The organism is Candidatus Methylomirabilis sp., from assembly GCF_028716865.1.
Taxonomy (GTDB): domain Bacteria; phylum Methylomirabilota; class Methylomirabilia; order Methylomirabilales; family Methylomirabilaceae; genus Methylomirabilis.
Genome location: NZ_JAQUOY010000018.1, coordinates 1 through 55,983 on the forward strand (window position 1 = coordinate 1; position 55,983 = coordinate 55,983).

Here is a 55,983-nt window from a genome sequence, read left to right on the forward strand (position 1 = left end):
TGGAAATGCTGCGCGATGTTCCACTCCCGCCGATCCTCACCCCCCACCCTGGAGAACTCGCCCGTCTGCTCGGCATCGATCGGGATGAGGTGGTCCGGCACCGGATTCCGATCGCGCAAAAGGTCGCAACGAGCTTCGGTGTCCACCTGGTACTGAAGGGCGCCCGCACCCTGATAGCGAATCCGGAAGGGCGGGTGGCGATCAACATGACGGGGAATCCTGGTATGGCGACCGGTGGGACCGGTGACGTGCTGACGGGTCTGATCGCCGGGCTCCTTGCCCAAGGCGTGAGTGCCGGTCTGACAGCCCAGGCCGCGGTCTACCTGCACGGCCTGGCCGGGGATCTCGCGGCCGAGGCGGTTGGCCAGGAGGCGATGGTGGCCTCCGATCTGATGGCGCAGATCCCGGAGGCCATTCGACAACTGAAGTCCCGTGCAACAGCTCATGAGCTAAAGGCAGGTAGATAGACTAAAGGCTGAAGACTGAAGTCTGGAGGGAGTAGGGAGCCATACCTAAAGATCTTCAGTCCTCAGTCTATACCCCTGACCGCTATTTACAAAGGAATGACTGGCTTGTTTGAGCAGGAGAGGGTGACCGTCTATCACTCCGCCTCGCCCGAGCAGACGCGCGCGCTGGGGGAGGCAGTGGGCAGACTTGCGGATGCGGGCGACGTGATCGCTCTCACCGGCGAGCTCGGAACAGGTAAAACCCTCTTTGTCGGGGGACTGGCCCGCGGGCTTGGTGTAGATCCGGCTGCGTACGTGAGTAGTCCGACCTTCACCATCATGCACCGACACCGTGGCCGCCTCCCTCTCTACCATCTCGATCTGTACCGTATCGAGACCCCGGAGGCCTTTGCAAGCCTGGGGCTCGATGAGTATCTGGAGGGGGATGGTGTGGCTGCGATCGAGTGGCCCGAACATGGCTGGGGATGCTTACCAAAGGAGATGCTGCTGTTCAGACTTCAGTATACCGGGTCGGATACGCGGTCGATCGAGATTGTTCCGATCGGCGATCGATATATGAAGTTGGTTCAGGCGCTGACAGGCGATTTCCTGGCAGCTTCGGGTTGTCTCAAGGCGTCAACGTGACACTGTGAGTGAACAACAGTAGTGGCGTGTGAGCTAAAAACTGATAGCTGATTGTATGAATCGTCGTCAGGTGGTGGCCTGGACCCTGTACGATTTTGCAAACTCATCCTTTTCTGCGGTCATCGCGGCGACCATTTATGCGACCTACTATGCTCAGGTTGTCGTCGGAAACGTCCATGGGGAGGGTGATCTGTGGTGGGGACGACTGATCTCCACTTCCATGGCCATTGTGGCGCTGACCTCCCCTATCTTGGGAAGCGTTGCTGATCGGGCCGGGATCCGCAAGCGTCTCTTCTTTGCTGCTACCTACCTGAGCGTCGGCGCTACTGCATTGATGGCGACCGTGGAGCAGGGGATGGTTCTCCGGGGATTCGTGCTGGGCGTCCTCGGCATGGTGGGATTTGAAGGGGCGATGGTCTTCTATAACGCCTATCTCCCGGACATTGCGTCTCGGGAGTGGCAGGGGCGCGTCTCGGCCTACGGCTTTGCGGTCGGCTATGCCGGATCGATCGCGGCCCTCCTCGTCGCCCTCCCATTTGTAAAGGCCGGTGCTTTTGGCTGGTGCTTCCTCTCCGCGGCGGCGCTCTTCGGGCTCTTCGCCCTCCCATCCTTTCTGGTCCTTCCAGGGGATCGGCCCGGCTATGCCGAGGTTAGTGACGCGGTACGCGAGAGCATTCGAGGCATAGTGCGGACCTTCCAGGACGTTCTCACGTTCCGTGAGCTGCGGCGTTTCCTCGGGGCGTATCTGTTGTACGAAGATGGTGTGAATACGGTCATCTTCTTCTCCTCTATCTTCGCGGCCAGGACGCTTGGCTTTGGGATGGCGCAGTTGATCGGCCTATACGTCCTCGTTCAGGTCACGGCGTTGGTTGGGGCCTTCCTGTGGGGAAAGCCCACGGATCGCCTTGGCCCGAAGTTCGTCGTGGTTTGCATGTTGGTTCTCTGGATCGGCGTAGTGGTTGCCGCCTACTTCGTCGAAGCGCAACGCCAGTTCTACTTCCTTGCCGCCGTCGCCGGGTCCGGTCTCGGCGCTATCCAAGCCGCAAGCCGAACCTTTATGACCACACTGATTCCGAAGGGGCGAGAGGGAGAGTTCTTCGGCTGCTACGCCATCTGCGGGAAGACAGCCTCCATTCTTGGACCTCTCGTCTTCGGTGCAGTTTCTTATATTCTGGCAGGTAACCAGCGCGCGGCGATTCTCACCGTCGGTGTATTTTTCGTCATGGGTCTCATCCTGCTGTTGCGTGTGCAGGCCGGGGGACCGACCGGTCAGACTGGAGAGATAATCGTTGGCATCACGTGCACCAGGGCGTAATTGCGTTGAGACCCTTGCCGGATCGAACCGTCTGTAGTATCGTCAAGTTGCCATGCTGGTGATGGGGATAGACACGTCGACAATGCAGGGAGGAGTGGCCCTTTTATCAGGGCAGGGAGTGGTCTGCGAATATACGCTGAATGTCAAGGCGACCTACAGCGAGCGACTGCTGCCGTTGATTGATCGAGCCGTGCAGGATGCCGGGATCACGCTGGGCCAAGTCGAAGGTCTCGCCGTGGCTGTTGGGCCAGGCTCCTTCACAGGCTTACGAATCGGCCTGAGCACCGCCAAAGGCCTGGCGGTTGCAGGGGGGCAACCGCTTGTCGGCATATCGACCCTTGAAGCCATGGCGTGGACGCTCCCGTTCTGTGCTCACCCGATCTGTCCCATCCTTGATGCCAGGAAGGGTGAAATCTACTGCGCCCTGTTTCGCCACGAGGGGGATCGGCTGATCCGACTGATGGACGATGCGGCCGTCGCACCGGATAGGCTGTTGAGCTACATCCAACAGCCAACCGTGTTCCTGGGCGATGGGTTGGCCGTCTATGAAGGCCTGCTGCGATCCGAACTGAAGGAGTTGGCGCTCTTTTCCCCCCTTGCGGGGCGCAGAGGATGTGCCGCGGCTGTGGCAGAACTTGGACGCCGCCTTCTGCTGGATGGCCACCGGGATGATCTCGCACAACTGGCCCCCCATTACTTGCGGCCGTCAGAGGCGGAGTTAAAGTATCTTGGCAGATTCGCCCCAGTGGGTTCGTAGTACCAAGAGATGCGCTAAAATAATGACGATGAGTAAGACAAGACTTGCAGTTACGTGCCATTCGATGGGCAGGGAAGACCTGCCGGAGGTATTGGTAATCGAGAGCCTCTCGTTCGCCGAACCGTGGACTGAGGAGATGTTTCTGGGCGAGTTTAGCTCCGAGGGGATCGCCGAATCGCTCGTGGCGAGGGTAGACGAAGGTCCTGGAGAGCGAATCGTCGGCTTCCTGTGTGCGTGGGTGGTGGGCGGTGAGTTACATATCAATAATATCGGGGTGCACCCGAGCTATCGGCTCCGTGGAATCGCCTCTCAGCTTTTGGAAGAGGTGCTCCGTCGAGCCAGAGTAAAAGAGGCCACGGCAGGCTACTTGGAGGTGAGAGCGTCGAACGAGGCGGCTGCTGGGCTGTATAGGTGTTACGGTTTTCAGCCGATCGGCCGCCGCCGCAACTACTACGATCACCCGCAGGAAGATGCCATCGTAATGCGCAAGACGCCACTCTGACTTGACGGGGGCCTGGGAATTCCAGGCCTGTCTGGTCCATTTGGTCTCGACCAAACGACGAAACAGACCGAACAGACGAGATAGACCAGGTAGACGCAATAGATATTTTCTAAGGAAGGAGTAAAAATGATCGATAAGGAACTGCTTGAAATCCTGGCGTGTCCCGCCTGCAAGGCTGAGGTGGTGTTCGACGAGTCGGCAGCCAGGATCGTCTGCACTGCCTGCGGGCGGCGCTATCCTGTCCGAGACGGTATCCCGGTCATGCTGATCGACGAGGCGGAAGCTGGTCCGCCGGCGAAGAAGTAAGGTGGATCGTGGTGTCTAAGGTCAGGGTCAGATTCGCGCCAAGCCCAACAGGGTATCTGCACGTCGGTGGGGCCAGGACCGCCCTGTATAACTGGCTGTTCGCCCGCCATGAGCATGGAGTCTTCATCCTTCGGATTGAAGACACTGATGCCGAACGGTCTACGGATGAGTCGGTGACGACGATCCTCGACGCGCTCCGCTGGTTTGGCCTGGACTGGGATGAGGGGCCGGAGGTCGGCGGACCGGCTGGGCCGTACCGGCAGGCTGAGCGCTTGAAGCTATATCAGGAGCATGCCCAGAAACTCCTGGATGAAGGGAAGGCCTATTACTGTACCTGTACGCCGGAGGAGCTGGAAGCCAGGCGTAAGGCTGCGCTTGCTGCCGGGACCTCCCCGAAGTACGACGGTCGCTGCCGTGAGCGGGGGAACGACCTGACTGGAGTGGGCGGAAGAGGTGCTGTCGTCCGCCTGCAGGTCCGGGAGGAGGGGAGCGTTGAGATTGCCGATCTCGTTCACGGCCCCATTCGCTTTGAGACTGCCGATTTGGACGACTTCATCCTCCTTCGCTCCGATGGGATGCCGACGTATAATTTCGCTGTAGTGATAGACGATGTGCTCATGGAGATCAGTCACGTGATCAGGGGTGACGACCACATTTCCAATACGCCACGTCAGATCATACTCTACGAGGCGCTGGGTCTCCCAATCCCTCGCTTTGCCCATATCCCGATGATCCTGGGGCCCGATCGCTCCCGCCTCTCAAAACGGCATGGTGCTACGTCGGTCTTGGCCTACCAGCAGATGGGCTACCTGCCTGAGGCGATGGTGAACTACCTGGCGCGGCTTGGTTGGTCTCACGGTGATCAAGAGATCTTCACCCAGGAAGAGCTGGTTAGGCGATTCAGCCTCGAGAAGGTGGGCAAGACCCCCGCGGTCTTCGATCCGGTGAAGCTCGAGTGGCTGAATGGCCAGTACATCAAGCGTACCGCCCCTGATCGGCTGACGACATTGCTCAGGCCCTTCTGGGAGGCGGCTGGCGTGAGTCAACAAGAACTGTCTCAGAGGGACGAAGCCTGGTCGCATCGGGTTGCCGGCCTTTTTCAGGAACGGGCCAGGACCCTGACGGAGCTCGCAACCTCGTCCAGATTCGTATTCGACGGGAAGATCGAGCGCGATAAGGCAGTGGCCCAAAAGGTTCTAACCACGGAAACAAAAGAGAGGGTCCGCGCGCTCTTACTGGAGATTGAGACGCTGCCGACCTTCACTGCCGCAACCCTGGAGTCGCTCTTCCGGATGAGGGCGTCGGCCCTTGGCCTGAAGCTGGTCGACCTGGCTCAGCCGTTCAGGGTTGGGCTGTCTGGAAAAAGCGTCAGTCCCCCTATCTTCCCGATTATGGAGCTGATGGGATGGGATGCCGTGCGACGTCGGGTAGAAGAAGCACTGGAGGAGGAAGGATGAAGATTGAGGCATTGCTTGATAACCTTCGGCAGGAGTTCAACAAGCTCGATCGGGAGTTCAGGCAGGAAATTCCGAAGAAGATCCAGGCTGCCAGGGAGTTGGGTGATCTGCGGGAGAGCGGCGAGTACGAAACGATTAAGGATCGGCAGGGCTTTGTCAAAGCCAGGATGGCCTTTCTGCAACAGCGGATAGCGGAGATCAGTAAGATCGACCTGAGAGCGATCCCGAGAGACCGCGTCGCTCTGGGCAGCACCGTTCATCTTATCGACGAAGAGAGCGGGGAGGAAAGCGTCTACACCCTGGTCTTTCCCGAACTGATGGATAGCACACGTGGCTGGATTTCGGTTGCCTCGCCGATCGGGCGAAGCCTTATCGGCAAGCAGGCCGGCGATCGGGTCGTGATGAATATGCCAAGCGGGACCAAGGCGTTCGAAATGATGAAGCTTCAGACGTTGCACGAAAGCTCGCAAAACAACGCTGATGGGACAGGCTCATGACACTACATCGCACCTTGTAAGACCGCACGGTCATTTCGAGCGAAGTGAAGCAATCTCACTGTTTTTCACCTTGACTTTTCTCGGCTGTTCCTCCATATTCTGAACGTCCAAAGGGAGCCCCTTTGGACGTTCATTTTTGGTGGGGGGTCGTCCAATGGTAGGACGGCAGACTCTGGATCTGCTTATCGAGGTTCGAATCCTTGCCCCCCAGCCACCTCTAACTCATTACATTCAATGGCTCGCTTGGCATTTTGCTGAGCGGGCCATTCGTGTCTTCAGGATGCGTGGGTGCGCCTGGGGTGCGGGTGGGCGCATCGTCGAGTCGATTGATCGCCGTTTGGTTCGTGGCAGGAAGGAGATAGCTGTAGAGGTCGACGGTGACCTGGATTGAGGAGTGCCCCAGTTGTTTCTCGACAAAGGCGAGACTTTCCCCCTGTTCGAGGAGGAGGGTGGCAACGGTGTGCCGCAGGTCGTGAAAGCGAAGATGCTTAAGCCCGGCGCGTTGCAGTAGCGGACCCCAGACCCGCTTCGTAAAGTTGCCGGCGATGAGGCGGCCCCCTTCTGTATTTGTGAAGACCCATGCGTTGGGATCCAGCGCCTCCCCTGACCTGACCCCCTAAAATAGATCCAGGTATTATGAGAGTCTGAACCGCCCACGCGGGCAGGAGGGCTCTCGATGACACCTCCGTCATTGTATTTTACACGACTTTGGTGTCCAGTTTTTCCATCCTACCTCATATAGGTGTCTGGGGTGATATGAGTGATGGGCTGAGGGGATCCGCATTGTGAGACATGCGTATTGTGAATCGTGAGAATGGGTGGTGTAGGTGCGAGTGCTGGTCCGGGGGAAGTGTCGTGCTGGCGACTCATCACGTGTCTCCATGAAAGATGTTGGGGTTGTGAGGTGTGTGATCTGTTCGACGAACGTGATGAGTGTAGAAAATGGATTGTGAGCGCACAAGCGCACAAACGTGCAGGTTATTGGCAAAGTAGCTGTGTGGAATTGATGGTTGGTGATGTAGTTTCTCGGTAAAAGATGAGTGCAAGTAATGCCAGACTATTGGCGTAGTAATCGTCCGTAGGTGTAAAGAGGCTCACGTCTTGGTTGAATGCGTGAGAGAGTTTCTCCATCACACCGGCTGAGATGGGACCATTCGATCTCGCCAGCGCTGACAGGCTCATGGCATAGGCGGCGACGTGTTCGTATTGCCCGGCTGGTCTGCCCTCGTACGTATATTCGGCAAAGAATCGACCGCCGCGCCTCTCCCACTCCTGCGTATAGAAATCCCTCATACCATCAAGGTAGCGTCTGGCCCGATTCTCCTCGAACCATAGTGCATCCATTCCGAGTCGCCATGGGGTTCGAATCGCATCCCAGCTAAATCGATCCGACAATCCTTGGGCACGCATCAGGGATCCGTCTGCAGTAAGGAGCAGCCAATCCGGTACCAAGCCCACGCCTGCGGTTCCGGCGAAGTGTTTCGAAACCGTCTCGATGAGGTAATAGCTTGCTTCGATTAGGTCGTTCCAACGTGGGTCTCTGGTACACGCAAAGAATATCCGGAAGTGGGCTGGCGACAGATAGGAGGGGTTGATGATGGAGGCGTTGTGTCCTGTTCTCCAGTTTCCCGGTAGGAGATACCTCCGTCCGTTGATTAGCGCTGTTTCCAGATCGAGCAGATCGCGCATGACCAATCGCGCTTTTTTAGTATAGCGTTCGTCGTGCCAGCGTGCGGAAGCGGTTATGAGCGCGAGGACATAATCGAGGTCGGCGTCGGACGCACTGTTCCAGTCCGTGACCCCACGACCTGGTTCCCAATGCCAGGCCAGCAGATGGTCGCCGGTGCGGCCCTTGCGCGAGAGGTGTGCGTCGGTCCAGTCCAGGACCTTGTCGAATGTCTGTCGGTCGTCAAGCAGCGAGGCGATGAGGAGCGCATACGCTTGTCCTTCGGAGACTGTATCGTCATTATTGCGCGGGCGAGAGACGCGTCCATGGGCATGAATAAATCGTGCGGTATATCCACCCCACGCCTTGGTGATGAGATCAGACAACGGATCGGTTGCTGTTGCCGGGCGAGTGGGCGTAACTCTGGCACACGCCGTGGCAAGGAGGATTGTCAGGAAGAGAGATAGGGGGATGGGTGTGCGCATAGGAGTCGTGGCGTTAGAATGTCAATCGCATAAAGATTCCGGTATTCCATTCGTGATAGACACTTGATCGAATGATTTTGAGTGATGGAACCATGTCAAGCCGTTGTGTGAGCGGGTAGGAGAGCGTGCCGTGCCATTCGTGAAAGAGCTTGGCGTTACTATCGACGGAGACGCCGTAATAGACGGTATAGTGGTTACGTGGGGCTTCTGCAAGATGGTCTTTGTGGGTGGGGTAGCCGAGCCAGTGTTGAAATTCTATGGCGGCCGTATTGGTGGCGTAGGCGCCAGGGGAAAAGTACGAGGATGCGCGTTGGAATCCATACGCATTGACACGGTAGATGAGGCGAAGCGTCCGTGGGAACCAGAGCACCTGATATGACGTGAGGAACTCGCCCCCAAGTCGGGTGTTGTGATCAGAGTAGTTGGTGACGTCACCTCGGAGTGTCCAGTCGAGATGTCGACCGAGTGTTCCGCCGACATGTGTGGAGACGCGGTTCATGGCGATGCCATTGAGGACCGTTGTTCGATTTTCCCAGACATCTTTTCGTTCGAAGTCTATCCCGAGCTGTATTCCAGAGAGGGTCTCGTAGGAGAGGCCGATTCCTCCGTTGATATGGTCTCGTTCGCGTCCATTATAATGGAGTCCGCTGATGAATCCGTCGAGGTGAAGCCAGCGAGTGGGGTTGTAGCGCCATCGTCCGGTAATTGTGTGGGCTGTTGAGCCGAACGTGAAGTGTGTGTTGTCGTACGCGTAGCTGGTTGAGAGGGCATCAGAGAGTCGCAGTCGTTCTTCGATGCTGGCCAGTCCGTAGGTGATCGAGCGTGTGTTGTCGAAACCATGTTGGTTGATATAGGTATAGCCAAGTGTGAGCAGTGGTCGTTGGGAGAGCGTGCTGAGGTCTAGCGCCAGCCTGGCTTGTCGGTGTTCTGGGAGAAGGGATAAGAGCTGACGGTAGTGTGTGTGAGCGTCAAAAGGCCGGTCGTTTCGGGTGGCAAGTTGGCCAAGATCGAATAGGATGTCACTGTTGTGCGGTTCCAGTGTGGCAAGCTGTTCAAGCGCTGTCGTTGCCTGTCTGATGTGTCCACGCCATAAGGCCTCTTTTCCGTTGTATTCCAGTTGCACGGTCGTGTTGGTCGGAAATCGCTCGAGGATGGTCTGATAGGTGTCCAGGGCGGCGTCATAATCGGAGGTCCAGCTGTATGCCATGGCGGTGGTACGCCAAAGTGAGAGGTTGTTGGGGGCGAGTGTGGTGGCGGCTTCAAATTGGTGAATCGCCTCAAGGGGATGTCCGATGTCCAGGAAGAGCCATCCCAGTTCGGCCACAGCGTCCCACTGTTCAGGATCGTGTGTAATGGCGAGCCCATAGCGGGCGATAGCACGGTCATAGGCGTGAAGCTTCCAGGCGTTTCGTGCGCCGAGCAGGAGGATGTCGCGGTTGCTGGGCTCCTGGGCTCTTGCGAGCGTCGTAGCCCAGACGCCAAGGAGACCCCAGATTAAGATCTGGATGGTGACTCGATGGTGTATGTGGGACATCCGGCTACTCTCCCAACAGGACAGCGATGTGTCGTTCGGCGTCTACAAATTTTCCGCGGTTATGGAGTTCGAGTGCGAGTTGCATTCTCATGTCTTTGCGGAGTGGTTCAAGGCCAACTAATCGGGTGAGTGTCGTGAGGATCTCGTCGTGCTTGTTGGTCTTTCGTAGGGTCTCAAGAAGACCCGTCCACGCTTGTGTGTTGTCGGGATGCGCGTCAAGGACGAGTCGAAACTGTTGTTCCGCATCGGCAAGCTGTCCGGTGGCCATCAAGACCCATCCCAGCTCTTGCTGTATCTCGTGGAGGTGGGGGTTGCGTGTGAGTAAGGCGCGATAACGCTTGACGGCGACGTGAGGCATCCCAGCTTTTGTGGCGTTCCTGGCGCCCATGAGGAGGAGGAAGTGTTCGTCGATCTTTCCATCTGGTTCTTGAGCCGTAGCGAGTGAGGTGAAACCGACGAGGAGGAGGACAAAGAGCAGAGTTCGTGGTGTGGCATGGCAATGGTGTCTCATCGTGGGGAGTCTCCTAAGAGCGTGGAAAAGTGATGTTCGGCTTCGATGTATCGACCAGTGTGGTGGAGGGTCAGTGCCAGGCGCAGTCGTAATCCATGATTGTCAGGGACTGTGGCAACGACGCGGCGCCAGATGTCCAACGCAGCGTCTGTGGTGTTTGCTCGATCGAGGACCTCGCCAAGTTTGACAAAGGATTCAATGTCGTATCGGTGAAGCTGTGAGGGGGCCATCTGGCGGTAGAGGTGTTGTGCGATCACTGGATCTGGTGTTGTGGATGCCCTGGCGATTCGTTCAAGGGCAATGTCGGTTGAGTAGAACCAAGTGAAGGCTTCCCAAACAATAATGACCCAGAGGGTTCCACACAGGAGAAGGAGTCGTGGAGATGTGACAAGGTCGTGAGGGGTTATGCGGGGGAACATGAGGAGTGCGCCTCAAGAAAGGTGGTCAGAGCATCGGATGCGTGTTCCGGTTGGGTCATGAATGATGCGGTGATTCGGTACCATCGTCCAACGACGATATCTTTACAGTGGTGGATGGTGATGGTCGTGGTGAATTGTCCCTGTGGGGTGAACAGGGTGACCATGGTTTGTGTCTGTGGTGACAGAGGGGCGTAGGTGAGAAACGTCAGCGTGTCAGCCGTGATGTGTTCCGTAATAACGTAGTGTGGGGGAGTGGTATGAATGCGGAGTGGGAGTTGAGAAGTAGGCTGGTGGTCGGATGGGGGGGTGAACCAGCCGTGCGTGTATGAGAGAAGCCATCGCGTCAGCGAGGATGGTGTCGGATCAAATTGACGGAGGAAGATGGGCAGCATGTGATTGAAACAGAACTCAGTAATGGTGTCCTTGTCGATTCGACTGAGGTTGGTAAATTGGACACCGTATCGGAAGATTCCCGTGGGAGATGTGGTTTTGTGGACGTAGAGGACGAGCCCGACACAGGTGAACAAGCGTGATCCTAAATGCAGTCGTAGGCGAATAGGTTCGCGAAGCGGGAGGGCGGTGAAGGTTGTTAACCCCATGCCGTCGGCAGTCAGATCTGTGACGGTACCCAACCCACTGACCGCACATCCATAGTCGTCATGTTCGTACTGGACGGGGAGATTTCCTAGAAATCGCGATTCTTTTCGGCGGTGGAGCGGAGCGGTGACTTTTGTAATGACGGTCCAGGCAAGATAGGCATTGACTGCGCTCCAGAAGATGCCGATCCCGAGTCCCAGCCAGTTGTGCGAGGTACCGTAGGCCCATTTAAGCCCCCCCCATTCGATGGCTGTTATACCTAAGATGATAATCGTGAATTGGGGGATGAGGGTAGAGAAGCGTGCGGTTTCACCGGCTCCCTTTACCGTCACGATGAATCGACCTTTTAAGCGGAGGAGGGCTTTGACCATGGCTTTCATTAAGACAAAGAAGTTCATCATGTTGTGGACCTCTTCATCGCGAATTCGGCTGTAGCCACGGCTGACAATCTTCACGGTGGCAATGACCGCAGTCAGAAAGATGGTATAGCGCCAGATGAACGGCCAATTGAAGGGCACCACCGGATACCAGTTCGTGAGGAGCATGATGGCTGGGGTAATGAAGTAGATGAGTTTTGGGAGCCCGATGAACCAACTGAACACCGTGGCGAAGAAGCAGAGTCGTTGGGGCAGCGTGAGTGCTTTTGCAAAGAGTGGGTTATCGACAAAGAGGAGACTAATATTGCCTTCAGCCCATCGGAGTTTTTGGATGTGGTAGTCCTTGAGATCGGTTGCCGCTAAACCACTTGAGAGTGGTTCGTTATGGTAGATTCCTTTCCATCCACGTTTGTAGAGGCGGACGCTGGTATGGAGGTCCTCGGTAATAGTTTCGATGGCAAATCCGTTGACGTCGTCAATAGCGGTGCGCCGAAAGACGGCCGATGTGCCGGCGAAAAAGGCGGAATTCCAGTAGTCCATCCCGGGCATAATAAGGCGATAAAACATATCGCCTTCGTTCCATTTGATATGTGTGGCTTGGTGAAATCGGAACGAAAAGGAATCAACGTTATAGTAATTCTGTGGGGTCTGGACGAACGCAACATGGGGATCCGTCAGATAGCCCAGTGTCTTGTCGAGAAAGTCTGGTTGGGGCACGTAGTCCGCATCGAAGATGGCAATAAAATCCCCCCTGGTAACCGAGAGGGCGTGATTGAGGTTGCCGGCCTTGGCGTGGACGCGTTCGGTTCGTGTCAGGTATTTGCACCCTAGTTCAGTGGCGAGCGCGGCACATTCGGGCCGATGGCCATCGTCAAGGATGTAAGTGGTATGGGGATAGGTGATATTGAGACAGCCCCGGACGGTTTTTCGGACAAGTTCGATATCTTCTTTGTAGGTGGGGATGTAGACATCGACGCGTAAGTTGGGTGGAGCTGGAGGCGGTGTGCGGGTCAGTGGATGCCAGATAAGAAAGAAGTAGAGGGTGAGCGACAGAAATCCGTGGAGTTCGGCATAGTAGAAGAGGAGCGAGAACCACCAGGCGTCCCAGTTGATGGTATAGACCAGACGATAGACGAGGTAATAGAGATAGATTGCGAGGGTGAGGACCATCACGGTTTGGTGAAATCGTCGTGTCGATGGCGTCATAAATATAGTGGTGTGTGTAATGGGTTGTTGGAACGGTTATCGGCAAATGTGGACGGGAAGTTGAGGACTGTGTGGCGAAAGAGTAGTCTAGACGGGTTCGATGATGGCTGCGGATAATGCCTGAGGGTCAACGTGGGTATAGAAGTGACTGGGATGCCGTGCGTCCGTACACAGATTGTCGCTGGCGGCAGGCGTATAATCAGGTTCGCCCACATAGCGCGCTGGGCTATCGGCTCCCCGCTCCAGAAGCCATCGAACCCCAACCGATGTACGCATGACTAACATTGGGAGTGGTACAACAACTGGGGGCGGGTCAATCGACCTTCGCAGACACAGGGCGCTGTGGGAGGATTTCTACGACGGCCTTGTCTCTGATATGCTGCCCCCCTTGAGGAGTAGACAGCGCTTATGACAAACTGGGGCGACTCAACAAGGAGGTGCCGGGAGATAGCCAACCCTGCCAGCGGTACCCTGCCGCTCTGCAGCGCATCGACACGTGCCCTCAGCTCGTCGAGCAGTTCAGGGAGCCGTGCGTTGCATTCGTCGTAGGTCCTGGCCTGTGAGAGCATCCTGAGCATCGCAGCCTGGGCGCTCCCCCAAGCAGCTAGAGCAGAGGGGGAGGCTTGCTCGCGTCGCCCATGAGGCAGAAGAGGCAGATCGTGTACGTCGTCACAAAGACTCGTAGGGGGTGTCGTGAAAGGATTACGCGCTGCGCTTTAGCTCCCACAGCCTGCAGCGTGAGCACTCAGGACCCTCTGCTGTGGCTCTCCTTGACACTGTCGGGCAGATCTTCAAATCGCAAGAGAAACCGCGCCCAAGGTGAAGTTTCCAATAGCCGCTATTGTCGCTGTCCGTCTGCGCCTTTTCCATATAGCACCTCAATGAATGCTTTACGTCTCTTATCGGCAACAGGCACGAATTCCATTAGTCGTTGGCTCAACAGATTGAGGTTGTACTGCGAGCCGAGCGACTCGACGGGCGCGCCCGCCCTCACACGGACAAACAGCGCAGACCTCCAGTTAGACGATACTGCTTGAGCGGTGGCGCCACAAGCGACGGTATCCCAGCGCATTAAGGACCAGAACCAGCACCCCAAGACCTATCTGCACCGATCGCGTCAGGGCTTGCGGATACAGGACCGGCAGCAGATAGTGCTCCACAAAACCACCGATGTAGCCGGCATCGCCGCCCAGTTTCCTGAATCGGTTTTCGATGGAGGTAAGTGGGCAGCCCCACCCGGCGAACTCGATGAGTACGCCCCACAGCACGCTTGGGAGATGGAACCAAGCCAGCCGTGGCCATCAGCCGGGGCAAGCTATTTGCCCACAGTACCGCTCACTTGGCTCCCGGCGATGAATGAACGATATTTGGACCCTTTGTCACGCATCGGAACGATCTTCTTATATTCTGGCGAATTACGATAGGCCTGCACTTTCTCCATACTATCGAATTCAATGATAGCGAAACGCTTAGGTGCGGGTCCATCGAGGGCCACTAAAGTTTCGCCGCGAGTCAGAAATCGGCCACCCGCGGCCTTAACAAGAGGCGTATTCGCATCGAGATATTTTTGGTAGGTCGCAGCATCGGTCACCTCAACCTCAGCAATCATATAGACTAACTGCTTGGTCTGAGCGTTGGCCACGGAAGTGCCTGCCAACGTCAATGCTAAGAGCGACATCATTACTGAAAAGAATTTGACCGAATGACTCGTTATCGATCTCAATTGAACCTCCTTGTGTTGGTGTTCCGCGTAGGAAAGGCATTACCGGCAGCCAAACGACGCAGTAGCGTTCAGCACCGTGCGTATACCCTTGTCATCGATCGCGTGCCTGGCATATTAGCACAACAGGCCATTTAAACGGGTATTGCCCGCAAATTGAGAACATGCGGCGACCATCGCGCGACGAGTGCTGCCCGGTATTGGGTACCGTCCACCTATTGAGTAGACTGATCAGTCTATCCGGAGGACCCAAATCGATCGGGCGAGAAGGCTTGGAGGGAGAATTGCGGCTCCTTGCCAAGAATCAGGTCGGTAATTAACTCACCCGTCAGGGGACCGAGAAGGATGCCGCTGCGGTAGTGTCCCGCGGCGACGATCAGATTCGGAATATTCGCAAAGCGGCCGATAGCAGGCAGGCCATCCGGCAGACGCGGACGCAGTCCCGCCCATGTCCTGTCGAAGGGTGCGCTCATCAGGTCCGGCACCATTGTCCTGGCAGCCTCGCACAGCCCTGCCACACCTGCAAGGGTGGGGGTCGAAGCGAATCCCGCTTGTTCGACGGTGGTTCCTATCAGGAGCTCCCCGTTCAGACGCGGAACAAGATATCCCACTGGGCCCCAGACGAGGTGGGTGAGTGGAGGGCGTTCGAACCGGGTTCGAACGATCTGACCTCGCACCGGCTCCATGAGAAGTCTGTGGCCGATACGGTCCAAGAGACGGCCGGTCCAGGCACCGGCGCAGGCCACGATCGTATCAGCTAGGATCGTTTTGCCACCGACGTTGACCCCGCGCAGTCTGTCCTCATCCAGAACAAAGTCGAGCGCTTGGACGTTCTCCAGGATTTCGGCGCCGCCGGCTCGTGCCCCCGCCGCCAGCCCGGATACGACTGTGCAGGGTCGGACATGGGCCTCATCCGGAAAGAAGAGCGCGCCTCCGATCTCAGGATTCAGGATGGGCTCTAAGGCGCGTACCTCACGTCCGGAAAGCTCCTCGACGCGCAGTCCGGCTGCCCGCTGCCAGGCCGCACGTCCTTTGGCCGCTTCATGCTCAGTCGGATCGCTGAGGTACAGCAGTCCCCACTGACAATACTCAATATCTTCTCCCGTCCCGTCCCGAATTTCGTCGGCCAGCGTCCGATAACGATTCCTTGCGGCAAGACAGAGGTCAAAGAAGGGTCCAGGCCCTTCCGCCTCCCCCTGAGGCACCAACATGCCCGCGGAAGCCCGCGAAGCCTCTCGCCCGAGCCCTCCGCGTTCGACCAGCACCACACGCTTGACGTGCGCTCGCGTCAGCGCGTAGGCGGTCGCGACGCCGATAATCCCGCCACCGATGATAATGACATCCGCACCTTTAGCCATAGTTATAGAAAATCCTCACGTTGCGCCATACGTGCGCTTAATGGTGAAAGACGATGTCTGGAAAAAGCACCAAGGTCATAGCAATAACGAGCAGTACCGGAACGATCGCCAGGGCATAGATCAGCCAATTCTCAGATTTCAGGTGCATGTAGTTCAGCGTGACCAGTACCGCCTTTACAGTTGCGACAGCAAAGATCAGACCGATGACAGCCGACTTTCCCAAGGGTAAACGGGTGGCGAGAACCCCGGCAACCAGCAACACAACCAGCCACACCCAGATCGCCACATAGTTCGAGTGAACCCGCTCGGTAGTCATCTGAGGTCTCCTTCAGTACGAAAGATAGAGAAGTGGAAAGAGAAAGATCCAGACGACGTCGACAAAGTGCCAGTACAGCCCAGCAATCTCGATCCGATACCCGGTGCTCAGCCCCCTCCCGGCTGCCAGTAACAAGACGACGTTTACAATAATCCCAGCCAGAACGTGTAGCGCGTGCAGTCCCGTCAGCATGTAGTAGAAAGACCAGAAGGAACCGCTCCACGGTGCGACACCCTCCGTGATGTGGGAGGTATATTCATATGCCTTAATTCCGAGGAACGTGAGTCCGAGTAGGACGGTGAATAGCAGGAATCTTTGCACCCCACGCTGGTCCATCTTTTGGTAGGCGGCAAAGGCCATTGCCATGGTCATACTGCTGGTCAGCAGGACAAAGGTGTTGATCGTTGCCAGGGAGGTGCTCAGATGGGCGGCCTCTGCCGACCATCCCGGGCCGCCCGCCCGAGCCATGATATAACTGCCGACGGCGCCTCCAAAGATCATGACCTCAGAGGCAATCAACCACCAGATGGCGATCTTGCCGCGAAGCGCGGGATCGGGCTGTTCGGATACAACGGTCATGCGCGTCACGACTTCTCCTCGGCAGTTCTTACAGCAAGGGCGCAATCCTGCGACAGATAATCTTCGCGAACCCCCGGAGGGCTGTACTCATACGGGCCGCGGTAGACGGTCGGGATCGTTTCCCCCCAGTTGCCATGGGGCGGAGGCGAGGGGGCTGTCCACTCAAGCGTCGCCGCCTCCCACGGGTTAGGGTCCGCCTTCTTCCCGGCCACGATGCTCCAGGCAAAGTTGATCAGGAACGGAAGCTGGGCGGCGATGAGCCCGATCGCGCTGATCGTAATGTAGACGTTCCACGGTTGAATCGCTGTCAGAAACTCGTATTGGAGCGGGTTGGCGATGCGGCGCGGCATCCCGGCAAGGCCGACGGCATGCATCGGAAAAAAAGTCAGATTGAAGAAGATGAGGGTGAGTACAAAGTGCAGTTTTCCCAGAAGATTGTTCATCATCCGACCGAACATCTTTGGAAACCAGAAGTAGAGTCCGGTAAAACCGCCGAATATGACGACGCTTAACAGGACCGTATGAAAGTGGGCGACGACGAAGTAGGTACCGTGGACCTGGATGTTGACCGGCGCTGAACCAAGAACAATGCCGGTGAGACCTCCGCTGATAAACATCGCGATAAACCCCAAGGCCCAGAGCATCGGCGGCGCAAAGCGGATCGAGCCTTTCCACAGGGTCAGTATCATCGAGAAGATGATGAGCGCAATCGGGACGGAGATCAGGATGGTGCTGATGCTGAACGGCATGACGAGGCGGGGATCCATGCCGCTGACGAACATGTGATGCGCCCAGACGACAATACTGAGGAACCCTGTAGTGAGGGTCGAGTAGATGATCCATCGGTAGCCGAAGATCGGTTTCCTCGAGAAGACAGCCAGGACCTCCAGCACTGCCCCAAGCCCCGGCAACAGGAGGACGTACACCTCGGGATGGCCAAAGAACCAGAAGAGATGCTCCCAGAGCATGGGGTCGCCACCTCCTCCAGGTACAAAGAAGCTGGTGTCCAGGAGCCGATCCATCAACAGCATCACGGCTGCCGCGATCAGCGGTCCGACAGAGAGCAGGAAAATAACCGAAGCAGTGAGTAGTTGCCAGATCACGAGTGGAAGACGGAAAAAGGTCATTCCCGGTGCCCGCATGGTGATGGCGGTGGTGAGAAAATTGACGCCACCCATCAGGAAGGAGGCAAACTCAAGCGCGTGCGCCAGCAGCCAGAGATTGATCCCCCAGTTCACGTCGGTATACTCCGCCCTCGCGCTGAGCGGCGCATAGCCGGTCCAACCGGCAGAGGCCGCCCCACCGGGAACAAAGAATGATGCCAAGATCACGAAGGCGGAGACCGCAAGGATCCAAAAGGAGAGCATGTTGAGTCGTGGGAAGGCCATATCTCTGGCCCCGATCATCAGTGGGATCAGGAAGTTTCCGAACGATCCCAGCAAGATCGGCATGGCCACAAAGAATACCATGATCGTGCCGTGGTTGGTGATAAGTGCGTTGTAGGTCTCCGGTCCCACATAGCCGAATCCAGGGATCGACTCATCCGGAAAGGCAAGCTGCCAGCGCATGACGTAGGCCAGGTAGCCTCCCACAAATGCCATAAAGAGGCCAAGGAAGAGATATTGCTTGGCGATCGTTTTGTGGTCGGTCGAAAAAACATAGGTACGCCAGAAGCCACGCGCCTCATGCGCGGTATGGGCAACCGGCGTCGGAATGGGAGCCACCCTGGGGGGGGTTGTCATGGTTGGTCTATGTCCGTGAAATAACTCAGCGTAGGATTGTCCTTTCCGAAGTGGAAGGCCACTGTTCCTTCACCCACTGATCGTACTCCTCAGCAGTATGGACGGTCAAATGTCCGATCATTCCGGAGTGGCCGAATCCACAGAGTTCCGTACAGGGAATAGCGAATACGCCGGTCTTGGTAGCCTGGAACCAGGCATGAAACTCACGTCCGGGTACGACGTTCTGCTGCAGGCGCAAATTTGGCAAGAACAGGCTGTGGATGACATCCTTTGACCTGAGCGTGATACCGACAACCTTGTTGAGCGGGACGTGGAGCTCATTGTCGAGTTGAAGATCATCCGCCGTCCCAAACTGACCGTCCGGTCCTGGGTAGAGGATCTCCCAGTTGAACTGTTTTCCGGTCACCTGCACCTGAAGCTCGCTCGGCGGCACCTGAAGCTTGATCTTTGCCCACGCGTCGCCTCCACGAAAATCGATCCACAGGTCAATCGCGAGGACGAGTGCGGTTGGGATAAGTAACCATGCGGCATGCGAGAGTCTATCGCCGGTGATGTAGGCGGCGCGTTTCTCGCCGCGGCGGCGGAAGAGCAGCGCGAAGCTAAGGAGCGCTCCAACGGTTACGATGAACCAGGCCAGCGTGATGTAAAAGATCATCCAGAAGAGCGAGTCGATCTCACCCCCGTATGTTGAGATATTTTCAGGAAGCCAGTCAAGAAACATGCGACACGCACCTTGATCAAAGCTGCCACGTTATGGCAGGCACAGCGTAAAGAAACACTCTAAGGGTTCTAACACTCGCCTCAGGCGGTGTCAATGTTAATTCGGGCTAGGTGACCGTCGGGATTTGGACATCAGTCGCAGTGTTGCCGGAGGTCCCAGCAGGAGTGGCTGCGTGGCTACCGGCGGCGTATCCGGGGGAGCAATCAGTACTTGCGCCAGCTTTGTGGCGTTGCTATGATTCGCGGGATCGGTATTGTCACAATGATTCGCGCTCCCTCACATCTCACACAGGAGAACTCGGCGGTCTATACCGCCCGCGATTCCGAGCAACCTCGAGCTGGTTTAGGGCGAAGCGATCCTATATTCCCCCAGGATCTGTCGAAGGCGCTGGCCGTTGATGAGCTCGAGGGCTGCCCCCTCGGTGAGTTTCGGAACCTCTTCAGAGAAGAAGCCGGTTGTGATGAAGATGCCCTTCAATGCCCTTTCGGCAAGTACCGTGTCGCTCAGGGCAATAATCTGAGCGGAGGTGATCGGCACCTCAGGCGGGATCAGGACGCAACGTACGATATAGCTGCCGCCGGTGATTGGTTGGGGATTGAGGGCGGTGATGTCGATCTCCCCTTGTTTGTTGCGATGGCAACTCGTGATGGACAGTCCCATCTGCTCCAGGAGGCGGAAACAGAGGCGTTCGAACTGTTCGGGGGCGAGCCGTTCCAGTCGCTGCTGTTCGACGCCCCTGGGTTGGTAGTAGGCCTTTTCGACGGCTACCGGTGGCGAAGAACGATTGAGCAAAAGAATAAGGCCCAAGCCGAGCAGGATCGCCATTGTAACGAGAATAAACATGCACCGTGCTCTTCAGGGACCAACTGAGATGAACAGACAGGGAGTTTCTATTTGTACATCTCTTCGAAGATTCGATCTTTCTGGCCTTTTTGGATCAAGCGGTCATGGCGAAATGCTTGTTTCATTGCGCTTCCAAGGCAGACTAAGATCAGGATGAGCATTCCGATGATCGGGATGTTGTCCGGCTGCGTCGCAATAGCAATAACATTCTCCATGCAGAGCCTCCTTTCAGTCGAGATTCTAACACCACTACACGTGAGGGCAAGTCTTTTGTCTGAAACTCTACCTCCTCAGATTCAGAAGCGTCATCTTCTTCGATGGAAGACTCCTGGAAACGAGGTAAGGGTGGGAGGCGACTGATGCAGTGGTCGATTCGTATCCTTGTGCTCAGCTTGTTTCTGGTCGAGCACGCCTGGGGGGCTCAGCCGGTGCCGGCTCGGCCCGGTGAGGCCGACCAAGCGTACCGACTTGGCGTACGTTTGCAGCAGGAGGGACGATTGGCGGAGGCGATTGAGGCATTCCGATCCACCCTTCGGCTTAACCCTATGCGTACCGTCGCCTATGTGAGGCTCAAGGAAGTATATGGTCGTGGTCGGACGAGCGATCAGGTGGTTGCAGAGCTCAAACAGCAGACTGATCAGGACGACACCGACTTTGTATCGTGGAATCTGCTTGGTATCCTCTATGCCAAGCAAAGGCGCTGGGCTGACGCCATGGCCGCATTGCAGCGAGCAGTGCAGATTCAGCCTGCAGATGTCGATGCATGGACGAGTCTCGGGTGGCTCTCGTCGGAATTAGGGCAGATCGAAAAGGGCCGCGAAGCCTTCCGTCGAGCCCTTGTTCTCGATCCTGCCTATGGGCGCGCTCATGCCGGCCTGGCTGGGCTGTATGCGGAGACGGGTGGTAGCTATGATAAGGCGATAGAGGAGTATCGGCTCGCGTTATCGGTTGAGCCGGATAATCCGGCCTACCTGTATGATATGGGGTGGGTCTACTACCGGAAGGGGATGACCGATGAAGCGCTGAAGATCTTGACGGAGGCGTCAATCCTCAGTCCGGACGATGCGACAGGGCGGGCGAAGATCGGGTGGGCGCGGCTTCGTCGCAAGGAGTACAGGGCTGCTATGGAGGAGTTTGAGCGGGCGTTGCGCATACAGCCGACCTATGCCTTTGCTCGGTTCGGGCTGGCGCGAGCGCTTCAGGCAGAGGGAAACGACGAAGCGGCTGCTTTGGAGTACAAGCGGGCATGGCGGGAAGCCGATAACGATATCTATCTGTTGTACCTTATTAAGCTCTCCTTGCAACGAAACCTTTGGGTAGTTTTCCTGGTAGTGGCATCGGCGATGGGTCTGACGCTGCTATGGCTCATGCGGCGCAGAGGTCCCCCTGAGGCTTCTAGGCCTGAGCCTGGAAAGTGATGGTGATGAACGAATAGGCCGCACTATCTTCGGAACCGAAAATGCTCTTGCCGCAACCTCACCTTCGTCAACAGGAAATTTCCGCTAGAACGCATTTTGCGCTTGACAAGTACTATATGTCGTAGTAATTAAAGTCCAGTTATACAATATATGGTGTGATGGTGCGAATGAGCGTGTACCTAAGACGTTGGAGATAGATAGCTTCATCGTGCGTATTACATTGAGTGCTCGGGATTCAAGCATGTTCAAGTTGCCACAAACAGCCCAGATAGAGGAGGACGCAATGCTTGGTAAGACGGGCGAGTCAACGTTTCGCGAGATTGAGCAGGGAGGAGACGTGACGCAGGCGTTTGGACCGCGTCCGGCGAAGACCGGTCAGTGGAGTGAATCGGCCCTCCGCGTCCTCAAAGAGCGTTACCTGATGAGGGACGCGACAGGTGTCAAAGAGACGCCGGAGGAGATGTGCTGGCGTGTCGCGGTAGCCATAGCCAAGGCTGAAGGGCAGTGGGGGAGAAGTGAGGCGGAAGCTCTTCAGGTAGCAGAATCGTTTTACGATGTGATGGTTGAAGGGAAGTTCCTTCCTAACTCTCCCACGATGATGAATGCCGGCAAAGAGAACGGGATGCAGTATTCGGCCTGTTTTGTGCTTCCCGTCGAGGATTCCATGGAGGGGATCTTCGAGGCGGTGAAAAGGGCGGCGATCATCCATCAGTCCGGCGGCGGGACCGGCTTTGCGTTCTCGCGCCTCAGGCCGAAGGATACCCTTGTCAAGTCAACGGGCGGCAAAGCGAGCGGTCCTATCAGCTTCCTTCGAGTTTTTAATGCCGCCACCGAGGCTGTCAAACAAGGAGGTGCCAGACGTGGCGCCAACATGGGGATTCTCAAGGTGGATCATCCTGACATCCTGGAGTTCATCGACTGTAAGCTGGACGGCGGGATTACCAACTTTAATATCTCCGTAGCTGCCACCAAAACCTTCATGGACGCCCTCGAGAAGGACGAGACCTACGAGTTGGTCGATCCTCATACCAAGTTCGTCACCGGCCACCTGCGAGCCGGTGAGGTCTTTCAGCGGATCGTTCAGGCGGCCTGGCGGACCGGCGACCCTGGGATGATCTTCATCGATCGCATCAACGCAAGTCCGTCCAATCCGATCCCACAGGATGAGGTGATCGAGGCCACGAATCCCTGTGGTGAGCAGCCGCTTGGGCCCAATGATGCCTGTAACCTGGGTTCGGTCAATCTGGCCAGATTTTACCTCCCCTCGATTCCCGTAGATTCCGGGGTGACGGAGCGAATCGATTGGGTTGGCCTGGAGCAGGTGGTGCAGACGGCGGTCCGCTTCCTAGATGACGTGATTGACGTGAACCCTTATCCGCTGCAGGATATTACTGAGGAGGTTCATAAGAATCGGCGGATCGGCCTCGGCGTTATGGGCTGGGCCGACCTGTTGCTTGAGCTTGGCCTTCCATACGACAGCGACGAGGCGGTCACGTTGGGTGAGGAGATCATGGGCTTCATTCGGCGAATCGGCCACGATGCCTCCGCGAAGTTGGCGGAGGCGCGTGGGCCGTTTCCTCGCTGGTCACGGAGTATTTATAAAGGCAAGAAACCTCTTCGCAACTCTACCGTCACGACTATTGCGCCTACCGGGACGATCAGTATTATCGTGGGTTGCTCTTCCGGGATCGAGCCGATCTTTGCTGTCGCGTTCAGCCACATCGTAGGAGATCGGCACCTGACCTTCGTGAATCCGATCTTCGAGGAGATTGCGAAGCGGCGCGGCTTCTACAGTGAAGAGCTGATGCGCCGGGTGGCCGAGCGAGGGACGGTTCGCGGGCTTGAAGGCGTGCCGGAGGACGTTCAGCGAGTCTTCGTCACAGCTCACGAGATCGCGCCTGCCTGGCATGTCAAGATGCAGGCAGCCTTCCAGAAGCAGACCGATAATGGCGTTTCTAAGACGATCAACCTGCCTAACTCGGCGACGCCTGAAGACATCGCCAAGGCCTATATGACGGCGTATGAGCTTGGCTGCCTCGGGATCACAGTCTTCCGCGACGGCTGTAAGGACACACAGGTCTTGCATCTCGGCACCGGCGCCAAGCCCGCCCTGAGCCCAGCCGAAGAGCCTGCCTTGAGTGCGGCCGAAGTAGTGGCACAGCAGGAGGCGCCGCAAGCGATCCCAATCGTTATGAAGACGGGCCTAGAGGCGGCGCTCAAGGTCAAGCCGAGGCCGCGGACCATGAAGGGCGTCACATACAGGGCGGAGACGCCGCTTGGGACCGCCTTCGTTACCGTCAATCAGAACGGCGAAGGTGAGCCGTTTGAGGTCTTCGCCAGCGTCGGGAAGGCCGGAAGCGATACCTCTGCGGTGTCCGAGGCGATCGGTCGACTCCTCTCGATGATCCTCAGGCTGCCGTCATCGATGTCGCCCAGAGAGCGAGTTGAGCAGATTGTGAGCCAACTCTCAGGCATCGGCGGCCGGCGGCCGATGGGCTTTGGTAAGGATCGGGTCCGGTCGCTTCCGGATGCCATCGCCCAGGTCCTGGCCGAGCATATCGGCCTCACCGAGCCAGGCGTGCAAGAGATGCAGGCAGCTCGCGGCAAGACGACCGAGAAAGCAGGCGACATGTGCCCGGACTGCGGCTCGGCGACCCTCGTCTACGAAGAGGGTTGCCAGAAGTGCTACTCCTGCGGATTTAGTGAATGTTAGATTGTATGTCGAATATTGCTCAACCTTACGTAGTTCGGCACTATGGAGACTTGAGGTCTCGCAGGAGGACGTCCTATGTCGATTAAATCAGATGCGTGGATCAAGCGGATGGCGGTGGAGCAGCAGATGATTGCCCCGTTCGAGGAGGGGCAGGTCAGAAACGGGGTGATCTCCTATGGCCTCTCGTCGTATGGGTACGACATCCGGGTGGCAGACGAGTTTAAGATCTTTACGAATGTCAACACGACCATCGTAGATCCCAAGAACTTCGATGAGCGGTCCTTTGTCGATTTCAAGGGCGATATCTGCATCGTCCCACCCAACTCCTTTGCGCTCGCTAGAACCGTCGAGTATTTCAGGATTCCCCGTAACGTGATGACTGTATGTCTGGGAAAGTCCTCGTATGCACGCTGTGGAGTCATCCTCAATGTGACTCCGTTCGAGCCGGAGTGGGAGGGGTTTGCGACTCTTGAGATCAGTAATACGACACCGCTGCCTGCCAAGATCTATGCCAACGAAGGGATCGCGCAAGTCCTCTTTTTCGAGGGCGATGAGCCGTGTCTTGTGTCGTATGCCGACAAAAAAGGGAAATACCAGGCTCAGCAAGACATCACACTGCCAAGAATCTAATAGTTCCCCTCTGCGTTCTAACTCGGTACAACGACTGCTGAAGTGAGTAGAGAGCGTGCAAACAAAATTTAAATTTTTGTACGATTTCTGTTGACACAGGTAGAACGGTCGTTGTAAAGATATCAACAACGATGAGGTGGGCTGTTGTTGATCCGGTTGTTTTCGTCAGAGACACGTGTAAGTCTCCTCACTTTTCTTTTCACTAGGTTGGATAAGCGCTTTTATGTGAGAGAGTTGGCGCGACACCTTGGACGGGATATCTCTGGGGTCAAGCGGGAGTTGGACAATCTTGAGAGGGCTGGCGTAGTGACGAGTGAAAAGGTTGGGAATCTTCGGTACTACCGGGTAAATAAGGCGTCGCCCCTTTACACCGAGCTCAAGGGGATCATCGCGAAGACCACCGGCATTCACGCGAGTCTCCGAGAAGGACTCAGAAAGATCAAAGGAATCCAACGAGCCTTGGTCTATGGAACGGGGCAGCACGAGGTCGAAGAAGGCCTCGGCCCCATTCGGTTGATGGTTATTGGTCGGGTCGATTTGAACGATCTTAACGATGCGATAAGGGGATTGGAAAGCCGCCTGAATCGCGAGATTAACTACCTCGTATTTGACGAAGCCGAATATCAGCGGAGAAAGGCAGAGGATGACCCGTTCCTGGTTGAAGTCCTTAAGGGCCGAAAGTCAATCCTGATCGGAACGGACGATGGCCTATGAGGAGCTTCGGGAACGTGGGCTGGTTGAGGAAATTCGACCTGACTTCCGCCAGGTGTCGCTACTACTCGCACGAGCGTTGAAAGATCTGTCGACGGCCAGGGCCAACGTTGATATCGATAAGGAGTGGGCATACACTATCGCCTATCAGGGGATGGTGAGGGCAGCGAAGGCGTTGGTAATGGCCGAAGGGTGGCGACCAAGGGGTCGTGATCAAGCCAGGACGATCGTAATGTTGGTAGGGGAGCTATTGGGTGAAGAGGGACGCGCTTTGGTCAATGGTTTCGATCGTATGCGTCGCAAGCGGCAGGACTTCATGGAGGAACCGCAAACCCCGATTCCCCGGTATGAGGTCGAAGGAGCGCTGAAAGATGCGGCGGCCTTAATTGAAAGGCTCGTAGGCCTTGCACGCGAGAAAAATCCGCAGTTAGCGTTCTTGTAGTGAGATCGACCAGGGAGTCGATAGCGTCGAAAGGGGGTGAGAATCTCAATGGCAGCGAAGAAGCCGGCAGCGAAGAAGGCGGCGCCAAAGAAGGCGGCGCCAAAGAAGGCAGCAGCGAAGAAGACAGGGAAAGGGTGCTAGTCTCGATTAGCGGTGTCACAAAACGTGATGTGGAAAGGGGGTGAGAATCTCAATGGCAGCGAAGAAGAAGGCAGCGGCGAAGAAGGCGACTAAGAAGAAGTAGTTACACTGTACGGCCTTGGTGGCCGAATCGACCCCAATGAGCTGGATGTGAAACAGCTCGGCGTTGAGCGGCTTGGGGTTGATTGCCAGCAAAAGTCAGTCGGTTCTCATTACGGTGAAGATGGGCCGCTCACTGCTGGGGGGGCATTCCCCCCCAGCCGTCATTATCATTATAATGATCATATCTTAAGCTTCTGGACATCAGAGCTGAACGGTTGAATCAAACGCGTGTAACGTTGCAACTGAGGAGTTGGAAATTATTCATCAGAATGCCGGGAGGAAGTGATGGTTAAGTAGTCGGTCCTGCTATATCATTCATATTGTGCGTGAGGAACGTCTCTGAGTTCATCTTATTGATATCCAGAAATATCTCTCTGCTGAGGACCCCAGGAATCTCTATTCTGCGTGACAAGCGTTCTCGTTACCCCCCTCGCCGTTACGTCTATCCTGCGATGACGAATTCCGCTTTCTGATCGCCGAGGTGCTATGGTTCTCGCATAGCCATGTGTACTGGTTGCGGTCACGGTCCTGCCGCATGCCATTCTAACCATCCGGACTGGTATAATGGCAGGGCCTTTCTTCTTCCTCGTCAGGATTACCTCAATGCGAAGAGAACGAAACCAGTAGATGACCGTTCCACATCTCTTTACATCATCTTCACTTTGTGCTATTAGGAAGACGGGAATGCGAACGACTAGGTATGTATGGTTAGGATGGATCGTGGTGGTATCGGTAGCCGCATTTTTTGCTTTTGGGCCGGCCAACCGTACGTCATCGGCATTTGGGGAGGGAAAACCTGACCCCACGGCAGATGTCAAGATTACCAGGTTCCATCTAGTGGAAACAAAGAACGGTAAGACGATCTGGGAAGTTTGGGGCGATCGCGGTGAGGTTTTTGAGAAGACAGGCATGGCGAAGGTGATGAAGACCACTAATCCGGTGACCGTCATCCTCTATTCTGAGCAGGGCAAACTGACGGTCCGGTCGGATAGTGCCACGTTGAACACGCGGACGAAGAATATCCATATGGAGCGTAACGTGAGGGCGATTTCGGAGCAGGGTAATAGCCTGCAGACCCAGTCCCTGGACTGGTCGGCCAGGGACCATCGGGTGTACACTCGATCGCCTGTTACGTTAGTACGGGGCGGGCTGACGAGTTCGGGAGTGGGATTGGAGGCAGAGACCGATCTTGAACGTGTGAGATTTTTAAGTCGCGTACAGTCGCATCTGCTTCCCGGGAGTGCCGAGCTGGCGACTAAAGCCCGCTCTGGCTCGCAAAACGGAGGAACTCGATGAATTACCGCGGCTGGGCTACCACAGTTATTGTGCTGGTGAATCTTGTCTGGCTGGTCGGTTCTGCGCGCGCCCAGGAGCAGCAGAAAGGAAAGAACCCGATTACGATTACCTCTGATCGCTTGGAGGTCAACCGGAAGCTCCATTCTGCGGTCTATGTAGGGAACGTGATGGTTGATGACAAGGAGAAGGATCTGGTTATTCTCTCTGACACGATGGAGTTCCTCTTCGATGAGAAGATGGAGCGGATCGAAAAGGGAGTGGCCGCCGGCAACGTCAGGATCACCAAAGGGGAGAAAAAGGGCACCGGCGACCAGCTCGAGTTGTTTCGCGATGAAAACAGGGTAGTCCTCACAGGAGATCCCAGGGTCTGGCAAGATAACGATCTGATCACCGGAACGAAGGTTACCGTTTTCTTGAAGGAGGACAGGGCAATTGTTGAAGGCGGTCCCTCAAAGCGCGTAACGGCTATCCTGTACCCCAAGGCTGAGGGGGCGGAGCGGTCGAAGTCGGAAGCGCCGAGCAAGGCTGACCAACCGGCAGCGTCGAAGGGGGGTTCCTGAATCGGGATGGAGCGGACCCTTCGGGCAGACAACCTCGTTAAGTCGTTCAAGGGTCGAAAGGTCGTTGCAGGCGTTAGTATCAGCCTCGAAGCCGGGGAGGTAGTTGGCCTGCTGGGGCCCAATGGCGCCGGAAAGACGACGACCTTCTATATGGTCCTTGGGCTGTTGAAGCCTGATCTGGGTCGTGTCATGTTAAATGGGGAAGACGTCACCGATCTCCCAGTGTACAAACGGGCCCGTAAGGGTTTAGGGTTTCTTCCGCAGGAGCCCTCAATCTTCCGCAAACTTACAGTGGAACAGAATGTGATGGCTATTCTCGAGATCCTGGACCTGTCAGAAGAAGAACGACGGGCACGGCTTGAGGGCCTTCTTCAGGAACTGGATCTCACCCACCTCGCCAAGAGCAAGGCCTACACGCTATCAGGTGGCGAACGCCGCCGAGCGGAGATCACCAGGGCCCTTGTGACCTCTCCGGATTTCATGCTGCTGGACGAGCCGTTCGCGGGAATTGATCCTATCGCGATAGCCGATATCCAGGCTATCATTGCCCGGCTCAAAGTGAAGGGTGTTGGAGTGTTAATAACCGATCACAATGTACGAGAGACCTTGCAGATTGTTGATCGCGCCTATCTGATCCATGAAGGCAAGGTGTTGGTCTCCGGCACCGCCAACGAGCTGGCATCAGACGAGCGGGCCAGGGAGATCTACCTGGGTGAACGGTTTAGCCTGTAAGGATGAACGCTATGGCCTTTGAAGCGAAACTCAGCCTACGACAGGCGCAGAAGATGGTTATGACGCCGATGCTGCAGCAGGCGATTAACCTCTTGCAGCTATCGCGGCTGGAATTGCTTCAGGCGGTACGGCAGGAGGTGGAGGAGAATCCTGTCCTGGAAGAGACAATAGAGGAAACGGAGGAGTTGGATGATGTACCGGCGTTGAAGTCCGTTGTCGAGGAGCCGACGATCGAACGTAATGGGGAAGGGCAGGTCGCAGAAATCGATTGGGAAAGTTATCTGCAGGACGCCTCAGACTATCGGCCATCTATCCAATACGAGTCGGTCGATCGGTTCGATAGCGAGAGCATGCTCACCAGGCCTGGCTCCCTCCAGGACCATCTGCTCTTCCAGCTTCACCTGACCGTTAGAGATCAGGAACTCCTCAGACTGGGCTGCCTCATCGCCGGAGAGCTGGACGATAACGGATACCTTCGCAGCAGCATCGAGGAGCTGGCGTCGCTGGCTGGCGCTTCCGTGGAGTCGATGGAGTCGGCCCTTCGGCTTGTCCAGGGTTTTGATCCTGCCGGGGTGGGGGCGCGGGATCTTCAGGAATGCCTGCTCATTCAGCTTAGGACGCGACCGGAAGGACATGCGCTGGCTGAGGCCATTGTCGGCAATCATCTCCATGATCTGGAGCGCCACCGATTCGGAAAGATTGCGGCTGCGCTGGGGGTCTCGCTCAGCGAGGTGCAAGAAGCGGTGACGCTCATCGCTTCTTTGGAACCCAAACCAGGAAAGAACTACAGCAGTGAGGAGCCGCAATATATTACGCCTGATGTGTATATTCTCAAGGTCGATGGACGATTGGTGGTGGCGCTGAATGAAGACGGTCTTCCGCGCCTTCGAGTTAGTCGATATTATCGGCAGATCCTTTCCAAGCAAGCGCTTGCCCCTCGCGAGGCCCGTGGTTACGTCGAAGAGAAGATGCGCTCTGCCCTCTGGTTCATCCGGAGCATTGAACAGCGGAAACGGACGCTTATCAAGGTCACCGAAAGCCTGGTGAAATACCAGAGGGATTTCTTCGAGTTCGGGATCTCCCACCTCAAGCCCCTGACGCTGCGCGAAGTGGCCGATGATATCTCGATGCATGAGTCTACCATCAGTCGCGTGACCACGAACAAGCATGTCCAGACTCCGCAGGGACTGTTTGGGCTGAAATACTTTTTTCACCGTGGTGTGTCATCAACCGTTGGTGAAGCCGTCTCTTCTCGAAGGGTGAAGGACATGGTTCGGCGATACTTGACGGAAGAAGACTCTCACAAACCGCTGAGTGACCAGAAGATCGTGGAGATCCTAGCGAGGGTTCACGGGGTCGAGATCGCCCGTCGAACCGTAGCCAAGTATCGTGGTCAGCTCAAGATCCCCTCATCCAATCAACGTCGCTACGTGTAAGACGGTGTACAGGCATCTCACTCTCTGTCGAGGAGTCAACTGATGCAGATTACCATTACGACACGCAATATCGAGAACACTGAAGCTCTCAAACGTTACGCGGAGGAGAAGATCGCCCGTCTGCAGAAGTTCGTGGATCAGATTACCTCAGTCCATATCATCCTCTCAGTCGAGAAGCATCGACAGATCGCGGAGGTGACGCTCCACGTACGAGAGCTGACCATCCGGGGAGAAGAATCAAGCACTGATCTGTATTCCGCCATTGACCTCGTGGCCGATAAGATCGAACGTCAGATCCTTCGCTATAAGGAGAAGATTGTCGACCACTCCGGTCGGGGCTTGGGCCGGTTGCGGTCTAAGGAAGAGACGGTGTCTGCAGAGGCTGAGCCCTCCTGGGAAGAGGGCCCCCGCATCGTCAAGACCAAGCATTTCGCCATGAAACCGCTATCTCCTGATGAGGCCGCCATACAGATGGACTTGGTAGGCCACAATTTTTTTGTGTTCCGAAATGCTCGGACACAGGAGGTTAATGTCCTGTATCGACGACGTGATGGGGATTATGGCTTGATCGAACCCAGGAGTTGAGCGCTCTTACCTGTAAGCGTCAGGCGTGAGGGTAAGGTGTGGAGGGATGGTCTTTTCACCTCTTACGCTTCACGCTCACGAATGTGTTTGCTGAAAGTCGATGGGATAGCTGAACACTTAGTTGTAGACACGTCGATATTGCTCCGAAGATTCGGTGACAGGGTAGTCATGTGATGGCGAATGCAAAGGGTGCGATGCGGTGAAGGCGGCCGAGGTTGTGATTATTACCGGTGTATCCGGGGCCGGTAAGAGTCAGGCGATTAAGTGTTTAGAGGACATTGGCTTTTTCTGTATCGATAACCTACCGACTACATTAATCCCCACCTTCGTTCGGCTCTGCACGCAATCTGAGCATGCGATCGAGCGGGTTGCCCTTGTCATCGACGTTCGGGAGGGAGAGTTTCTGGCCCCGGTGTTCGACATCCTGGCGATGCTTCGGGCTGACGGGCATACCGTCAAGATTGTTTTCCTGGACGCAAGCAATGAGGTCCTTGTGCGGCGCTTTAGCGAGAGTCGACGCCCACACCCCCTTGCGGCCGGAAAGTCGGTCCTGTCAGGGATCGCGGCGGAGCGACAGTTGTTGACTCGCCTCCGTGATGAGGCGAATCTCACTATTGATACGAGCAGTCTGACCATTCATGACCTGAAGCGGTTCCTTTCGCAGGCATTCGTCATGGAGCGGCCCACAGCCAAGATTGCCCTCTCCCTGGTCTCTTTCGGCTATAAACATGGACTGCCCTTTGACGCCGATCTGATCTTTGATACTCGGTTCCTACCCAGCCCTCACTTTATCGATGACCTGCGGCCACTGACCGGACTTGATTCCAGGATCGGCGAGTTTCTCATGCGGGCTTCTGTAACCACGCCTTACCTTGAGCGTCTGATGGATTTGCTTGACTTTGTGACCCCTCTCTGTGAGGAGGAAGGGCGTGCCTATCTGACCATCGCGATCGGCTGCACCGGTGGCCGTCATCGTTCGGTCTTTCTGGTGGAACAGCTTGCCGGCCATTTTCGGGAGTGCGGCTATCTGATCAACGTCCGACACCGTGACATCGAAAGAGCCTGATCATGCGCTCAGCCTGTGCAAACTAGGGGAGAGCGTGTAGGCGACGCAGGATTCCTCGACCAGGATCTCCAAGGAAGGGATCTGACCGATGGGGGTTGGGGGATGCCTTACACAGGCCGACTTCTGAGGATGGACGTTGCTACCGGCCCCACCAACATGGGGGTTGACGAAGCGCTTGCCACCCTATGCCGCGAGAGTGCCACCCTGCGCTTTTACGCATGGGAGGCTCCGACGCTTTCCATCGGTTACTCTCAGCGCAGCAATGACATCGATCCGTCGGCCTGCCGCAAATCCACGGTGTATCTGGTACGCCGTCCTACGGGCGGTCGAGCTGTACTCCACCGGCAGGAGTTGACTTACAGCCTGGTTCTTCCCCTGCGTCCACCCTGGACGAAGATCTCGATCGTAGAGAGTTACCGCCAGATCAATGCCTGCCTGCTTCGGGGCCTTGAACTGCTCGGTCTGGAGGTACGGGTTGGGCGCCGCCCAAGACCCGTTGATGGTGCGCTGTCGGCGTTCTGTTTTTCGGCCATCTCGCAATATGAGGTTTTGGTGGGCAGGAAAAAGGTGATCGGCTCCGCGCAGCGGCGATTTCCCACGGCACTTCTCCAGCAGGGAAGTATCCTGTTGGATTTCGACCCTGTCGGTATCCTTGATCTTCTGCGTCCCACCGAGCGGGCTGCCGCCGCCGATGCTCTCGGGACAGTGGGCTCACTGCGGGAAGCGCTGGGACGGCTTCCTCATCGCCTGGAAGTAGAGACGGCGATCAGGAACGGCTTTGCTGAGGAGATGGGGGTCGAATTCGTGGAAGGTGAGCTTCGGCCAGAGGAGTTGCGGCTATCCGTGGAGTTAGCCACCACCCGCTATGGCTCAGAGGACTGGACCTTCCGTCGTTGATAGCGTGTGGGATCAACCTTGACAGTTTCCTTGAGCCTTTGCTACGGTATCGTTGTAACGTTATACTCGAATCTGTAAAAGCGTGTGCGCCACGAGAGTGCGGGTAGTGAGTAGTAAGAAGTGGAAGGGCATTCAAAGGGTGATAGCTCGGAGCCAGTCAGCTCCACAGGAAGAGAAGAGTGGTTGAGCACGGCAGACGCGGTCAAAAGGCGTCGACGGAAGTCACGCCGGGTTTCAAAGGGCCAAAAGCTCTCATGAACCTGCCCAACAAGCTCACGCTGGGCCGAATCTTTCTGGTTCCTATTATCATCGTATTCCTGGTCGTGGGGGAGAAAGTCCCCAATTACACCGCCGGTGTCATCTTTCTCGCCGCGGTCTTGACCGACTGGCTGGATGGCCGGATCGCCCGGAACACGCGGCAGGTGACGACGTTGGGCAAGTTGCTCGACCCTATCGCCGATAAGCTGCTCATCTCAACCGCGCTCATTGCGCTAGTGCAGGTGGGCCGCGCACCGGCCTGGATGGTTGTTCTGATTGTGGGTCGTGAACTGGCCATCACCGGGCTCAGGACGGTTGCGGCCTCACAGAGCGTCATTATCCACGCCAGCGACTTCGGAAAGCATAAGATGCTTGCAGAGGTGGCGGCGGTAACCTTCTTGATCCTCGACTGGCCTGCGCAGTGGAGTTTTATGACGATTCCCTCCCTGGGGGTTCTCTGCCTGTGGGGGGCGGTTGTGTTGAGCATTGTCTCGGGTGTCGATTATTTCTTGAAGTTCTGGAAGGTTATCGATCTGAGCCGATAAACCTTTTGGTATCTGGAGGGCGATGAGCGTACACTTGTGGCTCGTTCCGCTGGGGTATCTTGCGGGCTCTATCCCGTTCGGTCTCCTGATCGCCAAGGCATCGAAAGGAGTGGATGTACGGAAAGCCGGGAGCGGCAATATCGGCGCCACCAATGTCCTTCGCGTTGTGGGCTCTGGAGCCGGCGCTCTTACCCTTGCCCTGGACGCGTTGAAAGGGTGGGCGCCGGTTGCTTTAAGTAAGCTCCTTGGCGCGCCGGAGTTGCTCATTGCTACGGTGGGGCTGGCTGCATTTCTGGGGCATCTGTATCCGCTCTTTCTCGGCTTTCGTGGGGGAAAGGGAGTCGCCACCGCCCTGGGGGTCCTGCTTGCGCTGTTTGCAAAGATCGCGTTGCTGATCGTGGGTGTCTGGTTCTTGATTGCCGCCCTTTTTCGCTATTCGTCTCTTGCCGCCCTCACTGCCTCCATCGCGTGCCCCCTTTTCGTGTGGGCCCTTGATGGCCGACCGGCCTATGTGGGACTGGCGATCATTATCTGCGGTTTGATCCTCATCCGGCACCGCGAGAACCTGGGGCGTCTTATGGCTGGGGAAGAGGGCAAGATCGGACAAAAACTGCAAGAAGCGGATCTGCCTCGGCATGATCGGCTTGCCTTGTAGGAGCGAAATATGTCTCTCATCGTTCAGAAATACGGCGGTAGTTCCGTCGCGGATGTGGAGCGGATCAAGCAGGTGGCCCGCCGGGTGGTAGAGACGAAGATCCAGGGAAATGACTTGGTCGTGGTGGTCTCAGCTATGGCCGGAGAGACAGACCGCCTGTTACGCCTTGCCGCCCAGATTTCCGATGCGCCGGATGAACGGGAACTTGACGTCATCGTGGCCACGGGGGAACAGATCTCGATCGGTCTCCTGTCACTGGCCATCCAACAGCATGGGCACAAGGCCCGTTCTTTTACCGGGAGCCAGGTCAGGATCCAGACCGATACCGCCTACACCAAAGCAAAGATTGTGAGTGTCGAGGTTGATCGGGCACAACAGGCGCTGCGGGAAGGAGCCGTCGTTATCGTCGCCGGGTTCCAGGGGGTGACGGCGGAAGATGACGTGACAACGCTCGGGCGTGGCGGATCAGACCTGACGGCGGTAGCCATGGCGGCGGCCCTGAAGGCCGACCTCTGCGAGATTTATACCGATGTGGAAGGGGTCTATACCGCTGACCCGAATATTGTTCCGGAGGCGAGGAAGCTCGAAAAGATCTCCTACGATGAGATGCTCGAGATGGCCAGCCTCGGGGCAAAGGTGCTTCAGGCCCGGTCGGTAGAGTATGCCAAAAATTACGCCGTGCCGGTTCATGTTCGTTCCAGTTTCAATGCAAGCCAGGGGACGCTGGTGGTCCAGGAGGATGCGGAGATGGAGAAGGTGGTGGTCTCGGGGATCGCCTGCGACAAGAACGAGGCGAAGATCACCGTACTGCGCGTAGCGGATCGGCCGGGGATCGCGGCCAAGCTGTTCGGCCGTGTCGCGGAAGCCAACATTGTAGTGGATATGATCGTCCAGAACATCAGTCAGGATGGGACCACTGATATCTCGTTCACGGTCCCGAAGTCGGACTTCCCGAAGGCGATGTGGCTTGTGAACGGACTGGCCGAGGAGATCGGCGCTCAGCAGGTTGAGGGTGACGACAAAATCGCCAAGGTCTCCATCGTTGGGGTGGGGATGCGGACTCACTCCGGGGTGGCGGCGAGGATGTTTGAGGCCCTGGCGCGCGAGAACATTAACATCATGATGATTAGCACCTCTGAGATCAAGGTCTCCTGCGTCATCGATGCGAAATATGGCGAGCTGGCTGTCCGGATTCTGCATGAGATCTTCGGCCTGGCCGGGCGTACCGTAGTCGGGGAATAGTTGTGAGCGGGGTGTATACCAGACGCGAGGCGATCGCCGCCGGCCTCCTTGGCGTCGCGGTTGCCGGCATTGTGTGGGGTCCCGTCATCCTCCGTCCGTTCGGCTCTGCCCCCGCCATTGATCTTCGAACACTCCATCTTCAGGAAGATCGGCCTGCTGTGCAGGCCCACCCGTCGTCGTCGGCCAGAGTCGCAAAGGCGAAACCGACCAGCCGGGTGGACATTAATCATGCGGATGCCGCAACGCTTCAGACGCTGCCAGGGATCGGTCCGACACTGGCCCAGCGGATTATCACTTATCGGAAGGACCATGGTCGCTTTACAGACGCTGACGGCCTGATGGAGGTTGAAGGGATCGGTCCGGGACGATTTGAGAAGCTTGAGCCCTGGATCGAGGCGCGCTGAGCGATGAGTTATCGCGTTCGCTTGGAGATGTTTGAGGGCCCCCTGGATCTCTTGCTCTATCTGATTCAGGTGAACGAGATCGACATCTACGATATCCCCATTGCCAAGATTACCCAGGAATACCTGGGATGCTTGGCCCGGATGGAGGAGCTGGATCTGAAGGTCGCCGGAGAGTTCCTGGTACTGGCTGCCACGCTCATCCATATTAAGTCGAAGATGCTGATCCCGGTGCAGGAGTTGGAAGCAGAGGGGGTGTCTGCGGAAGACCCGCGACAGGAGTTGGTGGAACGCCTCCTGGAGTACAGGCGGTTCAAGGAGGCGGCTATGGAGTTTGAGGAGCTGGAGGCAGGGCAGGCGCTGCTCTATGGCAGGCCTGGTGATCTTTCAGTTCCGATCGTCGAGGGCCCCCTTGAGGTCAGTCTCTCTGCGCTGCTCCGCGCGTTCATGGCGGTCATGCAGCGAGCGCCAGAGACGATGGCTGTCGAAATTACTCCGGAAACGATCAACGTGGGAGAGCGAATGGTGGCGGTGTTGGATCGGTTGACCCTTCAGAGTCCGGTACCGTTCCTGGCCCTGTTCGAGGGGGTAACGACGCGCGCGCTATTAATTGCCACCTTCCTTGGGCTGCTCGAGCTATTGCGTCGGGGCCTGGTGCGGGCCAGACAATCGGAGCCTGGGAGCGAGATTACGATCTATCGAACTGTAGAAACGGCGGTGGGGGCTGATGGACACCAAGGCTGATCTCAGCTCGCTTGGGGTTCTTGAGGCTTTACTGTTTGTCTCCGAGGAACCGCTGTCACTGGAACGGATCGAGGAACTGCTCGACGGATGCTCAAGGGCAGAGGTAAACCGGTTGCTCGCCGACTTGCAGGAAAGATGCCGGGATCGGGATCGAGGAGTAGTCGTGACCGAGGTTGCCGGGGGCTATCGCCTGACAACCAAACCCGAGGCGGCCCCGTGGATCCAGCGGCTTCGTGGATCCAAACCGGCCAGGCTATCCAGGGCCGCGCTCGAGACCCTGGCCATCATTGCCTATAAGCAGCCGATCACAAAGCCGGAGGTCGAGGTGATCCGAGGGGTCATGGTGGACGGGGTGTTAAAGACCCTCGTAGAGCGGGATCTGGTCCGGATTCTTGGACGGAAGGCGGAGGTGGGCAGGCCGATCCTGTATGGGACCAGCCGGTCCTTTTTGGAGTATTTTGGATTCAAAGATCTCTCTGAGCTGCCGACCCTGAAGGAGATTGAGACGCTGACCCCGAACGTAGTCGAGAAGGAGGCTTCGCACGAGGACGTTGATCAAACCGAAAAGACGGAATGAGGTGACTGGCCGGCCTGTGCCGGCACGGCAGACAGGCGCTGAACAGGAACGGCTGCAGCGGTATCTGGCCCGCGCCGGGATCAGCTCGCGCAGGAGCTGCGAGAGGCTGATCCTCGAAGGGAGGGTCAGTGTCAATGGGCGGGTCGTCATCCAGCTTGGGACCAAGGTCTCACCGGGTTTCGATAAGGTGACGTGTGATGGCAGATCCGTCACACCCTCAGCCAGCCTCGTCTACCTCATACTGAATAAACCGGCAGGCGTGCTGACCACCTTGTCCGATCCGCGAGGGCGACCCGTTATTCGTGATCTGTTGCCGCCACAGGGGCTGCCCAGGCTCTTTCCTGTCGGGCGTCTTGACTATCAGACAGAAGGACTCGTACTTCTGACAAACGATGGGACGCTTGCCTACGGGCTCATGCATCCCAGCTTCGAGGTCGAGAAGGAGTATCTTGCCAAGGTGCGTGGTTGCCCTACGCCCGCCGATCTGGTCAAGTTGAAGGCGGGGGTGATGTCGAAGGGGGAAAGACTACGGGCCACCCAAGCCAAGATCGTCAGTCGTGGGGTTGGTTCCGCATGGCTTAAACTTGTCGTACACGAGGGGCGGTATCACGAGATTCGACGGCTATGCGACGCCATCGGGTACCCGGTGCTGCGGCTCCAAAGGGTTCGCCTTGGGCCGATCGTTTTAGGGAAGCTGCCCAAAGGATACTGGCGACGACTTTCCCCCGTAGAGCTTACCAGCATGCGTCGCGCAGTGGAACGGAGCCATACGTGTGGGGACCAGTAGCGGAAAGTAGCGCACGCCCCCTGGAGGGCCGGAGAGCCGGATGAAGATTACGAGGTTACGACAGAAGATCGATCAGATCGACTCCAAGATCATGTCGCTGCTTGGCGAGCGGGCCGAGGTGGTGTTCAGGATCGGACATGAAAAGGCAAAGGCGAATATGGAACTGCACGTTCCACAGCGCGAGGAGGAGATCTTTGCTCGACTGATCCGGGAGAACACGGGTCGCTTTCCCGCTCACGCGATTCGACCTGTCTTTCGTGAGATTATCTCAGCCTGTCGATCCCTGGAGGGTCCGTTAAAACTGGCCTACCTTGGCCCGGAGGGGACGTTTACTCACTTGGCCTGCGCGCGGCGGTTCGGGGTGTCGGCCCACTTTGTGCCGGTCCGCTCAATCGGTGATGTCTTTGTCGAAGTAGAGAAGGGAAATGTCGAGTACGGGGTGGTGCCGATCGAGAACTCTAGCGAAGGTGTGGTCAGCCATACCCTGGATATGTTTGTGGAGTCGGATCTGAAGATCTGTGGGGAGATTCTACTGGAGGTGTCTCATAGCCTCCTGTCCAAATCAGGCGACTTGAAGAAGGTCAAAAAGGTCTATTCGCACCCGCATGCCTTCGCCCAGTGCAGGAAATGGCTGGAGGCGAATCTACCCCGAGTTCCGCTCTATGAGGCTTCGAGTACGGCTGCGGCGGCGAAGCTCGCGACAAAGGAGCTGACAGCGGCTGCCATTGCGAGTGAACTGGCTGCCAGCCTGTATAAACTTAACGTTATTTCTCGGAAAATAGAGGATACCTCTCGTAATTTCACACGATTCTTGATAATATGTCGGACCCAAACTGCACCCACTCGTCGCGATAAAACCTCCTTGATGTTCTCGATCAAAGATCGGGTCGGGGCACTCTATCGCATCCTTGAACCGTTCGCGAAGTATCAGATTAACCTGACCAAAGTCGAATCCCGGCCATCCAAGACCAAAGCCTGGGAGTACATTTTCTATTTGGACATTGAGGGACACGTTGCCGACGAACCCGTGAAGGCGGCGCTCGCACTCCTGCAGGAGGAGTGCCTCTTCCTGAAGGTCCTCGGCTCGTACCCCAGGGGCAACTCGATCGAGGCCTAGGAGAACCGTCAGCGTCATGGCCAAGTCGTTGGAAGAGCTTGCCTCTCCATATCTTCATGGACTTTTGCCTTACATCCCTGGGAAGCCTATTGGGGAGGTAGAGCGGGAGCTTGGGATCACAGGAGTCGTTAAGCTGGCGTCAAATGAGAACCCGCTGGGTCCTTCGCCGCTGGCGCTCTGCGCCCTCCGGGAAGCGCTGCCGGAGAGCCACCGCTATCCCGATGGTGGCGGCTATTACTTGAAGGGGAGGCTGGCTGCTTGCCTTGGGCTGACGCCAGGCCACCTGATCCTGGGGAACGGCTGTAACGAACTCCTGGAACTGATGGCCCGCGCCTTCCTGCTTCCTGGAGACGAAGTCGTCATCGCCGATCCGGCCTTTGTCATCTACGGAATGCTGGCCCATCTGCAAGGGTGTACCACGGTCCGCGTACCGCTGAAGGCGTGGACCCACGACCTTGAGGCCATGGCGAAGGCTGTCACCACCAGGACCAAGATGGTCTTTCTCGGTAATCCGAATAATCCCACCGGTACGGCGGTGAGACCAACAGAGCTGAAGGCGTTTATGGACGCAGTCCCGGAAGAGGTCATTGTCGTCATCGATGAGGCGTATATCGAGTACGTCCCGCAAGAGCTGGTTCCGGATTCCCTTGGATACGTCCGGCAGGGGCGATGGGTGATCGTCCTTCGGACCTTCTCCAAAATTTATGGCTTGGCGGGACTGAGGATCGGATATGGGATGGCGCCGCCCTCGATGGTGGAACTCCTCGAACGGGTTCGCGCGCCTTTTAACGTCAATAGCCTGGCGCAGCGGGCTGCGCTGGCCGCCCTCGATGACCAAGCCCATCTATCGAGCAGCCGACAGGTGAATGATCTGGGCAAGGCCTACCTGTCCGGTGAGTTGCATCGTCTTGGGCTTCAGTTCCCGCCGTCAGTAGCGAATTTCCTGCTGGTCGATCTGAAGCAGGACGGACGGGCCGTGGCCGATGCGCTGCTCCGAATGGGCGTCATCGTGCGCCCACTTCAGGGAGCATACCTGAAGACCCACATCCGTGTGACCATCGGAACGCCCCCGGAGAACGAACGATTCATCCAGGCGCTCAAAGCCGTGCTCTAGTCGGAGTGTGGTCTCCGTTCGTAACAGTGGACTACCCCGCAGCAAGCCGCGGGGTAGCACCTTCTCTTCTAGCCCGTCATTCCGTGCTTGACACGGAATCCAGTCGGGCCCTCTGGATACCGGCTTCCGCCGGTATGACGAACTTGCGGCAAGCCGCGGCGAATGAACCCTCCCTGTAGATTCGAACGGATTACGTAAGGGGTCATTGCGAGGCCGACAACCTCGGCCGAAGCAAAAGGGGCGAGACTTCATCATGAAGAACCCGCAGCCACACGCATGAAGCTCACACTCCAGCAACTTGAAGCCCATCTGTGGGGTGCGGCGAATATCCTGCGCGGCAAGACCGCGGGGCAGGACTACAAGAACTACATCTTGTCCCTGATGTTCTACAAGCGCCTCTGCGACCAGTGGGAGTGCGAGGCCGACGACGCCATCACTGAGTTGGAGCGGCAGCAGGGCCGCGCCTTCAGCGAGAAAGAGAAGGCGGTCTTCCGCAAGCGCGGCGAGCACCGTTTCAAGATCCCGGACGCCTCGCGCTGGGGCGACGTGAAGGCCGCGTCGACGAACATCGGTGAGGTCCTAACGAAGGCGATGCGCGCCGTGGCCGACGCGAACGACGAACTCCGTGGCGTCTTCACCGTGGACTGGAACCAGCCTGCGCCCGACGGCTCCGGCAAGCCGCTCATCCCGAACGAGGTCGTCCACGCGCTCATCCAGCACTTCGATGAGCACGATCTGTCGAACAAGAGCGTCCCGTCGGACGTCCTGGGCCGGGCCTACGAGTACCTCATTAAGATGTTCGCGGACGACGCGGGCGCCAAGGCGGGCGAGTTCTTCACGCCGCCGGAAGTCGTGGACACACTCGTGCGAATTCTCGAACCGCGCCCTGGCGACACGGTCTACGATCCCACGTCCGGTTCGCTCGGCATGCTGGTGCACACGGCCGACTACCTCCGCGAGCAGGGCCACCACGCCACGAGCGCCCGCTACTTCGCACAGGAGATGAATTGGGGCAACGCCGCCATCGGCAAGATCAACTCCGTACTGCACGGCCTCGAAGCCAATATTAAGGCAGGCGCCAGCACGATCATCGACCCGCAGTTCCTCGAAGACGGGCGAGTGAAGAAGTTCTCGCTGGTCCTCGCCAATTTCCCGTTTTCCGACGAGTTCTGGTGGCTGAAGCCGGAGCAACAGACCGACGACAAGAAAAAGAAGGACAAGCTCAAGAAGGAGATCTTCGGCAAGGAGGGCTTCAAAGACCCGTTCGGCCGCTTCGGCCGCGGCACCGGCTTCAAGGCGCCTCCGGCCGGCTACGGTGACTACGCGTTCATCCTCCACATCCTGGCCTCGCTGACCGATGATGGCCGTGCCGGCATTGTCTGCCCGCAGGGCGTGCTCTTCCGCGGCCAGCCAGAGGTTGAGGAGGAGACGGGCGAGTTTGACGACGACGGCAACCCGAAGGTGAAGCGCCGTAAAGCCGATGACGAACACCTCATCCGCAAGGCGCTCCTCGAGTCGCGGCTGATCGACGCCGTGATTTCCCTCCCGCTCAACGTCTTCTATGGCGCCGGCGTTCCCGCGTGCCTGCTCATCCTCCGCAAGCAGCGTCCGGACGCGCGCCGTAACCACGTGTTGCTCCTCTACGCCGCGCGGCACTACCGGGAGCTCTCGGCACAGAACGAACTCCGTCCGCAGGACGTGATGCGGATGCTCGTCCACTATCACGCCTACGGGGACGCCGCAAAGGTGCCTGGCCTCGTGGCCGCGCACGGCGGGCGCATCTACAGGCAGATTGACCTGCGCGAGGAGGACGAAGTCGGACGGCTCGAGGCGGAATACCAGCCTCATGCCGACAAGCTGGCGGCGCTGGACGCCGAGCTTGCCGGGGCATGCATGCGGCGAAGTACAGCCAGGACGAAGGGCGAGAAGGCAAAGGCCGCGACCGCCCTCGCCAAAGTGGAGAAGCAGCGCGAGAAGATTGCCGCAAAGGTGGCCGAACGTGACGAGCGCATCGCCGAGGCGCGGCGCCGCGCCGAGGATGACCGCAAGGACGTGGCCGCGGTGGGCGATGAGATCCTCGCCCTCTACGCCGATCCGGACGAGTTGCTCAAGCATGCGCGCGTTGTTGGCTTCGCTGAAATTGAGGAGAACGAGTTCAACCTTAACATCCCGCGCTACGTAGATACGTTTGAGCCGGAGCCTAGGATCGAGGTCAAGGACGCGCTGAGGGCGCTCGCCGAGGCAGAGGCGGCGGCGAACAACGCCAGGGGGGAGCTATCGCGACTCGTGAAGGAAGCCGGCTATGCAGAATGACTGCTTTCCCGAAGCCGCCACTGAATGGTCGAAGGCGTTTGTAGGTAGACTAGCTGACGTCAACCCGCGGTATCGAGTAAAGAAGGGAAGAGACTATCCCTTCATCGAAATGGCTGCGGTCGGTGAGAACTTCCGAGGCATCCTGAGCCTGGACAGCAGGATGCTCGAAGGCTCGGGACTGTCGCGCTTTCGGGTGGGCGACACGCTGTTCGCGAAGATCACGCCGTGTCCGGAAAACGGGAAAGTGGCCTTCGTGTCCTATCTCCCGGACGATGTCGGTCTCGGTTCTACCGAGTTCATCGTTCTTTCCCCGCGTCCCGGGATCGATCCGCGTTTTCTCTATCACCTGGCGTGCTCACACCCCGTGCGGGGCCGTGCCGCCGCACGCATGGAAGGCTCAACGGGTCGTCAGCGAGTCCCCGAGGAAGTGTTCACCAGGCGCCTCCTTGTTCCGATTCCGAATTCGTTCGAGCAAGCCGCCATCGCCCGCATCCTCGACGCCGTGGACACGGCACTGGAGCGCACGCGCGCGGCGGTCGATCGGGCGCGGGAGCTCCGTCGTGGATTGCTCCAAGCTGCCTTCGAGTTCGTGAACTCACAGGAGCCGGAGCAAGACTCCGATTCAGGACGGATTCCTCGATCCTGGGACGCCATCAAAAGCAAACAAGCCTTTGTCATTGTCACGGGCGGGTGCAGCAGCGTCGATGCTTTAAGGTTGCCTCGGGACGGAGAGACTCCGGATTCATGGTTCATGAAGGTGGATGACTTCAACGCCCTCGCTAACCGTCGAACGATTGTCCAGACGAAGCTTGGGTTTCGTGAGGCCGACAATCGCCTCTTCAAGGTGCTTCCGCCTGGAACGCTGGTAATTGCGAAACGTGGCGCTGCCATTCTAAAGAACCGTGTCCGAATGACGGCCGTTCCGGTCGCGCTCGACCCAAACCTCATGGCGCTCCAGGTGCTACCAGGAATGCGGGCTGAGTTCCTGCGGTATCAGCTGGAGTGGCGCAATCTCTCGCGTTACGTCGAGGATTCCGGGGTACCGCAACTCAACAATAAAGATCTATACCCTCGGTACTTCCTGCGGGCGCCAGACGACCGCCAGCGGGAGATCATTGAGACTGTCGGGGCAGCGGAGGTGCTCGAACATGCCCTGATTGCAAAGTGCGATGCGTTCGAGGCGCTCAAGAAGTCCCTGATGTACGACCTTTTCACCGGCCGGGTCCGCGTGAGCAACGAAGCGAAGGCAGCCGCGTCATGAGCGAGTACAGCTATGTCGAGCAGCCCATCCTCACCTGGCTCTGCGGGGAGCCTAAGGCCACGTACCGGGCGGGCGGCCTTGGCTGGACGTACCGGGACGAGGAGGCCATGACGCTGTACGAGCGGCCACTGGAAGATCCACTTGTGGAGAAACTGCTGGTCGCAGCGATTCTGCGCATCAACCTGGAGGTGAAGACCGAGACGCAGGCGAAACTGGCGGTGGCGGCGCTGCGAAAGACGATGTCCCACCCGGACCGGCTCACGGCCAATCGCCAGACCCTCGACCTGCTGCGGGACGGCGCCAGGGTTATGCTCACTCCGGGCGAAAACGCGACGACCGTGCATTTCATTGAATTCGATCCCGGGAGGCAGAACCAGAACGATTTTACCGCGACCAACCAGTATCGGGTGCAGGGCATCAAGCGGTGCCGCGAGGACACGGTGCTGCTGGTGAACGGCATCCCGCTTGTGATCGCCGAATACAAGAGCTACGTCGCGAGCGGCAAGGACTGGCGCGAAGCTGTTCAACAGCTCCACCGCTACCAGCGGCAGGCGCCGCTGATGCTGACGCCGAACGTCTTTTGTGTAGCGGCCGACGAGGACGAGTTCCGCTACGGCACCGTGCTCTTTCAGGACGCGAGCAAGGAAGAGATCGAGCGGCACCTCGACCTCTGGGGGCGTTGGCTCAGCCTGTATCCCGATCATCGCGGCTGGTGGAACGATCCGGAAGCCGCCGACCCGGACGATCCGCTGGAGGCGCCGGTCAAGGGCCTGCTTCGGCTCAAACCGGCGCACCTTCTCGACTTTCTCCAGCACTTCGTTGTTTTCGAGACCAAGAAGGGGAAGACGACCAAGAAGATTGCGCGCTACCAGCAGTTCGAGGCCGTGAACGAACTGGTCGACCGCACGGTATCGCTTGTGGGCTGCCCGGCAACAGCTCAGGATCGCACCGGTCTCATTTGGCACACCCAGGGGTCCGGGAAGTCGCTCACCATGATCTTCGCCGGCCAGAAGCTACGGCGGCACCCGGCGCTCAACAACCCCACGGTCCTGATCGTGGTCGACCGCCGCGACCTGAAGACGCAGCTTTCCGATGACTTCGACGCCTGCGACTATCCCAATGTGGAGAAGGCGCTCGGGGTCGAGGACCTCAAGAGGAGGCTCCGCGCCGAGTGGCAGGGCACGCTGGTGACGACCGTACAGTCGTTCCAGAACATGGGCGACCTCGCCCCGCTCACCCGCGACAATATCATCAGTATGGTGGACGAATGCCATCGCTCGCAAAAGGGTGACGGTACCGAGAGCTACGCGATGACCATGCGGGTCAAGCTCGCGAACGGGTTCCGCTATGGCTTCACCGGCACGCCGATCGACCGGACGATGCAGAACACGCACCGCGACTTTGGACCGCTGAAGGATGGCGTGCAGGAACGCTACCTTAGCTATTACGGCATCCGGCGCGCGATCCAGGACGGGGCCACGCTGGAGGTACACTACATTCGCGACAAGGTTCCGTTCACGGTCGATGAAGCCACACTGAACGTCGGTTTCGAGCAGATGTGCGCCGAGATGGAGTTGGAGGACGAGGAAGCGAAGGACTTTGTCCAGCGCCAGCGCTCGCGGTGGAAGGAGCTGGCCCGCCATCCGGAACGCGTGGACATCGTGCTCGACAGGATGCTCACACACTTCCTGGAACATCCCGACCCGAACGGCTTCAAGGCCCAGCTCGTCGCCGTCGATCGCAAGGCGTGTGCGGTCTACAAGGACGCGCTCGATGCCAAACTGAAGGCGCGCGGCCTGCCGCCCGAATGGTCGGACGTGATCATCTCCGCGGCCCAGAACAGCGAGCCTGACGTCGAACGCTTCGAGTATCCGAAGGCGAAGCAGGACGAACTGATCGACTACTTCAAGCTCACGCCGGCGGAGTGGGAGGTGTGGAACTGCGAGCGGCACGGGGAGGATCGCAGCCGGTGGCGGCCGCCCCTCAAGATCCTCATCGTCTGCGACCGATTACTGACCGGGTTCGACGCCCCGGTCGAGCAGGTGATGTACCTCGACAAGCCGTTGCGCGACCACAACCTGCTCCAGGCGATCGCTCGGACCAATCGCCCGCTGCCGTCGATGAAGAAGCGCACGGGCATCGTCGTGGACTACTTCGGCGTCTTCACCAACCTGGAGAAGGCCCTCAACTTCGACGAGAATATCCGCGAGGAATCGCTGATCGACTGGGACGCGCTGCGGGCGACGGTGCCGGGCGAGGTGGCCCGGTGTATGGAAACCTTTGCGGGCATCACGCGGGCGGATACGCGCGAGTGCCTACTGGCGGCGCTGAGACGGCTGCGCGATCCGGAGACGGCTAAGAACTTCGAGCACAACTTTCGGAGCCTCGAGCGGCTCTGGGAGGCCATCTCGCCGGACCCATGCCTCTATCCGCACCGTCACGAGTACAACTGGCTCTGCGGCATCTACGTCGCCCACCGCCGTCGGCAACGCGGAAGCAAGGACACCTACGGCGAGCTGTCGGCGAAGACCCGGCAGCTCATCCAGGAGAACACGACCTTCCTCGACATTGCGGAGTCGCTGCCGGTCTTCAAGATCGACAAGGACTACGTGAGCAAGCTCGACGAACTGCCCACGCCGGCCGACAAGGCAGCCGCCCTCGAGGCCATTCTCACCGGCGAGCTGTCCGAGGACGACCCGAGCTTCATCTACCGGCAACTCGGCGAGCGGTTGCAACGTGTCAAGGAGCGCCGGGATGCGGGCGACGAGGCAACAGCGACGCGTCTGCGGGAGCTGGAAGAGATCGCAGCGGCGGTCGCTGCGACCAAGCAGGAGCCGAAGCGCCTCAACCTGAGGCAGCCGGGGGAATATGGGTTGTACACGGTCCTGCGGGCTCACGCTCCGTGCGCCGATGAGACCTACGTCGCGGATTGTGCGCGCCGCATGGTGAAGCACTTGCATACTCACCAGCTGTTGGGGCCCGGCTGGAGTGCCTCAGTCGGTGGTCGGCAAGCTGTTGAGCGATCCCTGTTGGCCGAGTCGTGGAACTCAACTTATGGGGCGCTTGGGTTCGAGGAAGGCGCTGAGCATCCGCTATTCCTGCCGTCGGCAGTAGAGGAGCTTGCCAAGGCGGACAGGTTGAGCTGACGAATGAAGGTTGCAACCCAACATCAAACCCGGCTTGGTGGCCGCCGCGTCGACTACCGGGTGATGCGTTCGAGGGCCGCACGGAAGCTGCGCGTCCGCGTGGGACCGAACGGCGTGGAGGTCGTACAACCGACCGCGCGTGATGGTGAGGATGTGTCGGCCTTCCTGGACAGCAACAAGGCGTGGATTCTTGATCAGCTTCAACGCGTAGATCGACTTCGCAACGTGCGGCGGCCTGTGCAGCGTCGAGTTGGCGTGATTCTCTTTCGTGGGGAACTGACGCAGGTGCGCGTCGAGACGACGGAGACTCGAGGGCGAGGAAACATTGTCGATTTCATCGATGGTGAAATCGTCGTGCGGCGGGGAGCCGAGTCGCAAACACCGGCGGCGCGCGGCCTCGAGAACTGGTTACGCAAGCAAGCACGCGCCGAGATTGAGAAGCATCTCGCAATCACGACCACCCGCATTCGACAGAACTCGCAGCGACTATACATAATGGGGCAGCGTACCAAGTGGGGAAACTGCTCTCCAGAAAGGAATCTGTCGTTCAACTGGCGGTTGATCCTTGCGCCTGAGTTCGTCCTCCGCTATCTCGTTACGCATGAAGCGGTACACCTGGTCGTGCCGGACCACTCCTCGAAATTCTGGCTCACGGTACAGAGCCTGTGTCCTGAGACAGAGAAGGCAAAGCAGTGGTTGTGCAGGCATCAAGCACAGTTAACGGTCGACCTTGGAAGTGTTGTGAAACTAGCCACTGGGTTGAGTGGGAGGGCAAACGCCCGAGGTGCTATCGTATCCCGGGGACGCGGGCACCGGCGGATCAGCGCCAGGGCGTTAGAGGAATCGACAAGCGATCACGATTGGCGTAGAATGCCTCTATGAGCAAGGACACGGTGCTGGAGCGCGTCCTCAGTCGGACCTCCGACGCGAACATCCGGTTTGATGATCTGTGTCACTTGCTCAGGAGCCTTGGTTTTGAGATGCGCGTCCATAGCAGTCACCACATCTTCCGCAAGGGAGGAGTAGAGGAGAAGATCAATCTTCAGCGCGAGGGCAGTGAGGCGAAGCCATACCAAGTGCGTCAGGTGCGGGCCGTGATCCTGAAGTATGGGCTTGGAGGTCAGACGTCATGAACAAGTACGAGATAATCATCTATTGGAGTGAAGAAGATCAGGTATTCGTCGCAGACGTACCCGAGTTGCCTGGCTGTTCGGCGCACGGCGCAACGCACGAGGCCGCACTGACCAATGCTCAAGAGGCCATCCGCCTCTGGATCGATACGGCGCGAGAATTCGGTGATCCTATTCCCGTACCGAAGGGGCGGCGACTGATCTTCGCGTAGTCTCAGAATCCGTCGAACAAGCACATGGAGAGGGTCGTTATGAGCATCCCGAATACAAGGGAAAGGAAGGTTCGCCCAACCCATCCCGGAGAGATGCTTCGCGAGGATTTTCTTCCGGATTATGGGCTGACGGTGAGCGGATTTGCAAAGGCTCTGGGGGTGTCGCGCCAGACCGCCAACGAGTTGCTCCGCGAGCGTCGCGCCGTGAGTCCTCCTATGGCCTTGTGTCTTTCCCGGTTGTTCGGCACCAGCCCAGAGTTTTGGCTCAACGCTCAACGAGCCGTTGACCTTTGGGATGCGACAAAGTCGATTAAGAAGAGGATTGAGCGAATTACTCCGTTAAATGCCGCATAAACATGTCATCGTAACTTACAACAATGGACGTCATTCCCGCGAAGCTTGTCCCGGTACGTTTTAAGCCGGGAGCAGGAATCCAGAAAGGCGCTGGATTCCGGGTCAAGCACGGAATGACAAACTGCCTGAAACTGACCGCTGGGGACTAACTCAATGATCGTTATTTTGAAACCAAACGCGACTGAGGCCGAGATTGCCTTGGTCGTCAAGAAGATCGAAAGCTTTGGCTTGGCCGCCCACATCTCGAAAGGGACGGAGCGGACCATCATCGGCGCGATCGGCGACGAGCGGGTTCTGCAGGAGGGACCATTAGAGGCATTCCCCTTTGTGGAACAGGTCCTGCCTGTACTGAAGCCGTACAAACTGGCGAGCCGTGAATTCAAGCCCGACGGCTCGATTGTCAACGTCGACGGGGTGCTGGTTGGTGGCAAACAGGTCGTCGTCATGGCCGGGCCGTGCGCCGTCGAGAATCGGGATAACCTGCTGCAGGTCGCCAGGTGCGTGAAGGATGCCGGAGGGCACATCCTGCGAGGTGGCGCCTATAAGCCTCGGACCTCCCCGTATACCTTTCAAGGTCTTGGTGAAGAGGGGCTGGCCTATTTGTCAGAGGCCAAGAGGGAGACCGGCTTGCCGATCGCGACCGAGCTGATGGACGCCAGGGACGCCCCCCAGGTCTATCAGTGCGCCGATCTGATCCAGATCGGGGCGCGGAACATGCAGAACTTCAAGCTCCTGAAGGAGGTGGGGTGCCGTCGAAAGCCGGTCCTCTTGAAGCGGGGGCTGAGCTGTACCGTCAAAGATCTGTTGCTTGCGGCCGAGTACATCTTGTCGGAGGGCAACTACGACGTCATCCTGTGTGAACGCGGGATCAGGACCTTTGAAGACGCTACCCGTAACACCCTGGATCTGTCGGCGGTCCCCCTGATCAAGCGGCTTTCGCACCTGCCGGTGGTTGTCGACCCGAGCCATGCAACGGGCAAATGGCACCTGGTCTCGCCGATGGCCTTGGCTGCGGTGGCTGCCGGTGCCGACGGCATCATGGTAGAGATTCATCCCCACCCGGAGGAAGCCCTGTCCGATGGACCGCAGGCGCTGCTGCCCAGCACATTCGAGAAATTGATGGACGATCTCAGCAGGGTAGCCAAGGCCGTAGGGCGGTCGCTGTGACGATGGGATCAAGGCTGGAGTCTTCTGGTGCTACCGCCTCGTCGTCTTCACCCCTTGTGAAGCGACTGACGATCATTGGCTTGGGCCTGATCGGCGCAAGCGTGGGACTCGCCTGTCGCGCCCGTGGTCTGGCCGGAGAAATTCGTGGAGCCGACGAAGAGCCGGATCATTGCACACATGCTATCGCGCTGGGCATGGTAGATCAGGTCTTTTCGGACGCCGCGTCTGCTGTTGAGGGGGCCGACATGGTTGTTCTCGCCGTGCCGGTCGGCGCGATTGCCGATACGATCGAGCGGATCGCCCCGCATCTCGCTCCGGGTGCGGTGGTGACTGATGTGGGAAGCGTGAAAGGGCCGGTGGCGTCCGCAATGGAGCGATTGCTGCCGGGCGGCAACGGGGTTCCCGGCCACCCGATCGCCGGGCGTGAAACATCCGGGCCGCAGGCGGCAGCGGCCGAGCTGTTTGTTGGCGCGAAGTGCGCCCTCACGCCGAGCCGGTCGACCGATCCGGCTGCCGTGACGCGGGTACGCGCCCTATGGAGGGCCATAGGATCAGAGGTGCTGGAGATGAGTCCGGAGCGGCATGATGAGATCTTCGCCGCCGTCAGCCACCTGCCGCACGTCGTCGCGTATGCGCTCATGGGCGCGATACTCGATTTAGCTGAGAGCGGCGAGGATCTGCGGGAATGTGCGGGAGGGGGCCTCAAAGACTTCACGCGCGTGGCGATGAGCCATCCGGTTATGTGGCGGGATATCTGCCTGGCGAACCGCCAACCGATTCTTGAGATGATCGGACGGTTCCAGGTTGCCCTTGACCAACTGACAGTGATGATCCGTGCCGAAGACGGAGAAGGACTCTACCGAAAGTTTGAGAGGGCGAAGGCCTGTCGAGACGGCTTGAATAGTATCAATGAGGTCGGTGATCGTAAACACACAGCTCAGTGAGAAAAAGGAACGGGCGCTGCTGGTAGGGATTCACTGCAAGCGCAACCCCCGCTGGGAGGCTGAAGAGTCGTTGGAGGAGTTGGCTCGTCTGGCGGAATCAGCAGGGGCCACCGTAGCCGGGAGTATCTTGCAGGAACGGGACGCGCCGGACCCGCGATATCTGATCGGGAAGGGCAAGGCGCAGGAGATGAAGGCGCAATGGGGTGGGACGGTCGATCTGTTGGTGATGGATGAGGAGTTGTCCGGCTCGCAGCAGCGCAACCTGGAGGAACTGATCGGATGGAAAACTGTTGATCGTCCCTTGCTCATCCTGGATATCTTTGCCCAGCGCGCGAGGAGCCGGGAAGGCAAACTCCAGGTGGAGTTGGCCCAACTCGACTACCTGCTGCCGCGCCTCGTCGGGCGAGGGGTTGAGCTGTCGCGTCTGGGTGGCGGCATCGGGACCCGTGGCCCAGGCGAAACTAAGTTGGAGACTGATCGTCGGACGATCCGCCGCCGCATGGCGAAGGTCCGGGAGGAGCTTGCCAAGGTCCGTCGGCATCGGGCGCTCTTGAGGCGGCCTCGAAAACGCCATGCTATCCCGATCGTGGCCTTGGTCGGCTACACTAATGCCGGGAAGTCCACGCTCTTCAATGCCCTTACGCACTCGGGTGTCCGGACCGACGACGCGCTCTTTGTGACCCTTGATCCCATCCTGCGTCGGGTGACCACAGCCGACGGATTCAGCTTTTTGCTCTCCGATACCGTGGGGTTCATCCGGCGCCTCCCCGCACAATTGGTGACGGCGTTCAAGGCTACCCTTGAGGAGTTGGACGAGGCCGACCTCCTGCTGCATATGATCGACGCCAGCCATCCCCAGATGATGGAACAGAAACAGGCCGTCGACACGATCCTCATGGAGCTCGGGCTTTCGACCAAGCCGATCGTTGAGGTCTTCAACAAGGTCGATCTTTTGGCGACCGAGATTGGGCAATCCTTCGTTAGTGGCAAGACGATGGTGCCGCGAGTGGCTGTATCCGCTCTGACTGGGTTTGGCCTCGATCGACTGCGAGAGGTGGTACACCAGGCACTGTTAGCCGCGGAAGACCAGGCGACAGGCCCCGCATGGGCAGGCTATATCCCCGCCCACGCGGGAAGCTGATCCCTGTATGGAAGCGGCTACGGTATGGGCCTGCGGATGATCAATCTCGCCAACAGCCTCACAATTTTCAGAATCCTGATGGCCCCAGTCATCTCGATCCTGCTGGTCTACAAGTATTGGCGACTTGGCCTGGCGATCTTTCTGCTGGCAGGGATTACCGATGCACTGGATGGATTCATCGCGCGTTCGAGGGGCCAGCGGACAGAGCTGGGGACGATCCTCGATCCGCTGGCCGACAAGCTGCTGCTTTTTGCTACCTTCATGACACTGGTCTACATACGACAGATCCCCCAGTGGCTCTTCATCATCGTCGTCAGCCGTGACCTGATCCTGATCGGTGGCTTTCTCGTGCTGTATATTTTTACCGGCAAGACGACGGTTTCGGTCTCCAAGATGGGGAAGCTTACCACCGGCCTGCAGGTTACGACCGTGTTGACAACCCTGCTGGCGCGCCTGTCCAGCGGGGTCGGATTCTACTTGTCTTGGCTTATCTATCTGGCAGCCGCAGTGACCATTTTATCCGGACTCGATTACGTCAGGCGAGGCGCGAAAGTTCTCAGCCAGTGAAGAGGACCGCTATCGTCTGCCCCCGCCAAAAGTGGGTCCGGCAGTCTTTTGCACGATAACCTATCCCATTGGAGAGAACTGCGATGCCCCTTCCTGTTGTCACGATCGTTGGTCGGCCCAACGTAGGAAAATCGACCCTGTTCAACCGGCTGGTGGGTGGGCGAAGGGCGATTGTGCATGACGAACCCGGCGTGACCAGGGACCGACTCTACGCGACGGTCGAGTGGAAGGGCCGCGCGTTCATCCTGGGTGATACCGGGGGGTACGAGCCGGGTGTCAAAAGCGGTCTGGCAGCTCAGGTGCTCGCCCAGGTTCAGCAGGCGGTTCAGGAGACCGCCCTCGTCATCTTCGTCGTTGACGCTCGCGAAGGGCTGACCCCACTGGACGAGGAGATCGCCCGGATGCTTCGGCACGATGTGCGCGCCCGCATCGTCGTGGCGCCGAATAAGGTCGATCGACCGACCCACGAGACGCTAGCGGCTGAATTCTTTCGGATGGGATTCGACGAGATCTGCCCGATCTCCGCTGAGCATGGCCTGGGTATCGCAGAGCTCTGCGACCTGATCGTCGAGACGCTGCCCCCGGCAGAGACCGCACCTGAGCAGAAGGCCATCCGTGTGGCGGTGGTCGGTCGCCCGAATGTAGGAAAATCATCGCTGGTCAACGGGCTACTGGGACAGGAGCGCGTCATCGTGAGCGACCAGCCCGGCACAACAAGGGACGCGATCGATACCCCGTTCACCCACAACGACACCCCGTACATCCTGATCGACACCGCGGGGCTCCGATCGCGCAGCAAGGTTCAAAAGCCATTGGAACGGTTCAGCGTGGCGAGGGCGCTCAGAGCCATTGAGCGGAGCGATGTCGTCGTGATCCTGCTGGACGCAACAGGGGAGATCGCAGACCAGGATGCCAAGATCGCCGCCTTCGTTCAGGACACTGGGTGTGGCGCCATCGTTGTTGCGAATAAGTGGGACCTGATGCCCCCAGGTGCCGATGCTCAGCAACAGTTCACGCTCAAGGTCCGCGAGCGCCTGCGGCACCTGGACTATGCGCCTATCGCGTTCGTCTCAGCCCTCACCGGTTATCACGTGCTCACGTTGTTCCCGATGCTTCAGACCGTCGCGCAGTCGCGTGCTCACCGTGTACCGACTCACGAGATCAACGAACTTATCGGTGACGCGGTACAGAAGTACCCCCCGCCGGCCCACGGTAAGCGCCCCGTCCGGTTTCACTATGCCACCCAGGCTGCATCTCTTCCCCCAACCTTCCTACTCTTCGTGAGTGATCCGCGCGGTGTGCGAGTCGCCTACCGGCGCTATCTGGTCAACCAGATCAGGGCAGCGTACGGCTTTGTCGGCACCCCCATCCGCCTGGTTTTGAAAGGCAAGGACTCAAAATAGATGTGGGAGTACCTGTTAGCCATACCATGGATACTGCATCTACCGCCTTTCAGATTTTGAATGGTATACTGCGGGAGTGCGGGGCAAAACACTCAGCAGTTAGGCAGCATTCAATTGATCACCCTGGAAAATTCAAAACATGCCTCGGAAAATTCGCGAGCTTATCAGAGACCTCGAAGGAGCTGGGTTTGTGAATCGTGGAGGCAAGGGAGATCACAGGAATTTTGTACATCCCAACGTCGCAAAACCGGTGACTATCTCCGGCAAAGCCAGCGGTGATGCAAAGCACTACCAGGAAAGGGCTGTGAGGGCTGCAATAGAGGAGTCGAAACGATGACAGAGAGCGCGCGGTATGTCAAGATTGTTGAATGGTCTGAGGAGGACCAGTGCTTCGTGGGGAGCTGTCCAGGATTGTTCTATGGCGGCTGCCACGGGGACGATGAAAGAGCCGTATTCGCAGAACTGTGCGAGATTGTAAGAGAAACGATTGAACTTTATAAAAAATCTGGAAAGCCCTTACCCCCGCCAACGGCCGGCAAGGACTATGCGAACAGGATGCTGAACGTTGCCTAATCGAGGCGGTCCGTAAGTACCCTCCTCCCAGCAAAGCGAACCGTCCAGTCTCGTTTCACTGCGCCACCCAGGCCGCTTCCCTTCCCCCCACCTTCCTGCTCTTCGTGAGCAATCCGCGCGGTGTGCCCAGGCGCTATCTGGTCAACTAGGTCAGGGTAGCATACGGCGCTTGGTCTTAAAAGGCAAGAGCACCTCATAAATGGCTCGGCTTTCTGCTTGACATGAATACAAAGGGAAGACTACCTTTGGTTAACTTTACCACGCATTTCAGTTGCAACTACCAGGAGCACTTTAAGTGTTTAGCTTCGAATGGGATCCTGGGAAGGCCGCGAACAATGAGCGGAAACATGGCGTCTCCTTCGACGAAGCGGTGACGGTATTCGGCGATCCGCTGGCGGTGACGTTCTCGGATACCGATCATTCGGAGAACGAAGATCGGAGTCGAACGTACGGTATATCGGGCAAGGGTAGGCTTCTCGTAGTGGTTCATACTGAAAGACCTGGCAATGTACGAATCGTTAGCGCAAGAAAGGCGACACGTTATGAGCAGAGCATCTACACGCAAGGTTGAGGACGACATTCCTATTCTGAAACGAGAACAACTCGGCAAAGGCGTACGTGGCAAGTACTTTCGCCAATATACCCAAGCAAGCAACGTCGTAGTGTTGCGGCCAGAGATTCACAAGGCCTTTCCCACGTCTGAGGCCGTGAATGAAGCGTTGGCCAACTTGCTCGCAGTAACTCGTGAGACGGTTCGCCTCACTTCGCGTTCCAGCAGCCGCGCGAAAGCGCGCCGCTAAATTTGACGTTATGCGTACTCGACTTGAGTCGAGTAGGTCGGGTTAGCGCAGCGTAACCCGACGAAGCACATGTGATACCGACGCACATTCATTCTAACCCGGTCAAACACGGGCTTGTGCCATCCGCGATGGAGTGGCCGTATTCCAGCTTTCGCCGGTATTGAGGCGGTGGTGCATCCAGCGGATTGGGGACAGGGTGCGATGGATTTCGAGAGGGTGAGGCATGAGTGATGGAATCGGATCGTCGGGTTACGCTGCGCTAACCCGACCTACGATGCTACGATGCTGATGGAGGGCTGAGTATGTGGCGAGATCCCATCGTGGAAGAGACGCGGAAATGTCGCGACGAATACGCGGCGAAATTCAATCACGATCCGGATGCAATCTTTGAAGACATTCGCAAGCGCCAGAGTCAGATCGGGAAGAAACTCGTATCCTTTCGCGCCCGGAAGCCAAGACCCAAACCAACTGTCGCATGACCATAATTATGCCGCTGGCCGGACGCCGGGAAAAATGTGCGCGTGCGCTTTGTAGCAGACTTAGCGACCAGCACGCGTTACCGCCAAGACCCCCGCAGCCACGCGGCGATGGGCCCCCAGGGGAGATGGGACCCTTGCCAGACTAGGCAACGAGCCCATCGGTCCTAAACAGATTAGGTCGGTCTGTCTAATTTGAGTTAGGCATCGGAACGTAACGTCCAGTCAAATGCCGCGGCAATGCTACAACTGCGGGAAGAACATCCCGGACGAACCCGCGTTGGAGGGTTTCAAGGGGCTGCTGTGCTTTCCGTGCCGATACAGGTTC

At 57.9% G+C, this 55,983-nt stretch carries 59 protein-coding genes, 1 tRNA gene and 2 pseudogenes; 47 read left to right on the top strand and 15 right to left on the bottom strand.

Annotated features, from left to right (window positions below):
- The 9 genes from PHV01_RS08335 to PHV01_RS08375 all read left to right on the top strand — a co-directional run.
- Positions 1 to 467, top strand: a 467-nt coding sequence (locus PHV01_RS08335; RefSeq protein WP_337290694.1) for an ADP/ATP-dependent (S)-NAD(P)H-hydrate dehydratase, incomplete at its 5' end; no start/stop codon positions are given.
- Positions 468 to 563: 96 nt separating this feature from the next.
- Complete coding sequence (gene tsaE / locus PHV01_RS08340) at positions 564 to 1,091, top strand: tRNA (adenosine(37)-N6)-threonylcarbamoyltransferase complex ATPase subunit type 1 TsaE (RefSeq protein ID WP_337290695.1); 528 nt, start codon at positions 564 to 566, stop codon at positions 1,089 to 1,091.
- A 55-nt stretch (positions 1,092 to 1,146) separates the two neighbouring features.
- Complete coding sequence (locus PHV01_RS08345) at positions 1,147 to 2,406, top strand: MFS transporter (RefSeq protein ID WP_337290696.1); 1,260 nt, start codon at positions 1,147 to 1,149, stop codon at positions 2,404 to 2,406.
- A gap of 61 nt (positions 2,407 to 2,467) precedes the next feature.
- Positions 2,468 to 3,163, top strand: a complete 696-nt coding sequence (gene tsaB / locus PHV01_RS08350) for a tRNA (adenosine(37)-N6)-threonylcarbamoyltransferase complex dimerization subunit type 1 TsaB (RefSeq protein WP_337290697.1) — start codon at positions 2,468 to 2,470, stop codon at positions 3,161 to 3,163.
- 22 nt (positions 3,164 to 3,185) lie between these two features.
- Complete coding sequence (gene rimI, locus PHV01_RS08355) at positions 3,186 to 3,665, top strand: ribosomal protein S18-alanine N-acetyltransferase (protein ID WP_337290698.1); 480 nt, start codon at positions 3,186 to 3,188, stop codon at positions 3,663 to 3,665.
- Positions 3,666 to 3,791: 126 nt separating this feature from the next.
- Positions 3,792 to 3,971, top strand: coding sequence for a Trm112 family protein (locus PHV01_RS08360; RefSeq protein ID WP_337290699.1), 180 nt, complete (start codon positions 3,792 to 3,794; stop codon positions 3,969 to 3,971).
- Positions 3,972 to 3,979: 8 nt separating this feature from the next.
- Positions 3,980 to 5,428 carry a glutamate--tRNA ligase gene (gene gltX, locus PHV01_RS08365; RefSeq protein ID WP_337290700.1) on the top strand — a complete coding sequence of 483 codons (1,449 nt, stop codon included), beginning with the start codon at positions 3,980 to 3,982 and terminating at the stop codon, positions 5,426 to 5,428.
- Positions 5,425 to 5,925, top strand: coding sequence for a transcription elongation factor GreA (gene greA, locus PHV01_RS08370; protein ID WP_337290701.1), 501 nt, complete (start codon positions 5,425 to 5,427; stop codon positions 5,923 to 5,925). The genes gltX and greA overlap by 4 nt, the downstream gene beginning before the upstream one ends.
- A 140-nt stretch (positions 5,926 to 6,065) precedes the next feature.
- A tRNA-Gln gene (locus tag PHV01_RS08375) sits at positions 6,066 to 6,139 on the top strand.
- Between the two features lie 764 nt (positions 6,140 to 6,903).
- On the opposite strand, the gene PHV01_RS08380 is transcribed toward PHV01_RS08375, so the two are convergent.
- The 5 genes from PHV01_RS08380 to PHV01_RS08400 all read right to left on the bottom strand — a co-directional run bounded on the left by PHV01_RS08380 (position 6,904) and on the right by PHV01_RS08400 (position 12,720).
- A complete protein-coding gene (locus PHV01_RS08380; protein ID WP_337290702.1) occupies positions 6,904 to 7,977 on the bottom strand; it encodes a glycosyl hydrolase family 8 in 1,074 nt (357 codons plus the stop codon).
- Positions 7,978 to 8,089: 112 nt separating this feature from the next.
- The gene (locus PHV01_RS08385) at positions 8,090 to 9,610 is read right to left on the bottom strand and encodes a tetratricopeptide repeat protein (RefSeq protein WP_337290703.1); all 1,521 of its coding nucleotides are present in this window, start codon (positions 9,608 to 9,610) and stop codon (positions 8,090 to 8,092) included.
- Positions 9,611 to 9,614: 4 nt separating this feature from the next.
- On the bottom strand, positions 9,615 to 10,121 hold the full coding sequence (locus tag PHV01_RS08390) for a tetratricopeptide repeat protein (protein WP_337290704.1): 507 nt from the start codon (positions 10,119 to 10,121) through the stop codon (positions 9,615 to 9,617).
- Positions 10,118 to 10,540 carry a hypothetical protein gene (locus tag PHV01_RS08395; RefSeq protein WP_337290705.1) on the bottom strand — a complete coding sequence of 141 codons (423 nt, stop codon included), beginning with the start codon at positions 10,538 to 10,540 and terminating at the stop codon, positions 10,118 to 10,120. The genes PHV01_RS08390 and PHV01_RS08395 overlap by 4 nt, the downstream gene beginning before the upstream one ends.
- Positions 10,525 to 12,720, bottom strand: coding sequence for a glycosyltransferase (locus PHV01_RS08400; RefSeq protein WP_337290706.1), 2,196 nt, complete (start codon positions 12,718 to 12,720; stop codon positions 10,525 to 10,527). The genes PHV01_RS08395 and PHV01_RS08400 overlap by 16 nt, the downstream gene beginning before the upstream one ends.
- A 182-nt stretch (positions 12,721 to 12,902) precedes the next feature.
- Here PHV01_RS08400 and PHV01_RS08405 point away from each other — a divergent pair.
- Positions 12,903 to 12,998, top strand: a pseudogene (locus PHV01_RS08405) (integrase core domain-containing protein); the annotation flags it as partial.
- 741 nt (positions 12,999 to 13,739) lie between these two features.
- On the opposite strand, the pseudogene PHV01_RS08410 reads toward PHV01_RS08405, so the two are convergent.
- From PHV01_RS08410 to PHV01_RS08450, 9 genes and pseudogenes are all read right to left on the bottom strand, one after another.
- Positions 13,740 to 14,021 (bottom strand): annotated as a pseudogene (locus PHV01_RS08410) (DUF2784 domain-containing protein); the annotation flags it as partial.
- 14 nt (positions 14,022 to 14,035) lie between these two features.
- Positions 14,036 to 14,443: a DUF1330 domain-containing protein gene (locus PHV01_RS08415; RefSeq protein ID WP_337290707.1), complete on the bottom strand. Its 408-nt coding sequence runs from the start codon at positions 14,441 to 14,443 to the stop codon at positions 14,036 to 14,038.
- Positions 14,444 to 14,676: 233 nt separating this feature from the next.
- Positions 14,677 to 15,798 (bottom strand): glycine oxidase ThiO, encoded by a 1,122-nt coding sequence (gene thiO, locus PHV01_RS08420; protein ID WP_337290708.1) that lies wholly within the window; start codon positions 15,796 to 15,798, stop codon positions 14,677 to 14,679.
- A gap of 37 nt (positions 15,799 to 15,835) precedes the next feature.
- Entirely contained in the window at positions 15,836 to 16,114 is a 279-nt protein-coding gene (locus PHV01_RS08425) for a cytochrome C oxidase subunit IV family protein (protein WP_337290709.1), read from the bottom strand.
- Between the two features lie 12 nt (positions 16,115 to 16,126).
- Positions 16,127 to 16,693, bottom strand: a complete 567-nt coding sequence (locus tag PHV01_RS08430; RefSeq protein ID WP_337290755.1) for a cytochrome c oxidase subunit 3 — start codon at positions 16,691 to 16,693, stop codon at positions 16,127 to 16,129.
- Positions 16,694 to 16,698: 5 nt separating this feature from the next.
- Positions 16,699 to 18,417, bottom strand: coding sequence for a cbb3-type cytochrome c oxidase subunit I (locus tag PHV01_RS08435; RefSeq protein ID WP_337290710.1), 1,719 nt, complete (start codon positions 18,415 to 18,417; stop codon positions 16,699 to 16,701).
- Positions 18,418 to 18,460: 43 nt separating this feature from the next.
- The gene (locus PHV01_RS08440) at positions 18,461 to 19,156 is read right to left on the bottom strand and encodes a cytochrome c oxidase subunit II (protein WP_337290711.1); all 696 of its coding nucleotides are present in this window, start codon (positions 19,154 to 19,156) and stop codon (positions 18,461 to 18,463) included.
- A 342-nt stretch (positions 19,157 to 19,498) separates the two neighbouring features.
- Positions 19,499 to 19,999, bottom strand: coding sequence for a restriction endonuclease (locus PHV01_RS08445; RefSeq protein ID WP_337290712.1), 501 nt, complete (start codon positions 19,997 to 19,999; stop codon positions 19,499 to 19,501).
- A gap of 47 nt (positions 20,000 to 20,046) precedes the next feature.
- Positions 20,047 to 20,214: a hypothetical protein gene (locus tag PHV01_RS08450; protein ID WP_337290713.1), complete on the bottom strand. Its 168-nt coding sequence runs from the start codon at positions 20,212 to 20,214 to the stop codon at positions 20,047 to 20,049.
- 144 nt (positions 20,215 to 20,358) lie between these two features.
- On the opposite strand from PHV01_RS08450, the gene PHV01_RS08455 reads away from it, so the two are divergent.
- From PHV01_RS08455 to PHV01_RS08475, 5 genes are all read left to right on the top strand, one after another.
- Positions 20,359 to 21,417 (top strand): tetratricopeptide repeat protein, encoded by a 1,059-nt coding sequence (locus PHV01_RS08455; protein WP_337290714.1) that lies wholly within the window; start codon positions 20,359 to 20,361, stop codon positions 21,415 to 21,417.
- 283 nt (positions 21,418 to 21,700) lie between these two features.
- Entirely contained in the window at positions 21,701 to 24,130 is a 2,430-nt protein-coding gene (locus PHV01_RS08460) for a vitamin B12-dependent ribonucleotide reductase (protein WP_337290715.1), read from the top strand.
- Between the two features lie 75 nt (positions 24,131 to 24,205).
- Complete coding sequence (gene dcd, locus PHV01_RS08465; protein WP_337290716.1) at positions 24,206 to 24,760, top strand: dCTP deaminase; 555 nt, start codon at positions 24,206 to 24,208, stop codon at positions 24,758 to 24,760.
- 234 nt (positions 24,761 to 24,994) lie between these two features.
- A complete protein-coding gene (locus PHV01_RS08470) occupies positions 24,995 to 25,474 on the top strand; it encodes a hypothetical protein (RefSeq protein ID WP_337290717.1) in 480 nt (159 codons plus the stop codon).
- Positions 25,464 to 25,913 (top strand): HEPN domain-containing protein, encoded by a 450-nt coding sequence (locus PHV01_RS08475; RefSeq protein WP_337290718.1) that lies wholly within the window; start codon positions 25,464 to 25,466, stop codon positions 25,911 to 25,913. Before PHV01_RS08470 ends, PHV01_RS08475 begins: the two co-directional genes overlap by 11 nt.
- Positions 25,914 to 26,069: 156 nt before the next feature.
- On the opposite strand, the gene PHV01_RS08480 is transcribed toward PHV01_RS08475, so the two are convergent.
- On the bottom strand, positions 26,070 to 26,249 hold the full coding sequence (locus PHV01_RS08480; protein WP_337290719.1) for a hypothetical protein: 180 nt from the start codon (positions 26,247 to 26,249) through the stop codon (positions 26,070 to 26,072).
- A 591-nt stretch (positions 26,250 to 26,840) separates the two neighbouring features.
- On the opposite strand from PHV01_RS08480, the gene lptC reads away from it, so the two are divergent.
- The 32 genes from lptC to PHV01_RS08640 all read left to right on the top strand — a co-directional run bounded on the left by lptC (position 26,841) and on the right by PHV01_RS08640 (position 54,950).
- Positions 26,841 to 27,452, top strand: a complete 612-nt coding sequence (lptC, locus tag PHV01_RS08485) for an LPS export ABC transporter periplasmic protein LptC (RefSeq protein ID WP_337290720.1) — start codon at positions 26,841 to 26,843, stop codon at positions 27,450 to 27,452.
- Positions 27,449 to 28,012: a lipopolysaccharide transport periplasmic protein LptA gene (gene lptA / locus PHV01_RS08490; RefSeq protein ID WP_337290721.1), complete on the top strand. Its 564-nt coding sequence runs from the start codon at positions 27,449 to 27,451 to the stop codon at positions 28,010 to 28,012. Before lptC ends, lptA begins: the two co-directional genes overlap by 4 nt.
- A gap of 6 nt (positions 28,013 to 28,018) precedes the next feature.
- Positions 28,019 to 28,744, top strand: coding sequence for an LPS export ABC transporter ATP-binding protein (gene lptB, locus PHV01_RS08495; RefSeq protein ID WP_337290722.1), 726 nt, complete (start codon positions 28,019 to 28,021; stop codon positions 28,742 to 28,744).
- A gap of 11 nt (positions 28,745 to 28,755) precedes the next feature.
- A complete protein-coding gene (gene rpoN, locus PHV01_RS08500) occupies positions 28,756 to 30,180 on the top strand; it encodes an RNA polymerase factor sigma-54 (RefSeq protein ID WP_337290723.1) in 1,425 nt (474 codons plus the stop codon).
- A gap of 42 nt (positions 30,181 to 30,222) precedes the next feature.
- Positions 30,223 to 30,765, top strand: a complete 543-nt coding sequence (raiA, locus tag PHV01_RS08505; protein ID WP_337290724.1) for a ribosome-associated translation inhibitor RaiA — start codon at positions 30,223 to 30,225, stop codon at positions 30,763 to 30,765.
- A gap of 199 nt (positions 30,766 to 30,964) precedes the next feature.
- Positions 30,965 to 31,831, top strand: a complete 867-nt coding sequence (gene rapZ, locus PHV01_RS08510) for an RNase adapter RapZ (RefSeq protein ID WP_337290725.1) — start codon at positions 30,965 to 30,967, stop codon at positions 31,829 to 31,831.
- A 102-nt stretch (positions 31,832 to 31,933) separates the two neighbouring features.
- Complete coding sequence (locus tag PHV01_RS08515; protein ID WP_337290726.1) at positions 31,934 to 32,728, top strand: biotin/lipoate A/B protein ligase family protein; 795 nt, start codon at positions 31,934 to 31,936, stop codon at positions 32,726 to 32,728.
- Between the two features lie 179 nt (positions 32,729 to 32,907).
- On the top strand, positions 32,908 to 33,531 hold the full coding sequence (pgsA, locus tag PHV01_RS08520; protein WP_337290727.1) for a CDP-diacylglycerol--glycerol-3-phosphate 3-phosphatidyltransferase: 624 nt from the start codon (positions 32,908 to 32,910) through the stop codon (positions 33,529 to 33,531).
- Between the two features lie 22 nt (positions 33,532 to 33,553).
- Entirely contained in the window at positions 33,554 to 34,186 is a 633-nt protein-coding gene (plsY, locus tag PHV01_RS08525) for a glycerol-3-phosphate 1-O-acyltransferase PlsY (protein WP_337290728.1), read from the top strand.
- A 9-nt stretch (positions 34,187 to 34,195) separates the two neighbouring features.
- Positions 34,196 to 35,428: an aspartate kinase gene (locus PHV01_RS08530; protein ID WP_337290729.1), complete on the top strand. Its 1,233-nt coding sequence runs from the start codon at positions 34,196 to 34,198 to the stop codon at positions 35,426 to 35,428.
- A gap of 2 nt (positions 35,429 to 35,430) precedes the next feature.
- Positions 35,431 to 35,832 carry a helix-hairpin-helix domain-containing protein gene (locus PHV01_RS08535; protein ID WP_337290730.1) on the top strand — a complete coding sequence of 134 codons (402 nt, stop codon included), beginning with the start codon at positions 35,431 to 35,433 and terminating at the stop codon, positions 35,830 to 35,832.
- Between the two features lie 3 nt (positions 35,833 to 35,835).
- Entirely contained in the window at positions 35,836 to 36,573 is a 738-nt protein-coding gene (locus tag PHV01_RS08540; protein WP_337290731.1) for a segregation/condensation protein A, read from the top strand.
- Positions 36,557 to 37,150, top strand: a complete 594-nt coding sequence (gene scpB, locus PHV01_RS08545; RefSeq protein WP_337290732.1) for an SMC-Scp complex subunit ScpB — start codon at positions 36,557 to 36,559, stop codon at positions 37,148 to 37,150. Before PHV01_RS08540 ends, scpB begins: the two co-directional genes overlap by 17 nt.
- A 16-nt stretch (positions 37,151 to 37,166) precedes the next feature.
- Positions 37,167 to 37,937 carry a pseudouridine synthase gene (locus tag PHV01_RS08550; RefSeq protein WP_337290733.1) on the top strand — a complete coding sequence of 257 codons (771 nt, stop codon included), beginning with the start codon at positions 37,167 to 37,169 and terminating at the stop codon, positions 37,935 to 37,937.
- Between the two features lie 40 nt (positions 37,938 to 37,977).
- Positions 37,978 to 39,054 (top strand): prephenate dehydratase, encoded by a 1,077-nt coding sequence (gene pheA, locus PHV01_RS08555; RefSeq protein WP_337290734.1) that lies wholly within the window; start codon positions 37,978 to 37,980, stop codon positions 39,052 to 39,054.
- Positions 39,055 to 39,070: 16 nt separating this feature from the next.
- Positions 39,071 to 40,168: a histidinol-phosphate transaminase gene (gene hisC / locus PHV01_RS08560; RefSeq protein WP_337290735.1), complete on the top strand. Its 1,098-nt coding sequence runs from the start codon at positions 39,071 to 39,073 to the stop codon at positions 40,166 to 40,168.
- Between the two features lie 276 nt (positions 40,169 to 40,444).
- On the top strand, positions 40,445 to 42,481 hold the full coding sequence (locus PHV01_RS08565) for a class I SAM-dependent DNA methyltransferase (RefSeq protein ID WP_337290736.1): 2,037 nt from the start codon (positions 40,445 to 40,447) through the stop codon (positions 42,479 to 42,481).
- Positions 42,471 to 43,742 carry a restriction endonuclease subunit S gene (locus PHV01_RS08570; protein WP_337290737.1) on the top strand — a complete coding sequence of 424 codons (1,272 nt, stop codon included), beginning with the start codon at positions 42,471 to 42,473 and terminating at the stop codon, positions 43,740 to 43,742. Before PHV01_RS08565 ends, PHV01_RS08570 begins: the two co-directional genes overlap by 11 nt.
- Complete coding sequence (locus PHV01_RS08575) at positions 43,739 to 46,888, top strand: HsdR family type I site-specific deoxyribonuclease (protein WP_337290738.1); 3,150 nt, start codon at positions 43,739 to 43,741, stop codon at positions 46,886 to 46,888. The genes PHV01_RS08570 and PHV01_RS08575 overlap by 4 nt, the downstream gene beginning before the upstream one ends.
- A gap of 3 nt (positions 46,889 to 46,891) precedes the next feature.
- Complete coding sequence (locus PHV01_RS08580) at positions 46,892 to 47,770, top strand: SprT family zinc-dependent metalloprotease (protein WP_337290739.1); 879 nt, start codon at positions 46,892 to 46,894, stop codon at positions 47,768 to 47,770.
- A complete protein-coding gene (locus tag PHV01_RS08585; RefSeq protein ID WP_337290740.1) occupies positions 47,767 to 48,021 on the top strand; it encodes a type II toxin-antitoxin system HicA family toxin in 255 nt (84 codons plus the stop codon). The genes PHV01_RS08580 and PHV01_RS08585 overlap by 4 nt, the downstream gene beginning before the upstream one ends.
- Positions 48,018 to 48,230: a type II toxin-antitoxin system HicB family antitoxin gene (locus PHV01_RS08590; RefSeq protein ID WP_337290741.1), complete on the top strand. Its 213-nt coding sequence runs from the start codon at positions 48,018 to 48,020 to the stop codon at positions 48,228 to 48,230. The genes PHV01_RS08585 and PHV01_RS08590 overlap by 4 nt, the downstream gene beginning before the upstream one ends.
- Before the next feature lie 39 nt (positions 48,231 to 48,269).
- On the top strand, positions 48,270 to 48,584 hold the full coding sequence (locus tag PHV01_RS08595; protein WP_337290742.1) for a HigA family addiction module antitoxin: 315 nt from the start codon (positions 48,270 to 48,272) through the stop codon (positions 48,582 to 48,584).
- Between the two features lie 153 nt (positions 48,585 to 48,737).
- Positions 48,738 to 49,751, top strand: a complete 1,014-nt coding sequence (gene aroF / locus PHV01_RS08600; RefSeq protein ID WP_337290743.1) for a 3-deoxy-7-phosphoheptulonate synthase — start codon at positions 48,738 to 48,740, stop codon at positions 49,749 to 49,751.
- A 2-nt stretch (positions 49,752 to 49,753) separates the two neighbouring features.
- Positions 49,754 to 50,695: a prephenate dehydrogenase/arogenate dehydrogenase family protein gene (locus tag PHV01_RS08605; protein ID WP_337290744.1), complete on the top strand. Its 942-nt coding sequence runs from the start codon at positions 49,754 to 49,756 to the stop codon at positions 50,693 to 50,695.
- Positions 50,670 to 51,836, top strand: a complete 1,167-nt coding sequence (hflX, locus tag PHV01_RS08610; RefSeq protein WP_337290745.1) for a GTPase HflX — start codon at positions 50,670 to 50,672, stop codon at positions 51,834 to 51,836. The genes PHV01_RS08605 and hflX overlap by 26 nt, the downstream gene beginning before the upstream one ends.
- 24 nt (positions 51,837 to 51,860) lie before the next feature.
- The gene (gene pgsA / locus PHV01_RS08615) at positions 51,861 to 52,403 is read left to right on the top strand and encodes a CDP-diacylglycerol--glycerol-3-phosphate 3-phosphatidyltransferase (RefSeq protein WP_337290746.1); all 543 of its coding nucleotides are present in this window, start codon (positions 51,861 to 51,863) and stop codon (positions 52,401 to 52,403) included.
- An 83-nt stretch (positions 52,404 to 52,486) separates the two neighbouring features.
- Positions 52,487 to 53,806, top strand: a complete 1,320-nt coding sequence (gene der / locus PHV01_RS08620) for a ribosome biogenesis GTPase Der (RefSeq protein ID WP_337290747.1) — start codon at positions 52,487 to 52,489, stop codon at positions 53,804 to 53,806.
- A gap of 139 nt (positions 53,807 to 53,945) precedes the next feature.
- Positions 53,946 to 54,143, top strand: coding sequence for a type II toxin-antitoxin system HicA family toxin (locus tag PHV01_RS08625; protein ID WP_337290748.1), 198 nt, complete (start codon positions 53,946 to 53,948; stop codon positions 54,141 to 54,143).
- Positions 54,140 to 54,379: a hypothetical protein gene (locus PHV01_RS08630; protein ID WP_337290749.1), complete on the top strand. Its 240-nt coding sequence runs from the start codon at positions 54,140 to 54,142 to the stop codon at positions 54,377 to 54,379. Before PHV01_RS08625 ends, PHV01_RS08630 begins: the two co-directional genes overlap by 4 nt.
- Positions 54,379 to 54,528, top strand: coding sequence for a hypothetical protein (locus tag PHV01_RS08635; RefSeq protein ID WP_337290756.1), 150 nt, complete (start codon positions 54,379 to 54,381; stop codon positions 54,526 to 54,528). The genes PHV01_RS08630 and PHV01_RS08635 overlap by 1 nt, the downstream gene beginning before the upstream one ends.
- A gap of 146 nt (positions 54,529 to 54,674) precedes the next feature.
- Positions 54,675 to 54,950: a BrnT family toxin gene (locus PHV01_RS08640; protein ID WP_337290750.1), complete on the top strand. Its 276-nt coding sequence runs from the start codon at positions 54,675 to 54,677 to the stop codon at positions 54,948 to 54,950.
- The last annotated feature ends 1,033 nt before the right edge of the window (positions 54,951 to 55,983 follow it).

Excerpts from the sequence above, each read along its gene's own strand:
- tsaE (WP_337290695.1), top strand. The coding sequence starts at position 564 with ATGACTGGCTTGTTTGAGCAGGAGAGGGTGACCGTCTATCACTCCGCC.
- PHV01_RS08345 (WP_337290696.1), top strand. The coding sequence starts at position 1,147 with ATGAATCGTCGTCAGGTGGTGGCCTGGACCCTGTACGATTTTGCAAAC.
- tsaB (WP_337290697.1), top strand. The coding sequence starts at position 2,468 with ATGGGGATAGACACGTCGACAATGCAGGGAGGAGTGGCCCTTTTATCA.
- rimI (WP_337290698.1), top strand. The coding sequence starts at position 3,186 with ATGACGATGAGTAAGACAAGACTTGCAGTTACGTGCCATTCGATGGGC.
- PHV01_RS08360 (WP_337290699.1), top strand. The coding sequence starts at position 3,792 with ATGATCGATAAGGAACTGCTTGAAATCCTGGCGTGTCCCGCCTGCAAG.
- greA (WP_337290701.1), top strand. The coding sequence starts at position 5,425 with ATGAAGATTGAGGCATTGCTTGATAACCTTCGGCAGGAGTTCAACAAG.
- PHV01_RS08385 (WP_337290703.1), bottom strand. The coding sequence starts at position 9,610 with ATGTCCCACATACACCATCGAGTCACCATCCAGATCTTAATCTGGGGT.
- PHV01_RS08390 (WP_337290704.1), bottom strand. The coding sequence starts at position 10,121 with ATGAGACACCATTGCCATGCCACACCACGAACTCTGCTCTTTGTCCTC.
- PHV01_RS08395 (WP_337290705.1), bottom strand. The coding sequence starts at position 10,540 with ATGTTCCCCCGCATAACCCCTCACGACCTTGTCACATCTCCACGACTC.
- PHV01_RS08400 (WP_337290706.1), bottom strand. The coding sequence starts at position 12,720 with ATGACGCCATCGACACGACGATTTCACCAAACCGTGATGGTCCTCACC.
- thiO (WP_337290708.1), bottom strand. The coding sequence starts at position 15,798 with ATGGCTAAAGGTGCGGATGTCATTATCATCGGTGGCGGGATTATCGGC.
- PHV01_RS08425 (WP_337290709.1), bottom strand. The coding sequence starts at position 16,114 with ATGACTACCGAGCGGGTTCACTCGAACTATGTGGCGATCTGGGTGTGG.
- PHV01_RS08430 (WP_337290755.1), bottom strand. The coding sequence starts at position 16,693 with ATGACCGTTGTATCCGAACAGCCCGATCCCGCGCTTCGCGGCAAGATC.
- PHV01_RS08440 (WP_337290711.1), bottom strand. The coding sequence starts at position 19,156 with ATGTTTCTTGACTGGCTTCCTGAAAATATCTCAACATACGGGGGTGAG.
- PHV01_RS08445 (WP_337290712.1), bottom strand. The coding sequence starts at position 19,999 with ATGTTTATTCTCGTTACAATGGCGATCCTGCTCGGCTTGGGCCTTATT.
- PHV01_RS08450 (WP_337290713.1), bottom strand. The coding sequence starts at position 20,214 with ATGGAGAATGTTATTGCTATTGCGACGCAGCCGGACAACATCCCGATC.
- PHV01_RS08455 (WP_337290714.1), top strand. The coding sequence starts at position 20,359 with ATGCAGTGGTCGATTCGTATCCTTGTGCTCAGCTTGTTTCTGGTCGAG.
- PHV01_RS08460 (WP_337290715.1), top strand. The coding sequence starts at position 21,701 with ATGCTTGGTAAGACGGGCGAGTCAACGTTTCGCGAGATTGAGCAGGGA.
- dcd (WP_337290716.1), top strand. The coding sequence starts at position 24,206 with ATGTCGATTAAATCAGATGCGTGGATCAAGCGGATGGCGGTGGAGCAG.
- PHV01_RS08475 (WP_337290718.1), top strand. The coding sequence starts at position 25,464 with ATGGCCTATGAGGAGCTTCGGGAACGTGGGCTGGTTGAGGAAATTCGA.
- lptC (WP_337290720.1), top strand. The coding sequence starts at position 26,841 with ATGCGAACGACTAGGTATGTATGGTTAGGATGGATCGTGGTGGTATCG.
- lptA (WP_337290721.1), top strand. The coding sequence starts at position 27,449 with ATGAATTACCGCGGCTGGGCTACCACAGTTATTGTGCTGGTGAATCTT.
- lptB (WP_337290722.1), top strand. The coding sequence starts at position 28,019 with ATGGAGCGGACCCTTCGGGCAGACAACCTCGTTAAGTCGTTCAAGGGT.
- rpoN (WP_337290723.1), top strand. The coding sequence starts at position 28,756 with ATGGCCTTTGAAGCGAAACTCAGCCTACGACAGGCGCAGAAGATGGTT.
- raiA (WP_337290724.1), top strand. The coding sequence starts at position 30,223 with ATGCAGATTACCATTACGACACGCAATATCGAGAACACTGAAGCTCTC.
- PHV01_RS08515 (WP_337290726.1), top strand. The coding sequence starts at position 31,934 with ATGCCTTACACAGGCCGACTTCTGAGGATGGACGTTGCTACCGGCCCC.
- plsY (WP_337290728.1), top strand. The coding sequence starts at position 33,554 with ATGAGCGTACACTTGTGGCTCGTTCCGCTGGGGTATCTTGCGGGCTCT.
- PHV01_RS08530 (WP_337290729.1), top strand. The coding sequence starts at position 34,196 with ATGTCTCTCATCGTTCAGAAATACGGCGGTAGTTCCGTCGCGGATGTG.
- PHV01_RS08540 (WP_337290731.1), top strand. The coding sequence starts at position 35,836 with ATGAGTTATCGCGTTCGCTTGGAGATGTTTGAGGGCCCCCTGGATCTC.
- scpB (WP_337290732.1), top strand. The coding sequence starts at position 36,557 with ATGGACACCAAGGCTGATCTCAGCTCGCTTGGGGTTCTTGAGGCTTTA.
- pheA (WP_337290734.1), top strand. The coding sequence starts at position 37,978 with ATGAAGATTACGAGGTTACGACAGAAGATCGATCAGATCGACTCCAAG.
- hisC (WP_337290735.1), top strand. The coding sequence starts at position 39,071 with ATGGCCAAGTCGTTGGAAGAGCTTGCCTCTCCATATCTTCATGGACTT.
- PHV01_RS08565 (WP_337290736.1), top strand. The coding sequence starts at position 40,445 with ATGAAGCTCACACTCCAGCAACTTGAAGCCCATCTGTGGGGTGCGGCG.
- PHV01_RS08570 (WP_337290737.1), top strand. The coding sequence starts at position 42,471 with ATGCAGAATGACTGCTTTCCCGAAGCCGCCACTGAATGGTCGAAGGCG.
- PHV01_RS08575 (WP_337290738.1), top strand. The coding sequence starts at position 43,739 with ATGAGCGAGTACAGCTATGTCGAGCAGCCCATCCTCACCTGGCTCTGC.
- PHV01_RS08580 (WP_337290739.1), top strand. The coding sequence starts at position 46,892 with ATGAAGGTTGCAACCCAACATCAAACCCGGCTTGGTGGCCGCCGCGTC.
- PHV01_RS08585 (WP_337290740.1), top strand. The coding sequence starts at position 47,767 with ATGAGCAAGGACACGGTGCTGGAGCGCGTCCTCAGTCGGACCTCCGAC.
- PHV01_RS08590 (WP_337290741.1), top strand. The coding sequence starts at position 48,018 with ATGAACAAGTACGAGATAATCATCTATTGGAGTGAAGAAGATCAGGTA.
- PHV01_RS08595 (WP_337290742.1), top strand. The coding sequence starts at position 48,270 with ATGAGCATCCCGAATACAAGGGAAAGGAAGGTTCGCCCAACCCATCCC.
- aroF (WP_337290743.1), top strand. The coding sequence starts at position 48,738 with ATGATCGTTATTTTGAAACCAAACGCGACTGAGGCCGAGATTGCCTTG.
- PHV01_RS08605 (WP_337290744.1), top strand. The coding sequence starts at position 49,754 with ATGGGATCAAGGCTGGAGTCTTCTGGTGCTACCGCCTCGTCGTCTTCA.
- pgsA (WP_337290746.1), top strand. The coding sequence starts at position 51,861 with ATGGGCCTGCGGATGATCAATCTCGCCAACAGCCTCACAATTTTCAGA.
- der (WP_337290747.1), top strand. The coding sequence starts at position 52,487 with ATGCCCCTTCCTGTTGTCACGATCGTTGGTCGGCCCAACGTAGGAAAA.
- PHV01_RS08625 (WP_337290748.1), top strand. The coding sequence starts at position 53,946 with ATGCCTCGGAAAATTCGCGAGCTTATCAGAGACCTCGAAGGAGCTGGG.
- PHV01_RS08630 (WP_337290749.1), top strand. The coding sequence starts at position 54,140 with ATGACAGAGAGCGCGCGGTATGTCAAGATTGTTGAATGGTCTGAGGAG.